Here is a 57075-nt window from a genome sequence, read left to right on the forward strand (position 1 = left end):
CAACAGCATCATCAGGATGTCTTGCATCAGCGATTCCTCACGGCCTGGAGGAACTGGATCACCCGTTCATGCCCGGGCTGACGCATCACTTGCTGGCTCGGCCCCTGCTCGATGATTCGCCCCTCGGCCATCACCACCACGCGGTCGGACACGGTTTCGGCGAAGTGCATTTCGTGGGTCACGACGATCATCGACATGCCTTCGCAGGCGAGCTCTTTCATCACCGCCAGCACCTCCAGGCCCAGCTCGGGGTCCAGCGCCGAGGTCGGCTCATCGAACAGCATCAATTCAGGGTCCAATGCCAGGGCGCGGGCGATGGCGATCCGTTGTTGCTGGCCACCGGAGCAGCGCGCCGGATAATGCTGGGCCTTGTCGGCCAACCCCACGCGTTCGAGCAGTTGCATGGAGCGGGCGTCGGCCTCCTTGGCGCTGCGGCCCAAGGTACGGATTTGCGCCAGGCTGACATTGCGCAGTACCGTCAGGTGCGGAAAAAGATTGAACGACTGGAACACCATGCCAATGCGCCGGCGCAGCTTGAGCAGCTCTGTACGGGGCAACGTCTTGCCAGCTTCGATGTGCACGCCATCCATACTGACCCGGCCCTGGGTCGGCGGCTCCAACTGATTGATACAGCGCAGCAAGGTACTTTTGCCCGAACCACTGGGCCCGATAATGGCCACCACCTCGCCCTTGCTCATTTCAAAACACACGTCGTGCAGGACGGGATAGGGGCCAAACTGTTTATGAATGCCCTCCAGGCGCAAGAACGGTTCGGCGCTGGCCACTGGGCGCGGCGCCAAGGAGGGTGCGGTTTCGATCACGGTCATACTGCTCATGGTTTTGCTCCAGCTATCGATCGCCGTCGACTAAGGGCGTGCGCGAAAGTTTTATCGGCCCGTTGGCGCTGATCAGCACCTGTTCTTCGAGCTTCACCCCTTCCCCACCGCCTTGTTCACCGATGTAACTTTCCACCGACACCACCATGTTTTCCTCGAACAGGCCGTCGTAACCCCACTCGGCGAAATCCACGGCGTAGGCGACGCTGGGGTACTCGTCCACCAGGCCGACGCCGTGCAGCATCATCATGTAGCGGTTGTGCTCAAATCGCTTGGGCACAGGCCAACAGTGTTCGGCAAACTCGCGAAAGGACAGGCCCGGGCGCAGCAGTTCGACGTTGTGGTTGATCTGCTGCGAGGCGATTTCCAGCAAGTCGCGCTGGGTCGTTGTCGGCGCCTTGCCGGGGCAGACGAAGCTGCGAGAGATGTCCGAAAGGTAACCACCGGGCCCGACCATGTCGGTGTCAAAACAGACCATCTCACCGGCCTTGATGACCTTGTCGGTGGCGTCCTGGAACCACGGGTTGGTGCGCGGCCCGGAGCTGAGCAAGCGGCTTTCGGCCCATTCCCCGCCGTGCGCGACATTAGTCCCGTGCATGATGCTCCACAGCTGATTTTCAGTGACCCCCGGCACCAGGCTTGTGCGCATCCGGGCAATGGCCAGATCGCACACGCCCATGGACACCCGGTGGCTGGCAACCTCTTCAGCCGATTTGATCAAGCGTGCCTGCTCCATCAACGGCTGCGCATCGAACAGTTCAATGCCCTTATGCGTCAGGCGCTGCGCGCCCCAAGGGTCACAACGGTCCACCGCCAGGCGGCGATTGCCGCCACCGTGGCGGGCCATCAGGTCCGCCACTTCCTGGGCCCAGCGCTCGGCTTTTTCCTGCACCCGGGGGCCAGCAAGAAAATACAGCCAGGGAATCGCCGGGCGAATTTCATCGATGGTTTCCACGTGCTCGCTGTTGTGCCGGCTGCTGGTGAACTCGAACAGCACCACCGGGCCGTCGGTGGCCACGAACACATAGCGGCTGGGCGAGTGCATCACCCACAAACCGAGGTTATTGGTGTCGGTGGCATAGCGAATATTGATCGGATCGGCCAACAGAATGCCGGCGTAGTCCTGGGCGCGCAGTTGCTCGCGAATGCGCTCCAGGCGGTAATGACGCAGGGCTTTGCGGTCGATGGCGGTATACGCATCGAGTAACGCCGTGTCGACCGGCGCCAGGGCATGTTCAGTGACCTTGGCATCGCTGCGAAAGCGCAGGTCGCGTTCGGTTAACGCTGTGAGCAGCTCAATGGAATCAGAACCCGTATGCATGCAACAACCTCCGCTGGGAAGAGTTTGATGTTCATCAAATCAATCAGACCAACTGTCGGGGCAGTAACTAAAGGCTTCTAAATCAGGTGATGGCTGTCTTTTATTGTTGTGGGTGACACACGACAGCTAGAGGTCCTTGACCAGCCGCAGGGCATCGTAGATGGCCGCATGGGTATTGCGCGACGCCACGGCATCACCAATGCGGAACAACTGGAAGCGCCCTTCGGGGTTGCTCGCAACGGTTTGCGGCTTGCCGACAATCAGGTCCATGTACTCCACGGCGCCTTCGTTGCTGGCCAAGGGCTTGAGTTCGAAATACAGATCGTCCAGCGGCCGGGTGCCGTGGTTGACCACCACCTGATCCACCAGGCGTGTTTTAGTCAGGTCGCTGTAATCGGTGCCGATCGTAGCCAGCAATTGGTCGCCTTGTTTCTCCACAGCCTTGAGCCGGTAGGTGACGGTAAAGGTGGTGTCCAGTTGCTGCAACGAGCGCATATAGGGCACCAGGTTCATGCCCATGACTTCCGGCGCGAACGAGCGGTCGGGGGTCATGATTTCAGTCTTGGCGCCACTGCGGGCGATGAATTCGGCAGCTTGCAGGCCGGCGTGGTCGCCCGCATCGTCGTACACCAGCACATTGCGCCCAGGCTTCACGTCGCCGGAAATAATGTCCCAGCTTGAAACCAGGAATTGATTGCCGTGTTCCAGCACTTCGGTGTGCGGCATGCCCCCGGTCGCCACGATCACCACGTCGGCATTTTCATCGAGAACAATCGCGGTGTCGGCCCAGGTGTTGAAGTGAAACGTCACGCCAAGGCGCTCGCATTGCGCCATGCGCCAATCGATGATGCTGATCATTTCCTTGCGCCGCTCGGACTGCGCGGTCAGGCGAATCTGTCCGCCGGGTTTGTCCGCCAGCTCATACACCACCACCTCGTGGCCGCGCTCTCCCGCCACCCGTGCCGCTTCCAGGCCACCAGGGCCGGCGCCGACAATCACCACTTTGCGCTTGCGCGCAGCCTTGGGTATTTCATGAGGCATGGTGGTTTCACGCCCGGTCGCGGCGTTGTGGATGCAGTAGGCAGCGCCAGCGTTGTAAATGCGGTCCAGGCAATAGTTGGCGCCCACGCAAGGGCGGATATCGTCTTCACGGCCTTCGATGATCTTGCGCACGATATGCGGGTCGGTCATGTGCGCGCGGGTCATGCCGACCATGTCCACCAACCCCGAGGCAATGGCATGACGCGCCGTGGCCACGTCGGGAATTTTCGCTGCATGGAAGGTCGGGAAGCCGGTCAGCGCCTTGATTTCGCCGGCGAAGTCCAGGTGCGGGGCATTGCGCATGCCCTGGATCGGGATGATGTCGGTCAGCCCGGCATCGGTGGCGATGTTGCCGCGGATCACATTAAGGAAGTCGATCATGCCACTGTCTTTCAACAGTTGGGAGATCTGCAAGCCCTCCTCTTTTTGCAGGCCCCCGGCGAGGACTTCGTCCCCGGTGTAGCGAATGCCGACGATAAATTCCGGGCCCACGCGTTTGCGAATGGCCGTGAGCACATCGAAGGTAAAGCGCAGGCGGTTTTGCAGCGAGCCGCCGTACGGCCCTTCCAGTTCGTTGGTCAGTGGCGACCAGAACTGGTCCATCAAGTGGCCGTAGGCTTGCAGCTCGATGCCGTCCAGGCCGGCGGCTTTCATGCGTTCGGCGGCATCGGCGTAGTCGCCAATGATGCGGTCGATGTCCCACTGTTCAAGCTGCTTGGGGAAGGCGCGGTGTGCGGGTTCCTGATTGTGGGAGGGCGACACCACCGGTAGCCAGTCGCCTTTGTCCCAGCGGGTACGCCGGCCCAGGTGAGTGAGCTGGATCATCACCGCCGCACCATGTTCGTGGCACTCGTCGGTCAGGTCTTTCATCCAGCCGACCACTTCGTCCTTGTAGGCCAGAATGTTGTTGAACACGGGCGGGCTGTCACGGGAGATCGCGGCGGAGCCAGCGGTCATGGTCATGGCTACACCGGCTTTGGCACGTTCAACGTGGTAGGCCCGGTAGAGCTTTTTCGGCATCCCGTCTTCCGGGTAAGCCGGTTCGTGGGAGGTGGTTATGATGCGGTTACGCAGGGTCAAATGCTTGAGGCGATAAGGCTGAAGTAGCGGATCGTTTTTCATATCGGTCTCGCAGACAGGTCATCAGGCACGCCGACAATATGCCCCTGTGTACACCAGTGTCAATACTCTTGACACTGGTGTACAGTTGACCACGAAAAGCAAATTCAGACAGGGAAGAAATGCCCATGAAAGCAACCACCTCAACGGCGGAACAGGCAGGCCGAGGTTCACTGGAAGGCTGGCTTAATGCGGCCTACGAGAGTCTGACCGAGTCAGGCGTCGATGCCGTGCGAGTGATGCCGCTGGCGAAAAAACTGAATTTGTCGCGCACCAGCTTCTACTGGTTTTTCGAAGACCGCGATGCCTTGCTCGCAGCCTTGATCGAGCAATGGAAAAACAAGAACACCTTCAACCTGGTGAGCAAATCCCAGGCCTATGCCGAATCCATCACCGAGGCGATTCTCAACGTCTTCGACTGCTGGCTGAACAGCGAATTGTTCGACTCGCAGTTCGAGTTCGCCATGCGCAGTTGGGCGCTGCAATCACCGGAAGTGGCGCAGGAAATCGGCGAGGCTGACGCGCAGCGCGTCGAGGCATTGCGGCAGATGTTCGACCGTTTCGGCTTTGAACACGATGCTGCGATTACCCGCGCCCGTACGATCTACCTCACGCAAATCGGCTACATCAGCATGAAAACCCGGGAACCCCTGGCCCAGCGCATGCGCTACATCCCCGAGTACCTGAAGATTTTCACCGGCAGGGAGCCGGAAGCCCGTGAGCTGGAGCGCTTTTATCAGCGCAACGGTTTTAGCGGTGCCGATTTGAACGTCTAAAAGCATCGACTCACAAGCCGGTTTCTATGAACTTGCGCGCGGCCCACCTTGTTTTCGAGCCTGTCTCGGCCTTCCCAATACCTGACTGAATTGGCTGCATGAGGCAGTCCTGGAAGGACGCCAGGGCGATTCGCTCATTTGCAGCGTGCTCTTTTGGCCGATTTCTGTTTGTCGTCACCGTCAGCTTTGGGTCTTTTTCTGCCGGCCACAAGCCTTAGATCGGCTTGAAAGCGGCTGTAGGTATGCGCTGTGGAAATGAAAGATTGAATCGAAATAACAATTTTCACATCGATTTCAAATACGTCACTGGAGGATTGGCATTCATACCTACGCTAGTTTCGGGGGGTTCCGTATTTCGGGAAGGCAGTTGGAGGGAATTTCTCGAAATACTCTCGAAAATGCAAAGGAGTTCGAAATGAACCACAACATTTTCTCTGCGGTGTTCGCAGCCACAGCGCTGCTGTCGGCGATCGCACTGCCTGGATTATCCCTGGCGGACGATAAAACGGTGCCAAACATACTGGTTATCATGGGCGACGATATCGGCTGGTCGAACATCGGTGTCTACAACCAGGGCATGATGGCCGGCAGAACACCCAATCTGGACACCCTTGCCTCCGAAGGCATGCGCTTCACCGACTACTATGCCGAAGCCAGTTGCACGGCAGGCCGTGCCAACTTCATTACCGGCGAACTACCGATCCGTACCGGCATGACTACGGTGGGCCAGGCCGGCTCACCCATCGGTATTCCCTCCCAGGCGGTGACGATTGCCACCGTGCTCAAGTCCATGGGTTATTCCACCGGTCAGTTCGGCAAGAACCACTTAGGCGACCTGAACGAGTTCCTGCCCACCGTGCATGGTTTCGACGAGTTTTTCGGCTACCTGTATCACCTCGACGCCATGGAGGATCCGGCCCACCCCAACTACCCGCAAGCGCTGCTGCCCAAGGTTGGCCCGCGCAACATGGTCCACAGTTGGGCGAGCACCACTGATGATGCAACCGTAATGCCGCGCTGGGGCAAAGTGGGCAAACAGAAGATCGAAGACGCGGGCACCCTCTACCCTGACCGAATGAAAACTGTCGACGACGAAATCCGTGACAAGGCATTCAATTTCATCGACAAGGCCAAGCAGGACAACAAACCCTTCTTTGTCTGGCTCAATCCGACACGCATGCACATCGTCACCCACCTCTCCGACAAGTACCAGGCCATGCGCAATGCAGAAAATGGCTGGTCCGAACAGGAAGCCGGCATGGCGCAGCTCGATGACATCGTCGGCGATGTCATGGCCAAGTTGAAGAAAGACGGCCTGGATCAAAATACGATCGTGGTCTTCACCACGGACAACGGCGCGGAAAACTTCACTTGGCCCGATGGCGGCCAGACGCCGTTTGCCATGGGCAAGGGGACTGTCATGGAAGGTGGCTTCCGCGCTCCGGCGATCATCCGCTGGCCGAACAAGGTACCCGCGGGGCAGATCGCTAACGGCATCATGTCGGGTATGGACTGGTTTCCGACCTTCATCGCCGCGGCAGGCAACCCGAATATCACGAGCGAACTTCTAAAAGGCAAGCAACTGGGTGACACGACGTACAAGGTTCACCTGGACGGCTACGACCAAACCCCGATGATCACCGGCAAAGGTCCGTCCAATCGTCATGAAATTTTCTATTTCGGCGAAAGCAATTTGGGCGCGGTGCGTATCGACGATTACAAGTATCGTTTCATCGATCAGCCTGACGGCTGGCTCGGTGCAAAGACCAGTATCGACGTGCCTGTTCTGACCAACTTGCGTCTGGATCCGTTCGAGCGCGCCGGATGGCCGCAAAACCAGGCGGCCAATGGCTCCATGCAGTACTTCGATTGGTTTAAATTCCAGTTCTGGCGCTTCGTGTTCGTTCAGCAGGAGGTTGCAAAACTGGCTGAAACGGCCATCGAGTTCCCACCGATGCAAAAAGGTGCGAGTTTCAACCTCGACTCGGTGAAAGCCAAGATCGAGGCCGCGAGAGCAGCGATGGCCAAGTAATCAAAGGCCAGAACGTTAATGGATCACATGGGTGGTGGTCAGAACCTGCCACCCTTTTTCGTATGGAATAGATTCCGCGCAGCTGTAACGACAACCACGCATGCCACCGCATCCACCGGCAGCAATTGGCCGATTTCTGCCCTTGGCGACAGGCCGCTATCGGCCAGATGCAATCATTTACAATCCCGAAAAAGTGAGACTCAGCCGGTTATGAGATATCTTCCTGACCTCGAAACCGACTTGTATTCATGGAGGAAAAATTGCGGATTTACATTACAGGTGCTTCGTGTGCGGGCGTGACCACTTTGGGTCAAAGCCTCGCGACTCTGCTCGGTGTACGGCATGTCGATGTCGATGATTTTTTCTGGATGCCCACCAACCCTCCTTTTACGACCAAGCGACCTGCCAGTGAGCGCGTGTCATTGATCCAGCAAAAACTCGGTGACGACGATTGGGTGCTGACCGGTTCTTGTATGGGTTGGGGGGATGCGCTGATTAACCATGTCGATCTGATTGTATTCGTTCTGACAGCAACGCCCGTTCGCCTTGAACGGCTGGCCGCACGTGAAAAGGAGCGTTTTGGAAACCGGATAGCACCAGGGGGTGACATGCACGGGATACATGTCGCCTTTCGGCAATGGGCCTCACAGTATGACGATCCAGGCTTTTCAGGACGCAACCGAGCGTGGCACGAGGCGTGGATATCTGAGCAAACGGCGCAGGTCTTACGGATTGACGGGATGAACAGTGCTGAAAAGATGGCTGCAGATGTCATTCATGCGTTGTCGCAAGTATCGCAATAGCTCGAAACCAGGACGGCCAAGACACGACTCTCAACGCGCTTTATACGCAACGGATTGGAAGACACCTACCTCCACGAGCATCTCCACTAACGCCTCTGGCCATACCGTTTCTCCAGTAGATCTCAGCTCGTGAGCGTGCACCGAATCGGTGGTGGTCTGGTAATGGCTGGCCAGCAGCTCGCACGCCTTGTCGATGTCCTTGGCCAAGGCGGAATCCATCAGCTGTCGATGCTCATGGGGCACATCACGCTCGGTGCTCGTGGCGTAGTGCATCGAGAGGAAACGATAGCGTGCCGTCTGGTCACGCAGAGACGCACACAAGCGCAGCAGCGTTATCGTTCACGACCATCGCGAGCAAGCTTTGCTCCTGCAGGGGAATGCATTCAAATGTACGAGCCTTCATGCCAACTGCATCAGCGCATCCTCCACCGCAGCCACCAACCGGTTGCTCCTGGCCCCTGGCAGCTTCCAGGAAGCGATGACCATGCCCAGTGGAACCGGATGATCTAACGGTGCAACCAGTTCCCCGCTGTCCAGATAGCGCTGGATGAGACTGCGCCGACCAATGAGCACACCCGCGGCCAGCAGGGCTTGCTGCACGGCGATGGAGTACAGGGAAAAACCGGGACCGCGGGCAACGAATTTCTGGGTCGGCATCACCGAGCGGGTCCATACCTCCCAGTCGCTCCATACCACATCCGCGATACAGCGCACGTTGGCCAGATCGCCAGGATGCCTGATTTGGCCAGCCAGGGCAGGCACACAAACCGGCAATAGCTCTTCGACGGCAAGCATGCGCTGCCCGCGCTCGAGCTGCTCGGTGTAGAACAGGCACAGGTCGAACGGGCTGCGTTTGAGGTTGGGCGGCTCGTCGACGGCGGTGACCGAAATTTCGATGGGTGCCAGCATTTCCGTAAGGCGTGGCAGCCGTGGTCCGATCCACAATTGCGCCAGCGCAGGGGACGTGACGATATGTACCCGCTGGGGTGCAGACAGTTGCCGAAGGGTGCGGGCGGCGTCTTCGACCGCATCGAATGCCTCTATGAATTGTGCCTTTATGCTCTCGCCCAGTGCCGTCAGCCTGACCCCCTTCGCGTGTCGCTCGAACAAGGCGGCGCCATATTCATTTTCCAGCGCCTTGACCTGGGCTGCGATTGCGCCTGGGGTTACCTTCAACTCGCTTGCCGCCCGGGCGAAACCGCCAAGGCGAGCGGAGGCCTCGAAGGCGCGCAGTGCATTGAGTTGCAGGGTGTGCCTGATGGGTGAGTCGAGAAACATATCGTGAGCCTCATTTTTTCTAGGCCTAATATTTCAGAAATCTGCCGTTGTTCCCAGATGGCACGCGCATTATTTTGATTAGGCAACCGCTCTGATACGGCTCTCTGCGCGCAACGATCAGGTTGATCACTTTCAAGGAACTCAAATGAACTATCGAAGTGGGACGCAGGCCTTCCTGCACGGTGCTCAGACCGCCTCCCCGCTCACCACCGGGGTCATTCCCTTTGGCTTGATCGCTGGCGTCAGCGCCGCCGGGATGGGCATGTCACTTACCACCACCATGGGCATGACGCTGCTTTTCTATTCCGGGTCGGCGCAGATTGCCGTACTGCAGCTCCTGCAAAATGGCGCCCTGCCAGTGACCATGGTGGTCACCGCACTGGTGATCAATCTTCGCTTCCTGATGTACAGCGCATCGTTGGCGCCGCACCTGCACCACTTGCCCCGGCGCAAGACCTGGCCCATGTCCTACCTGCTCGCCGACCAGGTGTTCGCATTGTTCAGCCTGAGATCGGCCTGTGGCGACCTGGGACGATACGCTTTTCACTACTACACCGGGGCGGCGCTCACGATGTGGCTCGGCTGGACGCTTGCGGTGCTGACGGGGGTCATCCTGGGCGCGCGCATCCCCGAAGCGTGGTCGTTGGGCTTTGCGATTCCGCTGTCATTCCTGGTGCTGCTGATCCCCAGTATCCGCAATGCTGCCGCGCTCTGTGCCGCCGTGGCAGGAGGTGCGTTGGCGGTGCTGGCAGTCGATTTACCCTACAACCTGGGCATGCTGACGGCCTCCCTTGGCGGCGTCATCGTCGGCCTGACCGTCGAGCACCTGCGAAAAGACCAGGACACCGCACAAGGCAATGACGCCGAACAGGAGGCATCATGAGTGAACTATCCCAGTGGGGCCTGTTCCTGCTGATCGGCGCCGGCACCTTCGCGATTCGTCTGTCGTTCATCGAGTTTTATGGAAGCTTGCGCATTCCACCGCTACTGCGCCGTGCCTTGCTGTACGTGCCCGCGAGCGTGTTGGCTGCGCTGGTAGTGCCGGCGGTGGTGTACCCGGATCGACACGCAGCGTTCGACTGGAGCAATCCGCAAATTCCCGCGGCAATACTCGCAGGCCTGGTGGCCTGGCGAACAAAAAGCACCTTGCTGACGCTGGCGGTCGGCATGGGCGCATTGTGGGCACTGAAATACTGGGGCGTTTAAAAAACAGCGGTCAATGGATCCAATTTCCGCCCCATCACTGGCGATTTCCCCGTGCATTGCTAACCTCAGTCCTACAAGACATCCCTCACAAGGAGTGGGGCCGTGGATGGACGTGTGGTATTGGCAGTCTTGGGCGTAGGGCTCAGTGCAACGTTGTCGGCCGCCGAACTCCAGGTGCAGGTTCGGGTCGATGTGCAACGTGGCTGCCAACTGGTCGGACAACAACGCAGTTCGGGTGTCGAGCAATTGGGCGTGCTCGACTTCGGCAGCAGCGCGCGCCTGGACAATCCCGCCGGGCCCCTCGGGGCGGCCCTGATGAACGAGCGCCTGCCAAGGCTCGAATGCAATCCCGATACCCCTTATCAATTACGTGTCGATGGCGGCCTGCACGGTGGCGTCGGCGACGTTCGCTACATGGCCGGTAGCGCCGAACACAGCAAACCCATCCCCTATCGACTCTATCAGGACCCGGCGCGGCGAATTCCGCTGGCGGTGGATGTGCCGGTGAGCGGTCGCGTGCCGGATACCGGCTCGGTGGATCTGCCGTTGTACGCCCGCATCGAACCCATGGCACAGATACCCAGGGCCAGCCGCTATTCGGATCTGGTGAAGGTGACGCTCACCTGGTAATCGCATGAGCAGTCAACAACCCAGGCGAAGTCCGGGTTACGCAGGGACGGAGGCGTTCGCCAACGAACGACCGTGTTTTTAATCCAGAGGGAATTGGGATTGGTGTCATGACCAGGTTCTGGAAGATATTCGCCGTGGGCGCGCTGGTGCTGTTGGCCGGTGTCGCTCAAGCGGCCGTCAGCGGGCAGATCCAGGCGCGGCTGACCCTTATTGCCGGCTGCGAAGTGACTAACGGCGGCAATCCCGATAGCCCGGCCGGCGACTTGGGCACCCTGGATTTCGGCCAGCAAGGTCCAACGTGGAGCACCCCGATCAAGGCCAGCATCAGTGATGAAGCCAGCGGCAAGTTGAACGTGGCCTGCAACCCTTCGGTCACCGGCTTCACCGTCACCATCGATGGCGGCACCCATGGCGACGGCACCACCCGGCGCCTGAGCAACGGCCGCCAGACCATCGCTTATCAATTGTTCCTCGACGCTTCCGGCAACCGCAGCTACAGCATCGGCCAACAACACAATTTCGCTGTCACCAGCGGGGCGCAGATACCGATTCCGGTATTCGGCTCGGTGGTGGCCAATACCCGCGCGTTACCCGCCGGTGTCTATTCCGACACCCTGACGGTAACGCTCGACTGGTAACCCCGTAGAGGACGGACAACCATGCGTACGCTTGCATCAAGGATAGGTTTGTCATTGCTTGGCCTGACGCTGGCGTCCGGCGCCCAGGCTGCCACCACGGTCACTGGCCAGATCACCTCCAGCCTGATCCTGACCAGCAGTTGCCAGGTCAACGGTTCCGGCGGTTCTACCGGGCTCAATTTCGGCGCCCTGAACTTCGGCACCGCCAACAGCCTGTTCACCACGGCCACGGGGCAAGTGCTGGGTGGAGGCGGCGGCGCGCTGTCGATTCTTTGCTCGGCTGGCACCACGCCAACGGTCAAGGTGCGCGCCGGGGCCCACGATGGACTATCGCCGGGCGGGACCCGGGCGTTGTACGACGGTGTCGCCAACTATGTGCCGTACGACCTGTACACCGATGCCGGGCACTCGCAGCTCCTGGCGATCGACGGGGAGATCAACCTCGCCGCCAGCACCGGCGTGGCGCAGACCGTGAACATCTACGGCCAGGCGGTGGGCAAGGCCGGTTTGCCGGCGGGCACTTACACCGACACGATTTCCGTCGAACTGACGTTCTAGCGCCATGCGTCGGCATGGCTGCGCGGCGCTGCTCCTGCTCGGTGCGGGTTTACTGCCGTTGCCGCTCACGGCGGCGACCAGCCAGAGCTTCCAGGTCAGCGCCACGGTGACGGCCGGCTGCCTGGTGGTCGGTGGGGTTTCCAATTACGGCAGCCTGAATTTCGGCAGCCGCTCGGCGCTGGCCAGCGGCACGGTGCAAGTCGCACTGACCGGGGGCGTGCAGCTGCAATGCACGCCGGGCGTGACCCTGAATATGAGCATCGATGGCGGACAGTACAACAGCGGTGGGCGACACATGCAGCTGTCCACCGGCAGCAACCGGGTGGCGTATCAACTGTTTCGCGACGCGGCCTACAGCCAGACCCTGGGGATCGGGCAAAGCGTGGCGGTGGCGTATGGCGATGCGAACAACATCAGCCTGCCGATTTACGGCCAGGTGCAGTTACCGGGCAATCAACCCGGGGGGACGTACAGCGATGTGCTGCAAGTGCAGCTGTCGTGGTGACGGGGCGAACCGATAAGGCCGGACGGACTAAAAGGAGCAGGCACATGTATTCACCTTCAGGGCGATGGTTGGTCGTCGGTCATACGCTGTTGGCACTGCTGTGGTTGGGGGCAACCAGGGCGCAGGCGGCCAGTTCGGTGCTGATCTGGCCGATCGATCCGGTTCTCGAGGCAGATCAACAGGCCAGTGCCTTGTGGCTGGAAAATCGCGGCAGCGAGACCGCCAATTTGCAGATACGCGTGTTTGCCTGGAGCCAGAGCGGCTTCAGCGATCAATACCAGAACCAGCGCGACGTGATCGGCAGCCCTCCGGTGGCGAAGATCGAACCGGGCCAGAAGCAACTGGTGCGCCTGACCCGCACACGGGAAGTCCCGCCGGGCCAGGAGCTGGCCTACCGCATCATCATCGATGAAATTCCCTCGGCGAAACCACCGGAGGCGGACGACGGCAAGACCGCGGCGGCGATTCGTTTCCAGATGCGTTATTCGGTGCCGTTGTTCGCCTATGGCGCGGGCCTGTGGAGCAAGGAAGACACCACCCGCCAGCGCGACCCGAAAGGCATCGGCCTGCCGGATTTGAGCTGGCGCACGGTGGCCGTGGACGGTCGTCCGTATGTCGAGGTGCGCAACCAGGGTGCGGTGCATGCGCGCCTGACCGATGTGGCGCTCAAGCACGGCAGCCAGACTCGGCCGCTGGTGGACGGCTTGCTGGGGTATGTGTTGCCCGGCGCGATCATGCGCTGGCCTGCGCCCGGCCCGGTGGCTGGCGACCCGGCGTTGCAGGTGCGAGTCAATGGCGCGCCGCAGGTGCAGAGTATTGCGCCGGCACGGTGACCGGCTTTTGATGCTGTTGTGGGAGCCTTTTGCCTGCTGTTGAATTGCAGGTGGAGTAAAGGAGATAAAGTCCATTGACGGACGGAAAGCGGTAATGAGCCAGGGTTGGGCTCGCAGTTTGCGGCGTCCGTTGTGGGCCATGGGCTGTGCGTGTTGCCTGGTGGTTTTTCATCACGCAGAGGCCGGTGACCTGCCGCCTCCGCCCAGCGGCATGGAGGCAGTTGCCAATGCGCAGTTGTTCCTGGAACTGGTGGTCAACCAGATGAACACCGGACGAGTGGTGGCGGTCGAGCAGCGCAACGGGCAATTTTTCCTGCCCGCCAGTGCGCTGCATGAAACCGGCATGAAACTGCCGCAAGACATCGGCGCCGAAGTCGGCCTCGACAGCTTGCCGGGCCTGCACAGCGAGTACGACAGCAACGCCCAGCGCCTGTTGCTGGAGGTACCGCCCGACTGGCTGCCGGAGCAGTTTATCGGCCGTCGCCAGAACTATCCGCGTACCGAGGCAATGAGCAGCTTCGGCGCCCTGCTCAACTACGACCTGTACCTCAACGACACCGATGATGCCGGCACTTACCTGGCCGCGTGGAACGAAGTGCGGCTGTTCGATGACTGGGGCACGCTGTCCAACACCGGGCAATATCGGCGCACCTTGTCCGGGGACGCGGTTGACACGCGCAGCAATGGTTACCTGCGCTATGACACCACCTGGCGCTATTCCGATGACGATCGGCTGCTGACCTACGAGGCAGGCGACCTGGTCAGCGGTGCCCTGCCCTGGAGCAGTTCGGTGCGCCTGGGTGGCGTGCAACTGTCGCGGGATTTCGGCGTGCGCCCGGACCTGGTGACCTACCCCTTGCCGCAGTTCGCCGGCGAGGCCGCGGTGCCGTCGTCGGTAGACCTGTTCATCAACGGCTACAAGTCCAGCAGCGCCGATCTGCAACCTGGCCCTTACACACTGACCAACATTCCGTTCATCAACGGTGCCGGCGAAGCCGTGGTGGTCACCACCGACGCCCTGGGACGCCAGGTCTCGACCACGGTGCCGTTCTACGTCACCAGCAGCCTGTTGCAAAAAGGCCTGTCGGATTTTTCCGTGGCGGCCGGCACCTTGCGCCAGGACTACGGCCTGCAGGATTTCAGTTATGGCCCCGGCGTGTCGTCCGGCAGTTTGCGCTACGGCCTGAGTGACAACTTCACCCTGGAAAGCCACGCTGAAGCTTCGGACACTCTGGCGCTCGGCGGCGTTGGCGGCAATGTGCGGCTGGGCAATTTCGGCGTGCTCAACAGCGCCGTCAGCCAAAGCCGGTTCGAAGGGGAAACCGGCCAGCAACTGAGCCTCGGTTATCAATACAACAGCCAGCGCTACAGCTTTTCCTGGCAGCGTCTGCAACGGCGTGATCAGTATGCCGACCTGACCGTGGTCGACAGCCCCTACACCACCCTCAGCAAACGCAGTGAACAGGCGACCCTGAGCGTTAATCTCAACACCTGGGGCAGCCTGGGCGCCGGGTATTTCGACGTGCGCGCGGCGGACGACTCGCGCACCCGCCTGCTCAACCTGACCTGGAGCAAACCCTTGTGGCGCAACACCAGCTTTTACCTGTCGGCCAACCGCGAGATCGGCGACAGCAACTGGGCAGTGCAGGCGCAACTGGTGATTCCGTTCGACCTGCGGGGCAGCCTGGCCATCAGCAGTGAACGCAGCAAGAGCGGCCAATCGCAGCAGCGGGTCAACTACAGCCGCGCCGTGCCGACCGAGGGCGGGGTTGGCTTCAATCTCGGCTACGCCAAGGGCGACGGCCCCGATTACCGGCAGGCCGACCTGACCTGGCGTTTGCAGTCGGTGCAGTTGCAGGCCGGGGTCTATGGCACCAGCGATGCCGAAACCCGTTGGGCCGATGCCAGCGGTTCGCTGGTGTGGATGGACCGCCAGGTGTTCGCCGCGAACCGCATCGACGACGCGTTCGTAGTGGTCAGCACCGATGGCTACGCCGATATTCCGGTGCGCTACGAAAACCAGCAGGTGGGCCAGACCGATCGCAACGGCCACTTGCTGGTACCGTGGAGCAGCGCCTACTACCGCGGCAAATACGAGATCGATCCGCTTAACCTGCCGGCCAACGTGCGCAGCCCGAACGTCGAGCAACGCATCGCGGTGCGGCGTGGCAGCGGCTATCTGCTGGAGTTTCCGCTAAGCCGGGTGATCGCGGCGAGCATCGTGCTGGTGGACGCGCAGCAGCAGGAGTTGCCCTTGGGCAGCGGTGTGGTGCATGAGCAGAGCGGCACACAAACCGTGGTCGGCTGGGACGGCCTGGTGTACCTGGAAAACCTGCGGGCGCAGAATGATCTGCGGGTGACGCTGGGCGATGGCAAGACCTGCCACGTGCAGTTTGCCGCCGACCTGACGCAGAATCAGATCCCGCTGATCGGGCCGTTGGTGTGCCGATGAAGTGGCTGATGCTGCTGGCGCTCTGGCTGCCCGTCCCCGCCTTGGCCTTGTGTTCGGTCGTCAGCACTACGCCAGTGGGATTCGGCTCATTGAGTTCGATTGCGGTGCGGACCACATCGCAACCCGGTTCCACGCTCAACGGCGGCTTGAGTTGCACCGGCTCGCTGTTGACGTTGCTGACCAACGACGATCACTTCTGGGCCACTGTCACGTCGACCCAGAGCGGTTTGCGCGGTCCCACCGGCGACATCATCGGCTACACGATCTACGCCAACAACAGCACCAGCTTCCCGCTGACCCGCGGCACCGCCTACGACTTCGCACGCAACGGCATCATCGATGCGCTTGGCCTGCTCGGTGGCACGGTGCCGAAAACCGTGCCGCTCTACCTCGGCACGACGATTGGCAGCAACGTGGCTGCCGGGGTCTACACAGAAACCCTGAGCATTTTCTGGAACTGGAACTACTGCTCGGGTATCGGCATCGGCAGCGTTTGCCTGGGGCGTGATATCAGTAGCGGCACTACGACGCTGACGGTGAACCTGACCGTGGCCAACGACTGCACCATCACCGCCCCGAACATCGCCTTCGGCAGCGCGCCGGTGGTCAGCGCCTTTACCGCGGTGACCGGGCAGACCATCAATCTGGCTTGTACCAAAGGCAGCGCCTACACCGTGGGGCTGAGCGATGGGCAGAATGCGGTCAGTGTCGGCGGGCGGCGACGGATGATCTCGAGCGGCAATTATCTGGCCTATGACATTTTCAAAAGTGCCGGCACGACCCGCTGGGGAAACGTGGGCAGTGCGCGTCGGGCGAGTTCCGATGCCGAGGTCAATCCGGGAAATGGACTGGGCACGGGGAGCCAGATCTTCAATTACAACGCGAAGATCTATACCGATCAGGCGACTCCGCCAGCGGGGACTTATCTGGACAGTGTGGTGTTGGATGTGGGGTTTTGATGTTTGCTAGCTGACCCGGAGTTTGTGGATGTCCCCTGCTCGCTCCTGACTAAGCCAAAGGTTGGTGACTGGTCACACAGTGGATGCCGCCACCACCTGCGGCGATTGCGTCGATGTTGAGCTGCACCACCTCACGGTCCGGGTAGAGTTCAGACAACAGGTCAAAGGCTTTCGTATCGGCTGCCTTATCACCGAACTGGGGCGCAATGACCGCACCATTGATCACGAAGTAATTGATGTAGCCGGCGGCGAAGTCTGGATTCCTTTTGCTGAATTCGTTCTGTCGTGGATTCATCGGTGGAGAGACTGTATGCACTTGCAGCCTGCGGCCTTGCGCATCAGTGGCATTCTTGAGAATGTCCAAATGGGCAAGCGTCACCTTGTGGTCGTATGACTCAGGGTCGTTGTCCAGGTTGGCGATCACCACCCCGGGCTTGACGAAGCGGGCGTAGAAGTCGACATGGGCATCGGTGATGTCCTTGCCTTTGATTCCAGGCAGCCAGATGATTTTGCGCAAACCCAGCCTCGCTTTAAGTTCTTCCTCTACCTCTGCCTTGCTCCAGTCGGGGTTGCGGTTGGTATTGATCCAGCTGCTTTCGGTCATGATCCCCGTGCCGTGGCCATCCACTTCGATACCGCCCCCCTCGCCCACCACCTCGCTGCGGATGTAGCTGGCATCCGCTTTCCTGGCAACCAGAGCGGCCAGTTGTGCATCATCGCCATGCTGCTGTTTGTTGCCCCAGCCGTTGAAGTTGAAATCCACGGCACCGAGCCCGCCTTCGTCATCAATCACAAAGTTGGCCCCGATATCGCGCATCCAGATATCGTCCAGTTCCGTGGTAACAAAGGTGATGTTGCCCGTACCGCATTTTTCTTCGGCCAAATCCCGCTCGCTCTCGCGACAGAACACCGTGACCGGCTCATATTCGGCGATGGTGCGAGCGATCAGGCCCAGGGCATCTTGCACGCTGGGTGTGAAGTCTTCCCAGATGGCTTCCTGTGCACCAAAAGCGACGAAGGCCCGCTCGTGTTTGTCGCCCTCATCCGGCATATGCCAGCTCCCCTTGACGGCTGCTTGCACTCGGGAGGCACTCAGGCCCAGTCCCATGGACGCGGCTGCGCCCAGACCGGCAACTACCGATACCTGTTTTATGAACTCGCGACGTGTCGACATGTACGTATCTCTCAATTCACCCGGGATCAATCGTTCGCAGGTGACATCACCAGGAAGAATTACCCATGCAGTCCTGGCAGGCATGCTACGGCTGCAAAAACAGGTCAACAAACGATGTTTTTTGCAGAGAACTGATTAGAGGTACTTATCAAAGCCAAGCACTGCACGCCCCCCTCCAGCGAATCCAGACTCATGGCATCTTGCATGCATATTCCTTTCGTCACGGTCTATTGACCGGACACTCGATGTAAAATCCTGAAGCCTGTAAACAGGGCTTACAATCACAAAAACGAGATGACGCCACCCGTATTGGCAGCTTGCCGCGGAGCACGTCACTGATGCAGTCGAGGAGCGGTAATAATGGCGAAACTCCAGGTGGCGAAACCCGCCGCAGGACGCTCGGCGAATGAACAACAGCCCGTGAAAACCGTGGGTTTCCTGGTCATCCCCAACTTCACCACCATCGGCTTCGCCTCCGCCGTGGAAACCCTGCGCATGGCCAACCTGGCCGCGCGCAAACCGATGTTCCGCACCGTTATCATCGCCGCCAGCCTGGACCCGGTGACGGCCAGCAACGGCATGCGCATCCTGCCCGACCACAGCATCACCGATGCACCAAAGCTGGACATGCTGTTCGTTGTCGGATCAAACCCGATCGTCTCCAACCACAGCAGCCGACCACTGCTCAATTGGCTACGCAAGCTGGCGCATGATCAGGTGCCACTGGGCGGGATTTGCACCGGCAGCCACTTGTTGGCGCGCGCCGATCTGCTCAAGGGCTATCGTTGCACGATTCACTGGGAAGACATCGAAGCACTGAAGGAGCGTTTCCCGGGAATCATCATTTCCAACCAGCTGTTCGAGCTGGACCGTGATCGCTACACCTGCTCCGGTGGCGTGGCTTCCATGGACATGACCCTGCAGTTGATCGCCCGCGAACCCGGTGGTCGGGACATCGCTGCCCACACCGCCGAGTTGCTGTTGTGTGACCGGATCCGGGGGGCGCAGGAGCAACAGCGTGTGCCATTGCGGCAGAAGCTGGGCACCTCGCAGCCCAAGCTCAGCCAGATGGTGGCGATCATGGAAGCCAATCTCGAGGAGCCGGTGGGCCTTGAGGAACTCGCGCGATTGAACGAGGTGTCGGTGCGCCAGCTGGAGCGTCTGTTTCACAAGCACCTGCAACGCACGCCGAGCCAGTACTACCTGGAGTTGCGCCTTGCACGGGCGCGACAGCTATTGCTGCGCAGCGAATCGCAGGTACGTGACATCGCCCTCGCCTGCGGCTTCGTTTCGCCGGCGCATTTCTCCAAATGCTACAGCCGGTTCTTTGGTGTATCGCCCATTGGTGAGCGCAAGCAGGTGGCAGCCGTACATTGATACTGGCCGCACTGGCCTCATCGCGAGCAGGCTCACTCCTACATTGAACCGCGTCCGTCAGGACAACTCGGTCAACTGTAGGAGTGAGCCTGCTCGCGATGGCGTCCCTGAGATCACCGTATGAAGGTCAGTCCTGCAAGGCTTTATGCGCCGTCTCCCGACTCGCCAGCATGGCAATCAACGCCACCGCCGCAGCCGCCAACAAGTACCAGGCCGGGGCCATTTTGTTGCCGGTCAGCTGGATCAGCCAGGTCGCGATAAACGGCGCGGTGCCGCCGAACACCGCGTTGGCGATGTTGAAGCTGAAGGCAAAACCACTGAAGCGTACGCGGGTGGGGAATATCTCGGCGAGGAAGCACGGCAAGGTGCCGTCGTTCATCGCCAGGATCGCGCCAAACGCAATCTGGATCATCAGAATCACGATCAAAGGCTGATTTTCCAACATCCCGAACAGCGGAAATGTCAGCGCCAGGAACAATACCGAAGCGGTCACCAGCATGGTCTTGCGTCCGAACCGGTCCGACAGCTTGCCCATCAGGAAAATCAGCCCGATATAGGTCGCCAGCGACACCGTCGACGCCAGGAACGAATCACTTTCGCTCATGCCCATTTCGGTGGACAGGTAGGTCGGCATGTAGCTGAGCAACAGGTAGAACGCCACGGCATTCAGGCAGGTCGCGCCGATCCCGATCATCACGCTGCGTCGGTGCACGGTCAGCAATTCGCGAACCGGAGCGTGGGTCGCGCACTCCTTCGCTTCAAGGCGTTTTTCCATCTCCAGGAACTTCGGCGTGTCTTGCAGACTCATGCGGATATAACGCCCCACCAGCCCGAATGGCGCCGCCAGCAGAAAGGGTAGACGCCAGCCCCAGCTGTGCAGGTCCTCGACACTCATCCACGCATGCAGGCCGGCGACAAACACCGCACCAAACAGCAAGCCCGCCGCCGTGCTCGCCGGGACAATGCTGGTGTACAAACCGCGCTTGCCCTCGGGCGCATACTCGGCGAGAAAGGCCGAAGCCCCGGCGTACTCACCTGAAGCGGAAAAGCCCTGGAACAAGCGAATCAGCAACAACAGGGCCGGCGCCCACAGGCCGATATGGTTGTAGGTTGGCAGGATGCCGATGCAAAAGGTCGAGATAGACATGATCAGGATCGACCAGGACAGCGCACTGCGCCGCCCGTATTTGTCACCGAAATGCCCCCAGACCAGTCCCCCCAGCGGGCGGACGATGAACGACAGCGCGAACACTGCAAACGTCGCCAGTAGCGCGGTCGCCTTGTCGGTTTGCGGAAAAAACGTCAGGGCGATGACGGTAGCCAGGTAGCCGTAGGCCGCATAGTCGAACCACTCGACGAAGTTGCCCATGAAGCTGGCACTGGCTGCGCGCCGCAGGGCCTTGCGTTCGGCCGTTTGTTCAAGTTTGTCTGCCATGGTTGGCGTCAGGTTTGCGGTTTGGGTGCTCATTGTGCACCTCCGGTGGTAGAGGTGCGGTTATCGAAATGAAAGCTCGGGACGTAGGACATGACAAAACCCTCTATTGTTTTACTTGGCAGGGTTAAGGCTCGGAAGATGCTGCGCGTTCTTGGGCGCGCATGCGTCGTTTTTTTCCGGTTTATCTCAGCCACCGGGAAGATTTTTCGCCAATCGTCAAAGCAAAACGCCGCACAGGTTCACTGTGCGGCGCAGGGACTTACTTCCTGATGATGTTGTGTTCCGGGCCATACGGGAACTTGGTGATGTTTTCCCCACCCTGCTCGTTGACGATCAGGATGTCGTGTTCACGATACCCGCCGGCACCAGGAAGGCCTTCGGGCAACATGATCATCGGCTCGATGGAGACCACCATCCCCGGTTCCAGCACTGTGTCGATGTCTTCGCGCAGTTCCAGTCCGGCTTCGCGGCCGTAGTAATGGCTCAGCGTACCGAAGGAATGACCGTAGCCGAAGGTGCGGTATTGCAGCAGATCGTGCTCCATGAAGATCTCGTTCAATTGCAGCGCGATATCGCAGCAGCGCATGCCCGGCTTGATCAGCTTGAGGCCGGCCTCGTGCACTTTGACGTTAACTTCCCACAAGCGCAGATGCTCGTCGGAGCAATGGTCCAGGAACAACGTACGTTCCAGCGCGGTGTAGTAACCGGCGATCATCGGGAAGCAATTGAGGCTGAGAATGTCGCCTTTGTTGACCTTGCGCGACGTCACCGGGTTATGCGCGCCGTCGGTGTTGATGCCGGACTGGAACCAGGTCCAGGTGTCCATCAGCTCGGAATCCGGGAAGGTGCGGGCAATTTCCCGCACCATGGCCTGGGTGGCGTGCAGGGCCACTTCGTATTCCGGAACCTGATCACGCAAGGCTTCGACGATGGCCGTACCGCCGATGTCCGCGATCCGTGCGCCATGACGGATGATCGCATGCTCTTCGGCGGACTTGATCATGCGCATGCGCATGCACGGTGCGGCGATATCCACCAGTTCAGCCTGCGGATAGCGGCTGGCGAGCTTGTCGCGATTGAGCAGGTTCAGGTGGTCGAACTCGATACCGATGCGCCCGGCCTTGGGCAAGGCCTGCTGGATCGCGACGAAGTAGTTGTCGCGCTGCCAGTCGGTGTAGACGATGTTTTCAGTGCCGACGGTACGGCGCCATGGCTGACCGCCATCGATGTTGGCGCTGATGGTCACGGCGCTGTCCTGGGTCACCACCAGCGCGTACTGACGCCCGAAGGAGCAGTACAGGAAATCGCTGTAGTAGTTGATGTTGTGATAGGAGGTGAAGACGGCCGCGTCGATATTGTTCTGCGCCAGATAAGCCCGCAACTTGGCCTGGCGGTTGGCATATTCTTGAGCCGAGAACGTCGGGCTTACCTTTTCGCCGTTCTTGATCTGGATGGTTTTCGGCATTTGCATGTCATTTATCCTTGTCATTGGTTGATCTACAGATGGCGCCAATCTGGCGGGCCGCTGAAGATCATTCGAACAGATGCAAAGCGAGGTTTTTTGCGCGAATCCGACCTGTAGTTGGCCATATCCGCTGTTTGCGCAACGGCCTCCTCAGGCCCCTGCGCCAGAAACAAGAATGCCCCCGGCAAGCGCGGTGAAGGCCGCTTGGCGGGGGCATTGGCCAATGGGTAAGGTCAGTGCGGGAGCGACGGTGCGAGGATCCGACCCGCTCTCGATGAAACCGGTGCATTCAACGTTGAACCCCGCTGACTGTTCGCTTTCGCCCCCATGTGTTCACGAGGGTGCGCGCCGAAGTACTGGCGATAGCAGCGAAAGAAATGCTGCAGCGAGACGAACCCGCACTCAGTAGCGACATCCGACAGCGACAGCTCAGCGGCCCGCAACATCTGGCGCGCCTGTTGCAGCCGCAAGTCCAGGTAGTGCCTGGACGGCGTGCAACCCAGGCTGCGCTTGAATAGCCGCTCCAGATGCCGCCGGGAAATACCCATGGTCTCGGCGAGTTCGTCGATGCCCAGCATTGGACTCAAATGCTCGTTCATCAACGTCAGGGTTGCCTGAAGTTGTTTCGGGACGTCCCGCACGGGCAGTAACGGCCGGGCCTGGCGTGCTGCATGTTTTTCCATCCGCAGTATCAAGCCACGACCGTGGAACCTTGCCAGAAGCTCGTGCATCAACCCTTGAACAGCCTGCGGGCCGACACAAGTCAGGCGTTGGCGGTCGACGCAGAACGGCGCAGCCACCGGTGTCAACTTGCTGAAAGCGGCAAACTCCAGTGCTGCACCGGGCTCCGGCAAGCTGCAACGGACGCCCTCCAGGGCGCCAACCTGCGCCAGCAACCAGCCTGCCTCGCCCAAGGCCCCGAGGCTGATCGGTTGCGCCGCCCAGTGGCTCAGCTGCTGGCGCAGGTCTGGATCAAGCTGCAGGTTATCGCCACCACAGAGGATCAACACATCGAACGTTTGTGCCTGATCCAGCCGCGTGGTGGCGGTTGCGATGCCGTTGCTGGCGTTCAGTTGCTGCCCTTCCAGGCTCAGCATTTGCCACTGGCAAACATCGTACCCTGCCAACTGGTTGGCCAGGCGCAGTGGCTCCAGTGCATTGGCCAGGGTGTACATATCGAAGGCTTCCCTCAACCAGAAGCCAATACGCAGCATCGGCGGTTGTGGCCGCTCGGATTCAGTCAGTTGCTCGCCTTGGCGGGAGCTGGAGGGGCCGACTCCAATCTTGAACACGTCAAAAACACTGATAGCCATCGTCGATCTCCGTGCCGCTTCAGAGGTGTCAGGAATTCACCCGATTGTCGGCATCAGGAACCATCAGAATGTGTCAGATTTCGACCCCTAAGTGCTCGTCACTACCAAAGACGAGCTGGATGTGTTGCTCGCACCAAGCCCCGAACCTTTCAAAGCCAATGCAGATGCACTACAACAATAGATAGAACCCTGAGGTCCTGACAGGAAGCACGCGAATGTGGATGAAACACAAACTTTGCGTCGTCAGGCTGGCCCGGTTCGCATCCACTTCGCTCATCATCGTAGCCCCCAGTGCGGTCGCGGAGGATCTCGAGCCCAGGTCCTACGCCAATACGCCGGTCGGTATCAATTTCCTGCTGATGGGCTACAGCGATCTCCAGGGTAACGTGACCGCCAACCCCTCCGTCCCACTCCAGAATGCCAAGCTCAACATCAAGACGGTCGTGTTTGCCTATGCCAGGTCCCTGGACGTCTGGGGCCGCTCCGGGAAGTTCGATATCGTCGTGCCTGAAGCCAGGTTGACGGGCTCGGCCCTGTTCGCCGGTGAGCCCAGGGAGCGCAATGTTACCGGGTTGATAGATCCAAGATTGCGCTTCTCGGTCAACTTGTATGGCGCCCCGGCGATGTCCCTGGCTGAGTTCCCCAGCTATCAACAGGATGTGATTATCGGCGCCAGCCTGGCAATTACGGCGCCAGTTGGCCAATACGACTCCAGCAAGCTGGTAAATCTCGGCAACAACCGCTGGTCATTCAAGCCCGAACTTGGGGTTTCCAAGCGCCTGGGACCGGTGACCCTGGAATTATCCGCTGCGGGAACCTTTTACACCGACAATCACCAGTACCTGGGTGACCGCACTTTTTCCCAGAACCCCACTTACCAGGCACAGGTGCATCTTATCTATGCCTTTACCAACGGTGTCTGGGCCTCGCTGGATGGGACCTACTTCGCTGGCGGGAGTACCTCGGTCGATGGGATCGGTAACCATGACTTTCAGGAAAATACACGCTACGGGGGCACCCTCTCGCTGCCGTTGAACCGAAATCACTCGCTGAAGCTGTTTGCGAGTGAGGGTGCGCATACCCGTACCGGGAGCGAATACGATGCCATTGGCATCGTCTGGCAATATCGCTTCGGCGCAGGGCTTTGAAGTTCGCGAGACATGATCCATGTCACAGCGAAGCCCTTGCCATAGCTGGGATTGGCCGGCCTACTTCTGCTGCCGACTGCCTTTGATGTTGCCAGCAACCCCACCGGCGACGGCACCGATCGCAGCGCCCGTCCATCCACTGCCACCGGAGATCGCGGCAATGCCAGCGCCGGCCGCAGCACCGATGGCCGCACCGCTCACCGTCCCCTGCTGCTGGGCAGTCATCGAGGTGCAACCGATCACGCTCGCTGCGCTGAGGGCTGCGGCAAATAATAGAAACCTCTTCATGTGCACCTCCGCTATTTATTCTGCTTCAGACCGGGCACGACCATCTCGAACCAGAGGGTCTCGAGGACGGGGCGTTTCACTCGGTCGGGATTGGCGGCATACCACTGGTTGAGCCTTTCGCGTACGGTATCGAGCGTTTGGCCCTTCAAGCCCCTGCCGAAACGTGGAATCAGGCTCTGCTCATCAGATGGCGGCTTCGCTCCGTAGTAGGCTGCCTCCACCTCGTAGGCATTGGCGATGCCGATGAGATAAACCTTCTTGAGCTGCTCCGACGACTGCACCCATTGCTCGCCGGTGATCATGGCAACCTGTTCGGCGCGGGCAATACCCGACGTCACCAGGGTCACCCATGCCAACCCTATCAACATGCCCCATCGCACGACTCTCATCGCCTTCCCTCCTCGCCAGGTTGGACCTCGACGCCTACCGCTCGTTTCTTCGCCTCGCGCATCCATAACAGCCGGTAACCCCGGGCCTACGGACAAGTTTAGATGCGTTGTTTGCGGCCCGTCGAGAAAGGCAGCAATCGGTGGACGGAGCGATAACGAATGAGTAGCTATGCTTGGTCTATTGCTGGAACTGATTGAGCAGATTGGGATTTGCGTCCATGGTGTATAAACCCCTTCAGCGGTCACCAGACTGTCACAATGCCCGGCCTGGTCAGGGATAGACGACAGATTAAGGAATGTCATCCACCATGCCCGTGAAGGTGTTATCACCCCACTTAAGGTCTATTTAGAGTCAGGCCCAAAGAGAGGTCCGCCATGACCGTAGTCGATCGCCTCAGGTATTTGCGCGTCGTTCTGGTTTTGGCTGGCCTCGCGTGCCTTGCTCTCTACCCACTGATGTTTCTCTGGCCGTCCGGCTGGGCCTGGCACGTCGGTCACTCGGACTACCCGATGATGATCGTTGGCATCTACGCCACACTTGGCGTGTTCTTGATCCTGGCCGCACGTGATCCATTAGCCAATTTGAGCCTGATCTGGTTCACCGTATGGTCCAGCGCCGTACACGGAGCAATCATGACCGTCCAGGCGGTCACCCAGCCGGGGCAAATGGGGCACTTGGCAGGTGACGTGCCGGCGCTCTTCATCGTGGCGGTTGCCTTGGCCATCTTGACGCCTCGCTCGCAATTGGCCGACAGGCCCCGGACACACAATGGGGCCTGAGAGCAGGTTTGACTGACCGTGCCCCCCTACTGTGCGAGACCGGGCGAGTATCTCTTCTGGGACGGTACTCACCCGATTGTCGCTGGTCATAGCATCGTTGCGAAATGTGCAGCGGTCGCGCTCGGCATCAAGTGACCGCGTTCGTTTGCAAGACAGGTCGGGGCCGCCGATTGAAGTCAACCGGTGGTCAGGTGCAGCGACTGCCTATCGGACAATAGCCGGCAGTAGCTTTCTGGTCTTGATGTACGTGTCACTATCGCACCAAGTGAAAAGCACTTGTCCATTTTCATTATGTTTATCGTAGGCGATTTTTGAGTCATCCGGGCCGTCGACCTGCACCATGGTGGCACCTGGAAATGCTTGTGCAATTCCCAATGATTTTTGCAACTCTTCAGCGTCGAATTTCCGATCAAACTCGCCATCAGTGTTCCCGTGAAAACCGTAATATACCGTTATCGCCCCGGCATTTTTGATGAGTTCCTTGACTTTCTCCAGCTTTGGCGTGAATCCATCAACGTCAGTTTGGCCATCGTTGGTGAAAACGTTTTTCTCGTATCGAACAATTTCATCTGTCATGACAAACTCCTTGACTTGACGCTTCTATAAAATCAATTGACCAGTGGACTCTTTCGTCCTGAGTCAACTTGCAGGGCGGCTCATTCACTCAAGCACCTCTACAACATGACCAATTCCTTACGTTTTGCCAGCACGAGTGCGGCATTATTTTCCGCCTTCAACAACTTCTTCTGGTTGATCAGCTCGGCAGTCTCGGAAATTTTCGTGTTGATTTCCTTAATCATTTCTTCGAGGGCAATGAAGTCGGATTTGTAGTCTGCGATAGCAGCCTTCAGATCCCCCTTGTTCTTTGTCTTGTAGTCGGCAATCGCCATGCCATGAACTTGCTGGCTCAGATCTCCGACCGCCCCTTCAAGGTCATTTTGCTGGGAAATAAGGCCATTGATTCTGTCGAAGTTGGCAAGTGCACGTGCTCGATCGACCGACATCCGAACATCGTAGATGTAGAAGTTTTGAACAATGATTTCACTATTGAAGAAATCTTTGCTACTGAACTTGTTCTCCATCACGCAAACGAACATGCTCATCCCTGGAATGATGTCCTTTTGCACAATCTGCTTGGACAAGTCGGTTTCCGTCCCGGTCTTGATGGCGGAAAGAATCCCTGTGATGGCCTGAAAGGCTGCATTGGCGATGATTGCTTCGGTTCCGGCCATCATTGTCAGAAGATTTTGCGTCGTCGGCGAGATGGTGCTTCCCTTGGCAGCGGTAGCTGTAGGAACCTTGTCGTCCTTTTCGCCTTGCGTCGGCGGCATGTCTAAGGCTTTCCCTCCAAAGACAGCCGTGCGAACGTTTTCGATCATATCGACCACGTTGCTGAGCGACCACGTCGAAGCGGTTGCCAGGTGTTGGTATGACCCGCTTGCCAAAGGTTGGGCATCGTCCCATTTTCCGTCTGCGTAGAACTTCTTGATCTGCGCATCCAAAACTTTTTGGGCTTCTGCCGCAGTTTTGTCCAGTTCTGTGTTTCTTTCATCGATGTATTTTTGAAATGCGGTGTTTTCCTGGCCTATTGCTTTGATGTCTGTTGAATGTCCCATTTGAATCAAACCTCTCTGCAGATCGTTGATAAGTAAATGGTGAATCCCCTCTTTGCGTCGCGGAACCCAACGGGTCCCGCAACGCACTTTCAATCTATAAGACGATAGCGAGACTTCAAATACCTCCGATGTCGTAGGTCGCCTACTCGTAAAGTGCAACAAGCTGCCCGATGCTGCGAAGGTTTAGCTTGCGCAACAGATTCTCGCGGTGCTTGCGGACAGTGAGATCGGCGATTTCAAGCAGTCTCGAGATGTGCTTGCTTGTGTGTCCCTGGATTACCAGTTTCATCACCTGGAGTTCCCTGGCCGACAGGACATCGTACAATGGGCGCTCAATTAACTTCGGCAAGTAGTTCTGCTGCCTGGCGTTTTCAATCAATTGCCTGGCATTCCGGAATCCCGCTTTGCGGAGCATGTTGCGACGGTGCGTCTTGACTGTAAACTTACTGATGGCAAGCTCGGATGCGATTTCCCGGCAAGATAAGCCCCTTGCCATCAAATGAAGAATTTCTATCTCGCGCCGTGTCAGCGGTGGCCGCTGGTCATTCATCGCACGGATCCGCCAGTAGCCGAAATGCCGCTGCATCACCCTGCTGAATAGATTCAAATAGGCTTATTGCCGCGACGAAGCGCAGTGCCAGCACTGGCTGAGGCGTTACGCAAGCACGCCACTGCGCCTCGGCGAAGGCGAGAAGAGCTGATCCTCCCTTACGATTCAGAAGGGGTTCGAGAAAGGCTTTTCCATGCACTTGAAGAAGCTCCCTACCCCCAGATCGTCTTTATCGCATCGGAGCCATACGCGCAGACCTGCCCGCCCGCAAAAACGAGCTTTTTGAAATGGAAGTCATCTCATGTTCGAACGTAACAAACTGGTTCCAGAGTTAATGGTCACCAACCTGGGTAGTAGCCTGGCTTTTTGGGTTTCTCGCCTGGGGTTCAAAGTAGCTTATCAACGCCCGGAAGATGGATTTGCATACCTTGATTTGAATGGTGCTCAGGTCATGCTTGAGCAGGTTGATTCGGGTGCGGGTCAATGGCTGACTGCCCCGTTGACCAAGCCGTTTGGAAGAGGCATCAACTTGCAGATTGATGTTGAGGCTGTTGCACCCATCATCGAAAAACTTGATCAGGGTGGATATCCACTCTATCGAGAATGTAAAGACACCTGGTATCGAGCTGACAATGTAGAAGTAGGTCAGCGCGAATTCATCGTCCAGGATCCCGACGGTTATCTCATAAGGTTGGTAGAGCGGTTGGGTGAACGAGCGGCTTGCTCAATATGAATCTGAGCCAAGCCGACCGTCAGCTATGGGTCGGCTTCTACCGGTCACGATAGGCAGAAACCGGGCAAAAGCGGCCCCTGACGCAACATCAAACCGCTGAAAACCGCTTTCGATAATCACTTGGCCCCACGCCGAGTCGCCGCATGAACGCCCTTCTGAACCCGTCCGTATTGGCATAGCCGACGGTATCGGCCAAGCGCTTGAGTGATACGTCCGAGTCTTCGATCAGTCGTCTGGCCGCATCGATACGTGCCAGTTCGACGAATTGCGCCGGGGTCGAGCCGGCTTCGGCCTTGAAGGTTCGGGCGAAGTTGCGCTCGCTCATACCGGCGTGGGCGGCCAGGGCGGGGACGCTCAAGTCGGCTTTCAAGTGCTGCACAACATAATCCTGTACATCCCTGATCACGCTGCGTTCGGCAGTTTGCGCCGCCAGTTGGGCGCTGAACTGCGATTGCCCACCAGGACGCTTAAAGAACATCACCATTTCACGGGCAACGCTGAGCGCCAGTTCCCTGCCGTGGTCCTCTTCAACCAGCGCCAGCGCAAGGTCCATGCCGGCGGTCACACCTGCCGAGGTGTAGACGTTGCCATCCTTGATAAAGATGCTGTCCGGATCGACGTGGGTTTGCGGGTTTTCCTTGGCGAGTTTTGCACTGGAATTCCAGTGGGTGGTGACACGACGTCCGTCGAGCAGGCCTGCGGCGGCAAGCAGGAATGCACCGCTACAGACTGAGCCAATACGGCGCACGGATGCCGCCTGCCGGCGCAGCCAATCCTGCAGTAAAGGGTTCTGGGCGATTTCATCGATGTGCGGGCTGCCTGCAACCAGCAAGGTGTCGATCTTGCCTTTATAGGTTTCGAAGGTCTCGTCGACGCCTATCTTCAAACCGCTTGAGCCTTTGATCATGCCCTTTTCGGTACCAATGACCTCGACCCGATAGGCGCGTGGATTACCGAGTTGCCTGGCCGCTTCGGCAAAGACGTCGGCGGGCCCTACGACGTCCAGCAGTTGCACGCGAGGGAATGCAAGGAGCGTGATGCGCATGATGTCTGTCCTCGTCGAATCATTGGCTGAATACGTCGCTTAAAGACTATTTCAGCCAACTTCTGTTTGGCTGAAAATAGCCCCAACAGCAAATTCAGTCAAACGGGAGACTGCCATGAACACTGCATACACCCCCACCGTCGCTGCGGCTCAACCAGTAACCGGCAGCACGACATCGATCAAGAACCTGCCCATCAATCTGTTCGGTTCAGTCATGGGCCTGGCCGGCCTGGGACTGGCCTGGCGCTTGAGTGGTCAGTATTACGGCGTCGGCGGCCTGTTGGGTGAAGCGATTGGTGCACTGGCCGCCCTGGTATTCGTGCTGCTGACCTTGGGTTACCTGGGCAAATGGATAAAACATCCAGCAGCGGTAAAGGCCGAGTTCAACCACCCGATCGCCAGCAACTTTTTTGGCACCGTCACCATTGCACTGTTGCTGCTGTCGGCAGTCGCCGCCCCCCACAGTCAATTGCTCGCAGAGGCTCTGTGGATACTGGGCAGCGCACTGACGGTGTTGCTCGCAGGCCTGGTGGTTTCCCGTCTGTTGTCGGGCAATCAGGATTCGTTGAATGCCGTACCTGCCTGGCTGATTCCAGGTGTTGCCACCCTCGATATCGCGGTAACCGGTGCGCATATGCCCATGGCCTGGGCTGCCGAGTTCAACCTGTTTGCCCTCGCCGTGGGTGCGGTGCTGGCGCTGGTGTTCTTCACCCGGATTTTCTCGCGGCTGGTGCATGAGGCCGCGCTTGCCAAAGGCATGGTGCCTTCGCTGATGGTCCTGATTGCACCCTTTGAAGTCGGCTTTCTGGCGTACACCAACGTGTTCGGCGAGATCGACCGATTTGCCAGCGTGTTGTTCTATTTCGGCCTGTTCCTGTTCGTGGTGCTCGGTTTCAAAGTGTTCCGTCGCGATGTGCCCTTTGCCCCTTCGTGGTGGGCCATCAGCTTTCCCATCGCGGCCCTGAGCAATGCGGCGCTGAAATATGCACATGCCCAGGACAACACCGTGCTGATGGTCATCGCTGCTGCGATTCTGCTGTTCCTCACCGTGGCACTGACCGTACTGATGGTCAAAACCCTGGGCAGCCTGTTCAGCGGCAAACTGTTGGCCAACTGACCTTTTACCTCCCTTTGGCGAGCCTTCATCGGCTCGCTTTTTTTCGCCCATGCAGGTTCATCGAATGACTTACAACACCTCCTGGTTACTGCTGATCGTTGCCGGATTCCTGGAGATTTTCTTTGCGGTCGGGTTGAAATCCGCGAGCGGCCTTGAACGGCCCTGGCTGCTGGTCGGCACTGTCGTAGTAATGGCCGCCAGCTTGTGCTTGTTGACGATGGCGCTGCGAGTGCTGCCCGTAGGCACCGCCTACGCGGTCTGGACCGGCATCGGCGCTGCCGGCACCGCCATCGTTGGAATGTATTGGCTGGGCGACACGGTATCGTTCTGGAAGCTGGTGTGGATCGGATTGATCCTGTTGAGCGTCGCCGGACTACGCTGGGCAACCTGATCCCACTGCACTGACCGGACATCACCAACTACCGACACACACAATGAAGCTGTCAAAACCGTAATCTTCAACTCAGCCTCATGAAAGCTTGTGCCCATTAACATCCTCCTCGAGCTGACTGGCTTTGCCCGTCTGACTTCACATCAGCGCCTCCTGTTTTCACTGTCATCCGACTGATCGGGAACCAAGCAGCATGCAACCTGAAACTTCAAGACGGACTTTTGTAAAGGGACTCGCCGCCAGCGCAATGCTCGGAAGCCTGGGGCTGTGGCGCTCGCCTGTGTGGGCGGTCACCAGCCCCGGTGAGGCGAATGTGTTGGCCGGTACCGACTTCCAGCTGTTCATCGGCGAAACGCCAGTGAACATCACCGGCAACCCGCGCACGGCCATGACCGTCAACGGCGGTATTCCCGGCCCTTTGCTGCGCTGGCGTGAAGGCGACACGGTCACGCTGCGGGTGAGGAACAAACTCAATACCGACACCTCCATTCACTGGCACGGCATCCTGCTGCCGGCCAACATGGACGGTGTGCCCGGCCTGAGTTTTCAAGGCATCGAACCGGGTGGCCTGTACGTCTACCAGTTCAAGGTTCGACAGAACGGTACTTACTGGTATCACAGCCATTCGGGGTTCCAGGAACAATCGGGCGTCTACGGCCCGTTGGTGATCGATGCGAAGGAACCGGAGCCGTTCCAGTACGACCGCGATTATGTGGTGATGCTGAGCGACTGGAGCGACGAAGACGCGATCGGTTTGATGAAGACGTTGAAAAAACAGTCGGATTACTACAACTACCATAAACGCACGGTGGGTGATTTCATCCACGACGTCAGCGAGAACGGCTGGGGGGCCACGGTCGCCGATCGAACGATGTGGGCCGAAATGAACATGAATCCCACGGACCTGGCCGACGTCAGCGGCGCGACTTACACCTACCTGTTGAACGGCCAGGCACCGGACATGAACTGGACCGGTGTTTTCCACCCAGGGGAGAAACTGCGGCTGCGCTTTATCAACGGCTCCGCCATGACCTACTTCGACGTGCGTATCCCCGGTGTGAAAATGACGGTGGTCGCGGCAGACGGCCTGCACGTCAAGCCGGTAAGCGTCGACGAGTTTCGGATCGCGGTGGCAGAGACGTTCGATGTGATCGTCGAGCCGACCCGGGAGGTCCATATCCTGTTCGCTCAGTCGATGGATCGCACAGGCTATGCCCGCGGCACCCTGGCGGTGAAGGCAGGTTTATCCGCGCCGATACCCCCCCTGGACCCGAGGCCGCTGCTGACCATGGATGACATGGGTATGGGCGGCATGGACCACGGCAGTATGGGCGCCGACATGAAGGGAATGGATCACGGCTCGATGCAAGGCATGGATCACAGTGGCATGGCTGGCATGGGCGAAATGCAGTCCCATCCCGCAACGGAGAACAACAACCCGCTGTTGGACATGCAGGCCATGACCCCCTCGCCCCGGCTCGATGACCCTGGCCTCGGCCTGCGCGACAACGGTCGTCGCGTCCTGACCTATTCCGACCTGCGCAGCACCTTCGAAGACCCGGACGGCCGCGACCCCGGCCGCACCCTGGAACTGCACCTCACCGGCCACATGGAGAAGTTCGCCTGGTCCTTCAACGGCGTGAAATTCTCCGATGCCGAACCCCTGCGCCTCAAGTATGGCGAGCGGGTTCGGGTGGTGCTGGTCAACGACACGATGATGACTCATCCCATACACCTGCATGGCCTGTGGAGCGACCTCGAAGACGAGAACGGTGAGTTCATGGTGCGCAAACACACCATCGACATGCCGCCTGGCACCCGGCGCAGCTATCGGGTCACTGCCGATGCCCTCGGTCGCTGGGCTTATCACTGCCATCTCCTTTATCACATGGAAATGGGCATGTTCCGTGAAGTTCGAGTGGAAGAATGAGGCGCTACCCATGACCAGACTCACACTTGGCGCGTTGGCACTCGTGACCGCGAACCTGACACTCTCATCGGCAATGGCCGCCACCGACAACATGCAGCACATGGATCACAGCCGGATGCCGGGCATGGATCACAGCCGGATGCAGCCTGCTGCGCCAGCCGAAAGCCGCACGCCGATCCCGGCGTTGACCGATGCCGACCGGGCCGCCGTGTTCGTCAGTCCCAATGGCCATAGCGTCCATGACTCCGGGCTAAACTATTACTTGCTTGCCGACAAACTCGAATGGCAGGACGCCGATAACGGCAGTGCCCTCGCCTGGGATATCTCAGGCTGGATCGGAGGAGACATCGACCGCCTGTGGCTGCGTTCCGAGGGTGAACGCAGCGACAGCAAGACCGAAGAGGCACAAATCCAGGCCCTCTGGGGCCACGCCATCTCCCCATGGTGGGACGTGGTGACCGGCATTCGCCAGGACTTCAAACCCGGCGCCCCGCAAACCTGGGCGGCGTTCGGCGTGCAAGGCATGGCCTTGTACAACTTCGAAACCGAGGCAACGGCCTTCATCGGTGAAGGCGGCCAAACCGCCGCGCGACTGAAAGGCGAGTACGACATCCTGCTGACCAACCGGCTCATCCTGCAGCCAACTGCCGAACTTGATTTCCACAGCAAGGACGACCCGCGACGAGGCATCGGCTCCGGCCTGTCCAGCAGCGAAGCGGGCCTGCGCCTGCGCTATGAAATCCGCCGGGAATTTGCGCCTTACATCGGCGTGACCTGGAACCGCACCTATGGCAAAACCGCCGACTATGCCAGCGACGATGGCGAGGATCGCAGCGAAACACGCCTGGTCCTCGGCGTTCGGCTGTGGTTCTAAAACGCGTCAACTGACCTGCAAAAAATTGCCGTTTGAAGCAATGCGAGCCTGCCCTGCGCTTGCGCCAGGCATCGTTTTCACCAAGTGTTTAATTATCAATCACATCTGCGTATGATATTGATTCTCAAATAACACCGCCAAATGTGAGTCCGCATGTCCGCCCCAATCCTCCCGTGTCCACCCAACTCCGTTATGCCGCGCGCGCCTCTGGCACTGCGCCCCCTGGCTCTGGCAGTGCACATGCTGGCCGCCGGTATCGCCTTTGTTGCCCCCGGGCTGCAAGCGGCGCAGCAGACTGAACCGGCAGAGACGGGAAGCTCTGTCACCCTGGCGCCTATCGCTATCACGGAGATTGCGACCGGCGAACGCAGCGCCGTCACCGAAGATACCCACTCCTACACCACTGACGCGGCACGCACGGCCACGCCGTTGAGCATGTCGCTGCGCGAGACGCCGCAATCGGTCAGCGTCATCACCCAGCAACGCATTCAGGACCAGGACCTGGGTACGATTCTCGACGTGGTCAACAATGCCACCGGTGTGTCGGTCAACCGCTACGAGACCAGCCGGGCACAGTTCAACGCCCGGGGCTTCGAGCTCAACTCGCTGATGATCGATGGCGTACCCACCATCTTCGAGCAGCCATGGAGTTCGGGCGAAGTTTTCAGCAGTCTGGCCATGTATGACCGCGTTGAAATAGTGCGTGGTGCCAACGGTTTGATGACCGGTGCGGGCGACCCTTCGGCGACCATCAACATGGTGCGCAAGCGCGCCAGCAGCACGGATTTGAAGGGCTCGCTGGAGCTGAGCGCCGGCACCTGGGACACCTATGGCGTGGAGGCCGATGTCTCCAGCGCACTGAACTCCGAAGGCACTGTGCGTGGGCGCCTGGTCGCTGAGACCAACGAAGGCGACACCTGGATCGACATGAACTCCACCAAGCGCCAGACGCTGTACGGCACCATGGACATCGACCTGACGCCCGACACCACGCTCTGGTTCGGCTTGAGCCGACAGGAAAGCAATGCCGACTCGCCGATGTGGGGTGGCCTGCCCGTCTGGTACGCCGACGGCAGTCGCACTCACTGGAGCCGCTCCAAGACAACCTCCGCCAAGTGGAGCAAGTGGGACACCACCTTCGAGACCTACTTCGTCAATCTCGACCACAGGTTCGCCAACGATTGGCAAATGAACCTCAGCTACAACCGTGGCGAGCGCAACGGCGACTCTTCCCTGCTCTACCTGTCCGGCAATCCGGGCCAGAATGGCAGCGTCGGCATGTCTTCGTTCCCGGCGACCTACAAGACCGAGACCACCCAGGACGACTACGGCATCCGCTTCAGTGGCCCGTTCTCGCTGCTGGGTCGTGAGCACGAACTGGCCTTTGGTTATGTGGACAGCAAGCAGAAGTTCGACGCCGATTCAAAAGACGCGCAAACCGGGTTCGGCGGTGTTGCCGATTTCGATGCCTACAACGGCGATTTCCCCGAGCCGATCTGGGGCCCGAGGACCGACTACGGCTACAGCGAGACCCGCCAGAAGGGACTGTACGCAGCAACCCGCCTGAACGTGACCGACGATTTGAAAGTGATCCTGGGCGCCCGTGAGAGCTGGTACGAAAAGACCAGCGACGACATCTATTCTGAAGTGAGCAAGGTCGATGTCGATCATGAGCTGACGCCCTATGCCGGTGTCGTCTACGACCTCACCGACAACCTCTCGGCCTATGCCAGCTACACGGAAATCTTCCTGCCGCAGTCGGTGCGCGACAGCAGTGGCCAGACCCTGGAACCTATGGTTGGCGAAAGCACTGAACTGGGCCTCAAGGGTGAGTACTTCGATGGCCGCCTGAACGCCTCTGCGGCGATTTTCCAGATCAAGCAGGATAACCTCGGCCAGAGCACCGGCGTGCTGATCGATCCTTCGAACCCTGTCGGCGGTTATGCCTACGAGGCCAGCGAAGGCGCGACCAGCAAGGGCTTCGAGCTGGAAGTCTCCGGCGAACTCGCGACCGACTGGAACGCCTCGGTGGGCTACACCCAGTTCACCGCCGAAGACGCCAACGGCGACGACGTGAACACGCTGTACCCGACCAAGTTGCTGCGTACGTTCACCACCTATCGTCTGCCCGGTGTGTTCAACAAGCTGACCATCGGTGGCGGCGTCAACTGGCAGGATTCGATCTACACCTACGCCACCAACCCGGCCGGCAATTCCGAGAAGATCCAGCAGGATGCCTACGCGCTGGTCAACCTGATGGCGCGCTACGAGATCACCGATAACCTCTCGGCGCAGGTCAATGCCAACAACGTCACCGACGAGAAGTACTTCGACATCTTCGATGCCTACGGCGCCCTGACGTACGGCGCACCGCGCAGCATTACCGCCTCGGCGAAATATCGATTCTAAGGCAAGGGACCGGGAGACGGATTCGCCTCGGGCGGCATGATCGACTACCATGCCGCCGCCGGTCCCCCAACGGGATTAATAGGGAATCCGTGATGCTGCCAACGCATCAAACGGAACTGCCCCCGCAACTGTAGGTGCCGAGCCTGCTCCTGAACTGCCACTGGGATCGATCCCGGGAAGGCTGGAGCATGCCATGACGCATCAGTCAGGAGACCTGCCGGCCAAGCAACAATCACTAACCGGCGGGGTGTCCGGGAAGGACATCCTTGCGCGCGCGTCACTTCGGTGATCGCCCCTGCACTGCTTTTTCGGCAGCGCTCGATGATGTGTTTTCCAGACCTTGCACCCTGGCTGTGTGTACGGTTCAAATGGAGATTGCATCATGCTGTTGCCGCGCCTTTTCGCCCTCGTCACAGGCCTGGGTCTTTCCGCCCTCGCCTGCGCCTCCCCGACCCATTACCCGCTGACGATCGAGAACTGCGGCAGCCCGCTGACCTTCGCCCACGCCCCTGCCCGCGCCGTGACGATCGGCCAGGCCGGCACTGAAATGCTCTTTGCCCTGGGACTCGGTGACAAACTGGTCGGCACTTCGCTGTGGTTCAATGATGTGCTGGCCAAGTACAAGGGGCAAAACGACAGGATCGAACGCCTGGCCGATAACGAGCCGAGTTTCGAGTCGGTGATCGGCAAACGCCCGGAGCTGGTTGCCGTCGAACTTGAGTGGATGGTCGGCCCGCAAGGCGCCGTCGCTACCCGCGAGCAGTTTCACGAACTGCAGATTCCGACCTATCTCATGCCCTCGGACTGCGAGTCCAAGGACAACCTGGTCGGTGCCGACGGCACCCGCCTGCAGCCGTTTCGCATAGACAGCCTCTACAAAAGCATCACCCAGCTGGCCGAGATCTTTGATGTGCAGGCGCGTGGGCAGCAACTGAACGCGCAACTGCAGGCCAGCCTGGCCAAGTCCATTGCCGCGGTGCAAGACAAAGACCTCACGCACACCAGCGCGCTGGTCTGGTTTTCCAGTGCCAGCCTGGATATCGACCCCTATGTCGCCGGGCACAAGGGCATTCCCGACTTTATGCTCAATACCTTGGGCGTGCGCAATGTGGTGCAGTCCGACGAAGAGTGGCCAACCGTTGGTTGGGAGACCATCGCCAAGGCCAACCCGACGTTTCTGGTCATCGCCCGCATGGATCGCCGTCGCTTCCCGGCTGACGACTATGAAAAGAAGCTGCAATTCCTGCGCAGCGATCCCGTGACCCGCAACATGGACGCGGTGAAAAACAACCGCATCATCATTCTTGACGCCATGGCCATGCAGGCCAGCGTGAGAATCTTCGACGGTCTCGAATCCCTGGCAACGGCCATCAATAGCTACGACCTGCCAAAATGACCGCGACGCTGATTCGTACTCTGCTGGCCCTGGTGATCCTGCTGGTGGCCGTGATTGCCGGTGTGGCCATCGGTGAAACGCCCATCGAACCCGGTGTGGTGTTCCAGGTGCTGGCCAACAAACTGTGGGCGGCCGGGTATGCCCTCGATCCCATCGACGAGGGCATCGTCTGGAACTACCGCCTGACTCGCGCGCTGGTGGCGGCGGCTTGCGGGGCGGGCCTGGCGACCTGCGGGGTGATCCTGCAATCGTTGCTACGTAATCCGTTGGCCGATCCCTACCTGCTCGGTATTTCCGCAGGGGCCTCGACGGGCGCCGTGCTGGTGGCGTTGCTGGGCTTGGGTGCCGGCGCGATTTCGATGTCGGCCGGGGCCTTTGCCGGCGCCGTCGCCGCCTTCGCCGTCGTGGTGTTGCTGGGGCGTGCCAGCGGTTCGCCTGGCAGCACCGGCCAGATCATCCTGGCGGGGATCGCCGGTTCGCAACTGTTCAATGCACTCACCGCGTTCCTGATCACCAAGTCGGCCAGTTCCGAACAGGCGCGCGGCATCATGTTCTGGTTGCTCGGTAATCTCAGTGGCGTGCGCTGGCCATCGGTGTGGCTGGCCGTACCGGTTGCGATCGCCGGTCTCGCGGTGTGCCTGTGGCACCGTCGTGCGCTGGATGCCTTCACCTTTGGCGCCGACTCCGCGGCTTCGCTCGGCATTGCCGTACGGCCGGTGCAATTTCTGTTGATCATCTGTGCCGCCCTGGTGACGGCGGTGATGGTGTCGATTGTCGGCTCCATCGGTTTTGTCGGACTGGTCATTCCCCACGCCGCCAGGTTGTTGCTGGGCACTCGGCATACGCGCCTGCTGCCGGCCAGTGCGCTGGGCGGTGCGGTGTTCCTGGTGGCCGCCGATGTGCTCTCGCGCACGATGATCAAGGGCCAGGTGATTCCGGTCGGCGTGATTACCGCATTGGTCGGCGCGCCTGTGTTCGCCCTGATCCTGGTCGGCCGGAGGAATGCCCGATGAATGCTGTTGCCCCTGTTATCGACGAAGCCGTGCTGAGTTGTTCCAGCCTCGGGTTCCGTATCCGCGACATTGAATTACTGCACGACATCCACCTGGACATTCGCCGTGGCGAAACCCTGGGCCTTGTCGGGCCCAATGGCTCAGGAAAATCCACGCTGCTCAAGCTGCTGGCCGGCGTGCGCCAACCCAGCCGGGGAGCCATCCAGCTCAACGGCCAAGACCTCAAGGCACTGTCACGGCGCACCATCGCCCAAACCCTGGCGGTAGTTGAGCAGCAGGCCGACACCCTGGACGCGATCAGTGTGTTCGATGCCGTGGCCCTGGGCCGAACGCCGTGGCTGTCGGCCTTGAGCCCATGGTCGAAGGCGGACGAAGAGATCGTCCATAAAGCCTTGCGCGACGTCGATGCGACGCATCTTTGCCGGCGCACCTGGCGTAGCCTCTCTGGCGGCGAGCGCCAACGCGTGCACATCGCCCGCGCCCTGGCCCAGCGACCCCGGATCCTGTTGCTGGACGAACCGACCAATCACCTGGATATCCAGCACCAGCTGGCGATTCTGCAGGTGGTTCACGCCTTGCCGGTGACCACCGTGATTGCCCTGCACGACCTTAACCAGGCACTCACCTGCGATCGTCTGGCGGTGCTGGAAAAAGGCCGCCTGGTGGCCCTTGGCAAGCCGCTCGAGGTGTTGAACCCACAACGCCTGCTGGACACCTTCGGCGTGCACGCGCACTACCTCATTGACCCCTTCGACGGTGCGCACATCCTGCGCTTGCGTTCATCCTGACAGGCGTTCACAGGGGCCCGGTCAGATAGCCGATGAACAGGCGGAACAGCTCGGCATTGGTGGAGATATCGAGGCGCTGGTAAATGTTGTGCTTGTGAACTTTGACCGTACCTTCCGATATCTTCAGTGCCGCCGCGATCGACGTACTGCTGTGGCCCTGCAGGATCAGTTTGGCGATGTAGCGCTGGGTTTCCGTCAGTTGCCCCTTGAGGATGTGCACGAACGCATCCTCTGATCTCGCATCCGTATTCTCAACGCCTGCGTAAAAATCGCTGTGCCTGAGCCGGCAATGCAATTGCAGCAGGGAATCGATGACCGGTGCCAGGGTTTCCAGCGCCTTCATTTCCCCGCTCAGAAAGGCGCCATTCTTCAAGTTGCGCATCAGCGAATAGACAATCGCGACGCGGGGCTGGACGGGAATGATGAAACCTATTTCTTCAATCAGCGTACCGTACTCGGAAGACACACAGGGATGCAGGTCCTTGGAGATGGAAAAGCCCGATGAAAAGAAACTGTCGGGTGCGAGGTCGCTCATCCGCCATAAACCGGCCGGGTGATTGTTGATACAGGCCACATAGAACGGGTCGAGCAGGTAGCCACCGCGAATATAGGCATTGAGCGTCTTTTCGGGGACCGACTTGTTGTAGCCGTTGTGGATCAAGATCGGCGCGTGATTGAAGCGGAAGAGATAACCGCAACTCATATCGAAACCCAATGTATTTCGCAGGGCCAGATCGATGGCTGCTCCCAGTCGATCCGTACCCACGGCGTTTATCAGGGTCGATAGCATTCTTGCGTCACAGGCTTTCATGTTCGCTCGCTTGCGCTCCGGAAATCGAGCCACCCCGGTGGCTCGAATGCATGCGCACGATAGCTGACAAGACCTTCGCGCGATACGTTCGAACTCAACCAGGGAGCGTTCGGATGCCGCAGGTATCAGGTCGGTTCAGGGGCGGCACTGAGCCCACGCGCCGGAGTGTCCTTCTCGCCAAGTTCCAGCGCCTTGGGTACCGCAAGCCAGTAAGCGAGCAGCATGCCGATCAGGCCGCCGCTGAGTTTGCCGATGATCAGTGGCAGAATGAGCGAAGGCTGGAAGTTGGCGGAATAGGCCAGATGGTCACCAAAGGTGAACGCGGCACACACCGAAAAGGCGATCACCAACACTTTGTCCTTGGGCGGCATGTCCGCGACCAATCGGAACATCGCCAGGATATTCGCGGATGCCGCCAGCAGACCGGCTGCGCCCACCGGAGAAAGCCCTAGCAGGGAAGCCACCTTTTCGATGGGCCGGGAAAGAAACCGCTTGATCAGATAGACCATCGGGAAGGCACCGCAAAGCATGATGCCGACATAACCTGCGATTTCCAGCGCCCGGAATTGATCCTCCTTGTCGGCAATGATCGGGGCGAAACCCCAGGTACCGAATACCGAGCTGAAAAACGAGGTGAAGTATTCGACGATCGAGGCCACCAATACCAATGTCACCAGCCCGTACACCACCTGCCCCAAGCGGAGAAACAGCTGCACCATCAAGTTGGGCAGGTAGCGCAAGGCGGCGGCCAGCGCGACACAGAACAGAATCAGGGGCATCAGGTTGCGCACCAGCATCCCCAGGTTGAAGTTCAGCGCCTGGGTGGCGTCACCCGCTGTGGCAATGTCGGGGCGCACGCCCAGCCCGAGAAACTGCATGCTCATCGCGATAATGATGATGCTGAGCGGAATGCTCAACAAACCCGCCATGATGCCCAACGCCATGTACTTGTGGTCGGCCTTGTTGAGCATCGCCAATCCGACAGGTATCACGAAGATCACGGTAGAGCCGGACTGGAAACCGGTAATGAGGCCCAGGATCCAGCCTTCGGGGCTTGAAGACAGGGCATGGGCCAACTGATACCCGCCAAGGTCCGCGGCAATGAAAATCGGCCCGGCAATGCCGGCATCCGCGCCCATCGCCAGGAAAATCGGCGCCAGGACCTGGCTTATGAAGCTGGAAATAAACGGAATGGCCGCCATGATGCCCGCGACGGGCAGGAAGATCGGGCCGATGCTGTTGATGCCTGCGTTGAATTCCTTCGCCAGTTCGGATTCGGTACTGAAGATCGATGCCAAGCCGCCAATAACGGCGCACACCATGATGATGTAAATGACATAGGTGCCTATATGTTCCATTGCTGCCTCTGCTATTAAGAGTTTATTGTTTGGCAGAATTGAGTTGCACAAGGTTTTATTATTGGCAGTCAGTCATCTGACTTAGAGTGCGGTGTATCCGTTGTCGACGAATAGATGCGTGCCATTGACGAAGCTGGAATCATCGCTGGCCAGGAACAATGCGGCAGATGCCACTTCGGAAGGCTCACACAGGCGTCCCTGCATTGCGCCGATGGCGTCGTCGGAAGCGTCCACGCCAAAATTGCGCAGCAGGTCCAGTTCACGCTTGCCATGGGCAGTGCTGATAAACCCCGGGCAGATGGCGTTGCTGCGAATGTTTCGATCGCGGAACTCCACCGAAATGGCCCGTGCGAACATATGGCACGCCCCTTTGGTGGTGCAGTACAAGACTTCCATCGGCGTGCCGACCACCCCGGAAATGGAAGATGTACAGATCACACTGCCGCCGCCCGCCTCGATCATTCCCGGCAGGACAGCCTTGGTGACGAGGAACATGCTTTTCACGTTGATGCTCATCAGGCGGTCCCAGTCCGCCTCGTCGGTCTCCAGGAAAGGCCCTGCGGCAATCGTACCCGCATGATTCATCAGCACGGTGATCGCGCCAAAACGCTCTTCGGCCTGCCTGACCGCGCGATGCACCTGATCGGCAACGGAGACATCCGTCGCCAGGAAACAGGCACTGCCGCCGGCAGCGTTGATTTGCGCAGCCACCTCTTCGCCCTGGCTGGTGGGAAGGTCGAGGATCGCCACCTTCGCGCCTTCTTTGGCAAACAATAACGAAACAGCCAGGCCGCAGCCCCCTGCCCCTCCGGTGATCAATGCTACTTTTCCTGCCAGTCGCCCCATTTTTGTTTTCCTCAGTGATAATCCAGGTGCAGGTTTGCGATTTCAAGCTAAACGCCAGCGACCGGATGCGTCCATATATCAACCGATATATATGATCGCAACCAACTGTTTGATATGGTTTTTTTAGATTAACGGCTTGCGCGAGAAAGGAATTCAGAATGCTTTATTTCCAGCAAATGTTGGGCATTGCGGTGTTTTCCATCACCGGCGTGTTGGCCATCAAGAAAGCCGATGTGGACCTGTTCGGTGCCGTGGTGCTTGGCATCATCACCGCTATCGGTGGAGGCACGATCAGGGATCTGCTGCTGGATCTGCCGATCTTCTGGATTGCCGACTTCAATTACATCTGGGCCGCCTTGTTCGCTGCGCTGCTGGCGTTTTTTTTGACCCAGAGACTGCAGCGACGCTACCGACTGCTGCTGTATCTCGATGGTTTGGCGGCTGCGCTGTTCGCATTGGCGGCGACCGAAAAAGTCCTGGCATTGCAGCTTGCCGCGCCCCTGGCAGTGATGATGGGCGTGCTGACCAGCATCGGCGGTGGTATCGCACGGGATGTCCTGGCTGGCAGGGTTTCACTGCTGATGTCGCGAGAGATTTACGCCACGCCCCTGTTGTTGGGATGTACGCTCTACGTGCTGTTGCGAGACGTGTTCCCGTCGATCTGGGTTGGCGGCTGGATTGCCTTGTTTTTCACCGTCGGCTTGCGGTTTTTGGCCATCTACAAGCATCTTCAGATGCCAGCGATTTTTTCTACCCGGCAGGGATGATTCGTCCCATCAGCCATGCGGCGAGCGCTGGAATGGACCCTCTCGACTATAAGGATTTAACGTTTATTGATCGTTCCCACGCTCTGCGTGGGAACGATCAGATCCCGGGTGGTTATCACTTTTCTTCCAGAGTGCCTGCTCTTTCAAGACCTGCAGTGAGTCAAGACGATCTGCACTGAATGCAATACGTTCTGACGCCACGGGTGTGGCATCAAAGGCAACACTGTCTGCACTCCCAACGCACACCGCGCCGGGTTGCTGATTAGTGTTCCTCACCACTCCTGGAAGCCTTGATCATGAAAACCTTAAGCATCGAGAACAGCAGCACCAACAATGTACAGATCCCTTCCACGCTCGGGATCAAAACCATGGCGCTTGGCACTTACGGTGTCTACTTTGCACTCGCCGTCATTTACTTCTGGTTCGGCGGGATGAAGTTCACCCACTACGAAGCCGTCGGGCTGGTGCCCCTGGTGAGTAACAGCCCTTTCCTGGGGTGGGTGTATGAGATTTTCAGCGTCGATACCTTCTCCAGCCTGCTCGGCATCCTGGAGGTGTCGATCGGGGTCCTGATTGCAGGTCGCTTGCTGTCACCCAAGCTTTCGTTGATCGGTGGTGCGCTGTCGGCCGGACTGTTCTTCACCACCTTGAGCTTCATGTTCTCGACCCCCGGCGTGATTGAACCCGGCCTCGGTTTTCCAGGCATTTCGGTGGCGCCGGGGCAGTTTCTGCTCAAAGACATCGGCTTGCTGGCCGCCTCGATCTTTGTCGCCGGCCATTCCCTGACTGCGTTGCAAAGCCGCTGAACCGATGATCGACCCGCGCAATGGCCTGGAGCAGTTCGATGCTTTCAGGCCATTGCCCCATCATCGTCTCCCGCCAGATCTTTCATCCAGTCCCGCGGGCTGTAGCCCGTCTTGCGTCGAAACGCGCGTGCCAGTGCCGAAGGGCTTTCATAGCCGACCTCGGCGGCGATCAGCGTAATCGAGCGCCCTTGACGCAGGCGCTTCTGCGCCAGGCTGATCCGCCAACTCAACAGATACTCTGCAGGCGTCTGCCCGACAACGTCCCGGAAATGCACGGCGTAGGCCGCGCGCGACATATTCGATTCGCTCGCCAGCTGCGCAATCGACCAGGCACGCTCAGGTGCGTTGTGAATCTGCACCAGGGACCGCGCCAACCGCGGATCGGCCAGGCCAGCCATCATTCCGCTACGCAACTGTTGATGGTCAAGCAGATGCCGGAACAACAGGATGATCAACAGTTCGAACAAGCGCTCCAGCGCTGCCTCCCTGCCACAATGCGCACCCGCCGCCTCACCGAACATCCATTTCAGGGTATCGGCGAGCATGGGCAGTTCATCCAGGGAGAGCACCAGGCAATCGGGTAACGACGCCGCCAACGGGTTATCGACCCCGCCCTCGAACTCCATCGAGGCACACAACAGTTGAGCGCCCTCGGATTCACCGGCGAACAACTGATGCCGGCTGGGGCGTGGCATGAAAATCAGGCTGGGCCGGGTCAGCAGCACGTCTTTGCGATCGGCGCCCAACAAGGTGACGCTACCGCCCTGCAGCAGATGGATATAACCACGCCGCTCAGCGCCATCGTAGGACGCCAGGCCGCACAACCTGCCGTTGTAAAACAGGTTTGCACGCACGCCGAACTGCGAAAACAAGGTAGACAGGCGATCCATGGGCGATCTCTTGGCCAGACATAGACGCTCAGATCATAGCACTGGCGGTTTGTGCTCCAACGCAGCGGCTATACCCGGAAACTACGAGGCTCTCACTTCGCGCCTGCTGCGGGCGACGACGATCGCGTCATAGCGGCTCGATACGCCGAATTTGAAAAAGATGTTCTTCAGGTTCCACTTCACGGTTTGCAAACTGAGATTCAACGCCAAGGCAATGCGTTTGTTGGACATCGATTGTTCCAGCAGGTCAATGATGTCCTGCTCGCGTCGGGTCAGTGCCACCTGTTCGCGCATGGCTTCCTTGGCCACCGTCGACGTTTCACGACTGTCGCCGGTTGACGGCTTCGACGCTGGCAGGCCGAGTTTTTCGTGATAGACACGGAAATCCGCATCGCCCTTGAGTTCAAGCCTTGGCAACAAGTCATGGAATGCCTGGCCCTCGTCCAGGAAGGTACGCACCAGGCCCAACCGGTAGCCGCTGGCAACCGCCGAGCGCAATGACTCCAGGGCCTCGTCGCTGCGCTCCAGTTCATCCAGCGCAAAGGCGCGGAGTAATTCGACTTTTACCCGCCATTGCACCCTTGCCAACTCACTGGCAAAACGATCGACAATGTCCAGCGCCTGCAAGGCCGCCTCGGGTTGGCGTCGCGCCAGCGCCAGGCGCGCCTTCGACAAGGCCGCCAGGGTCATGACCTCGGCATCGCAGGAGGACGCTCCCCGATGGTTGCGCGCAAGATCGTCAAGCAGCACCTGAAGTGTCTCTGCATGGCGCCAGTCGCCGCACTTCAAGGTGATGCGCAGCTGTTCATCGATCATCCTCGCCGTACCACGATCAAGGCCCAGGGCACGAAAATGCTGTTCCTTGTGGACCAGGTACTCCAGCGCGCTGCGGGGTGAGTCCTGCAGGTCAAGCAGGCGTGCATGGCACAATGCAGCGCCGATCATGTAGCCCGGCGCGGAGAACCGCAGGATATCCAGACGATTGGCCAGCACCTCGCGCGCCTCGTCAAGACGGTCGAGCTCATAGAAAATCTCGGCCATGATCGCGGCGCTGCCACAGGCGCTGACCGAGCGGCGCCCGTGCAGGGACTGCGCCTGGGCCAACACCTTTGACCCCATGCGTTCAGCCTCCAGCACCTTGCCCTCCAACAGCGCCGCCGAGGTCATCGCGGCCATTCCCATCAATGCCATTTCGTCATTGCTGTTGCGCAGACAGCGCCCGGCGGTGCCGTTGAACAGGCTGCGCACCTCGTTGTGGTGGCCGGCCAGCCCCAGACACGTGATCATCATGCCCACGCGCACCTGCTCCATGAACGGATGGCTGGCAAACTGATCGGCAAGCGAGCCCAACAAGGCCAGGCAGGTCGTTTCATCATCGCCATGCATGGCCAGGGACGCTTTCAGCAACTGCAACTGATCCGTCCATTGGGGCGCTTGCGGCACGCTCTCGAATGCGCTTATCCAGGCCCGGGCCTTGCTGGTCAGCACCGTGAGGACCGCGCCCCAGATCCCCAACAACATCAGCGACGGGTGCCTGGTCAACTCAGCCAAGGGCACCTGCTCGAGCCAGCGCATGAACTGGCTCAGATGACTGACGCTGCGATAGGACGGTTGCACGCGCTCCAACAACTGCACCACCACCGTGAAATCGTTGCAGTGCAGGCCATGGCGAAGTGCTTCCGGCACCAGCCCGGCCTGTTCGAACCAGATCGCCGCGCGTTGGTGTAACTGCGCGATATCCGCGCCGCTGGCTTGCAGGCGCTGGGTGAGAAACTCGACGAACAACGGATGCAGGCGATACCACTGGCGATTGCCCGGCAGATCGACTGGCTGGATGAACAGATTGCGTTCTTCCACCGCCGCGATCAACTGCGCCGCCTGCGCAGAGCCGGTGACATGCGCGGCGACATCGACATTAAAGCGCCGGAGGATGGAAATTTTCTGCAGGAAATCGAACAGTTCCGTGGGCAAATCCGCCACCACATCTTCGGACAAATAGGCTTTGAGGGCCGCGCTGTCGGGCAGCAATGCCGTGCGCTTGACGGCTTTTTTCGGGTTGGCCTTCAAGGCGATGGACATCAACTGCAGGCCGATCGGCCAGCCATCGGTGAGGTCATGGATGGCATGCGCAGCGTCCAGGTCCACGCTTTGGTCCAGATGCGCCTTGAGGAAGGCCAGGGACTCCGCGAAGTTGAACGACAACCCCGCACAATCCACTTCGCACAGCTCGCCCATGGCCCGCAGGCGGCCCAACAACAAGGGCGGCGTACTGCGCGAAGCCAGCACCACGTGCAGGTGATGCGGCGCATCGTCGATCAGTGCCTGCATCAACTGGGCGATACGCACATCCGCTGCCTGCTGGAAATCATCGAGCATCAGATACAGCTCACCGCTCATCCTGGCCAGCGCATTGATCAACAACGACGCCATCGCCTGCGTGCTGATGGCTTCCGGCCCGGCCAACAGCAGCAGGTCGCCATCCAGGGGCAGTCCCGCCTGGCGCAAGGCACCGAGCAAACTGCCGCAAAAAGCCTCCAACCTGCAGTCGTCCGGCGACACCGAAAGCCAGGCCACTTGGGCGCCGTTTTTTATCAGCTGCTGGCGCCACTGGGCCATGAGCGTGGTTTTGCCAAAGCCGGCGCTACCGGTGACCAGCTGCAGGCGACTTTGACGATCTCGCTGCAACCTGGCCAGCAACTGTTCACGGGATACGGCCTGGCTGCCGATTCGCGGCGGAGCGAATCGGGTGGTGGTCTGCACTAAGTGGGTGTTCATGGGCGCGTGCTCGGTCCGGCGGTACTGAGCACGCAATGGGCCCAGGACAGTGATTGCAATGAGCGTTGCCACCGATGGCAGGCAACGCGTCAAAGCCTAGCCACAATGAGGTCCCTCACCCATCGCTCAAACGAATGAGTTTGGCTGACGCGGGCTTCAAAGGGCGTTCAGGCGATGTTGCGACCGTGGTTCGCCCAATAGGGTTGGCGCAGTTCGTTCTTGAGGATTTTGCCGACGGTGGACAACGGCATGGCTTGGCGGAATTCGACGCTGCGCGGGCATTTGTACCCGGCGATGCGCGCGCGGCAATGGGCAACGATTTCCTCCTCGGTGACCACGGCTTGCGGCTTGAGCACGATCACCGCATGCACCGTCTCGCCCCACTTTTCGCAGGGAATGCCGATGACCGCGCTCTGCGCCACGGCCGGATGGCTGGCAAGGGCGTTTTCCACCTCGGCAGAGTAAATGTTCTCACCGCCGCTGACGATCATGTCCTTGAGACGATCGACGATGTACACGAAACCTTCCTCATCCATGTAGGCACCGTCACCGGTGTGCATCCATCCATCCTTGAGCACTTGCGCCGTGGCATCGGGATTGTTCCAGTAGCCGAGCATCACGTTCGGGCCGCGCACCACGATCTCGCCGACGGTACCGCGAGGCACTTCCCGGTCCTCGTCGTCGACGATTCGCAACTCGACGCAACTGATCGCCCGGCCGGCCGAATACATCTTGCCGCTGGCCTGGTGTTCGGCGCTGTGATATTGCGCATCGAGCATCGTGCCGCCGGTGGTCAGCTCGGTCATGCCATAACCCTGGAAAAACCGGGCGGTGGTAAACGCCTCGCAGGCTCGGTTGAGCAACACGGGGGAAATCGGCGAAGCGCCATAGATGATGTTCTTGATCGCGCTCAGATCCAGCGCGTTCAAGGCCGGCTTGGCGTCGCGCGCATCCAGCATCATCTGGATCATGGTCGGCGCGAGCATGGCATCGGTCACACCTTCCTGGCTGATCAGTTCGAGTGCGGCTTCACCGCTGAAGGCCGGTAGCACCACATGGGTGCCGCCGCAGATGAGCATGGCGGACATGCCGCCAAAATCAGCCAGATGGAACATGGGCATCGCATGCAGAAATTTCGACTCGCTGCCGTAAAAACCTTTGCTCAGACTGGCCAGCGCGGCGAATGCCAGATTGTCCTGGCTGATCATGACGCCCTTGGGGAAACCGGTGGTGCCGCCCGTGTAGAAAATGCCCAGCAGCGCATCGCCGCTGCGACGCACATCTTCGACGGCCTCGGCCTCAGCCAGCAAGGCTTCGTAGGACAGCATGCCCTCGGGTGTTTCCTGATCGCCGGCATAGATCACGTGGCGAATGGTCTTGGCCTGCCGGGCGATCATGGCGCCCATGTTGCTGAAGGCATCGTCGACGATCAGGATGGTCGAATTCGAGTCGTCCAGGGAGTAGACGATTTCCACCACGCTCCAGCGGGTGTTGACCGGGTTCAGCACGCCGTCGGCCCAAGGTACGCCGAGGCTGTACTCGATGTAGCGCTGGGAGTTGCGCGACAGCATGGCGACGCAATCACCGCTCGCCAGACCGAGTTTCTTCAACGCACCGGCCAGGCGGGCGACCCGCTCGCCCAGCGCGGCAAATGACAGGCTGCGGCCCTGGTAGCGGATGGCGGTTGCATCCGGGCGCTGCTGCATGTGTCGGTGCAATCCTTGGGTGATGTACATCTGAGCCTCCAGAATCTTGTTGTTATAAGTAAAGCAGTTGCGTCTCCTGTGGGAGCGAGCCTGCTCGCGAAGGCGGTGGATCAGGCTGCATAAGTGTCGACTGACATGGCCCCATCGCGAGCAGGCTCGCTCCCACAGTTACAGTTAAAGCACCCCGCAGCGTTAGAGCGAACGCCCCACCAGCTCACGCTGGATTTCGTTGGCACCGCCGTAGATACGCGCCACGCGGGCGTCGGCGAACATCCTGGCGATCGGGTATTCGTTCATGTAGCCGAAGCCGCCGAAGAACTGCAGGCAGCGGTCCATGACTTCGCCCTGGCGGTCGGTCAGCCAGAACTTGCCCATCGACGCCGTGGTGGTATCGAGGCTGCCATCAACCCAGCGCTGGATGATCAGGTCGCCGAAGGTCCGCGCGGCGGTGACCGTGGCCTTGACGTCCGCAAGGGTGAAACGGGTGTTCTGGAAGTCCAGGATCGCCTTGCCGAACGCCTTGCGCTCCTTGGTGTACTCAACCGTCAGCGCGAGGGCGCGTTCCATGGCGGCAACGGCCTGGATGGAGATTTCCGCACGCTCGTAAGGCAATTGCTGCATCAACTGATAGAAACCCTGCCCCTCGACGCCACCCAGCAGGCAATCGGCTGGCACTTCGCATTCGTCGAAGAACATCTCCGAGGTGTCTTGCCCCGGCAGGCCGATCTTGTCCAGGCACTGGCCACGGACGAAGCCCGGGGTATTGGTGTCGACGATAAACAGCGATATGCCCTTGGAACCCTTGGCTTCCAGGTCGGTCTTGGCGATGACCACCACCATGTCACTGTTCTGGCCGTTGCTGATGAAGGTCTTCGAGCCGCTGATGACGTACTTGTCGCCCTTCTTCACCGCGCGGGTGCGCACCCCTTGCAGGTCCGAACCGGTACCCGGCTCAGTCATGGCGATGGAGGTGATGCACTCGCCGGAGGCGATTTTCGGCAGCCACTGCTGCTTCTGCGCTTCGGTGCCGCTGGCCAGGATGTAGTGACCGACAATGTGGTTGATGCTCAGGGCGATGCTCATCACACCGGCATAGGTCAGCTCTTCCATGGCCACGGCATAGTGCGCCGGGGTGCCATCGGCGCCACCGTACTCCGAAGGCATGTCCGGCAGGATCATGCCCATCTCGCCACAAGCCAGCCAGGCAGTACGATCGGAGCGGTGTTGCTCACGCCACTTGTCTTCGTGGGGGAGCAGCTGTTCGCGCACAAAACGGCGAATGCTGTCACGGAAGGCGCCAAGATCCTCATCCATCCATGGGGATGTGTAGTTTTCCAATTGCATGACAAATCTCCTCGATGGATCAGACAGTGCCGAGGCCGCCGCCGCAGACCAGGACCTGGCCGGACACGTAGTCCGACTCCGGGATGCAGAACAGATACACGGCGCCGGCCGCTTCATCCGGGGTGCCCGGACGCCCCAGCGGGCACATCAGCTTGCCCGCTTCGATCGCCGCGGCCTGGATGCCGACCTTGATCTCGCGACCTTCGATGTTCACGGTCTTGCTCGCGTCGCCGGCCAGGGCCTGGGTCATGCGGGTCTCGATGTGACCGTAGGCCACGGCATTGACGTTGACCTTGTGGCGCCCCCACTCCTTGGACATGGTCTTGGTCATGCCCAGGATCCCGGCCTTGGCCGTCGAGTAGTTGGCCTGGCCTGCGTTGCCGGCAGCGGCGATCGAGGAAATGTTCACCACCTTGCGCTGCACCACGCGGCCTTCGGCGGCCTCGGCCTTGGCGGCGGCGCTGATCACCGGGTAGGCCGCGCGCAGGATGCGGAACGGCGCAGTCAGGTGGCAATCGATGATCGCGTACCACTGCTCGTCCGACATTTTCTGGATGACGTTGTCCCAGGTGTAGCCGGCGTTGTTGACGATGATGTCGATGCCACCGTAGTTGTCGACGGCGGTCTTGATGAAGCGATCGGCGAAATCGACGGCGGTCACGCTACCGATACAAGCTACCGCCTCACCGCCCGCTTCACGAATCTGCGCCACCACTTCCTCGGCCGGGCCGGCGTCGAGGTCGTTGACCACGACGCGGGCGCCATCGGCGGCGAGTTTCAGGGCGACGCTGCGTCCGATGCCACGGCCGGAGCCGGTGACCAGGGCTACTTTGCCTTCAAGCTTTTTCATTGTTCGATACCTGCATTTCTTGTTTTGTGTTTGTGAGTAGAAAGCCTTGGTTCAAGCGGTTTTCAGTTCAAGGCCACCACGGCTTCGCCCACCAGCTTGTCTTCGCCGTACTGGTTGCTGCACTTGATTTCCAGACGCACGAAGCGCTCGCCGCCGGCTTCGAATTTCTGCGCCACCCGCCCTGTCAGGTGCGGGATGTGACCGATCTGGGTGATGCCGGTGAAGCGCACCGCCAGCTTGCGGATCTGCGGTTGCGGCACCCAATGGGTCAGCAGCCGACCGAGGTAGGCGGCCGAGAGCATGCCGTGGGCGAACACATCGGGTACGCGCGCCTTGCGGGCGAAATCGATGTCGATGTGGATTTCGTTGTGATCGCCCGACGCACCGGCGTAGAGCGCCAGCATCGTGCGGTTGATCGGGCGCAGCTTCATCAGCGGCACTACGTCGCCTTCCTGGACATCGCTGAATTGCGGCGCGACTTTTGCGAGTTGGGACATGGGTTATTCCTCAGCGCTGCACGAGTGAAGAACGAAGATCGGCGATGTGTTCGCCGTCCTGGTTGGTCACGCGGGTTTCCTGCACCACGAATTGCAGCGCCCCGCCCTTCTTCTCGTACACGTCGGCAATGCGTGTTTCGAACGTCAGCACGTCACCGGCAAAGGCCATGCGGTGATAGTTGAATTCCTGCTCGGCGTGGAGGATGCGGCCCAGGTCAAAGCCCATGATGTCTTCGACGATGGCCTGGGGGTTGCGCCCTTCGCTTTCCAGGCACAGCAGGAACGTCGGCGGCACCGGCAGCGCTTTATAGCCGGCGGCTTTTGCGGCTGCATCTTCGGTGTAGACCGGGTCGGTTTCGCCAATGGCCTTGGCGAAAAACCGCAGGCGACCTTTTTCCACTTCACTGGTGGTGACGCCAAGGGAACGGCCGATCAGACTCTTGTCTGCCATTTCAATTGATTCCTCTGCGTAATCAGGTCATCGCGCCCCCATCGAGGTGCGCGAGCCAAGGTTGGGTCAGCCGCGGCCGAAGAGCGTTACAACACCTGCGCCACCCAGGCCGAGGTTGTGCTGCAGCGCATGCTGCAAACCTTCGACCTGGCGTGCGCCGGCCGTCCCGCGCAATTGATGGGTCAGTTCAAAGCACTGCGCCAGGCCCGTGGCGCCCAGCGGGTGGCCTTTGGAAAGCAGGCCGCCTGACGGGTTGATCACCACCTGGCCGCCGTAGGTGTTGTCGCCGTCCATGACGAACTGTTCGCCACCGCCCACCGGGCAGAAGCCCAGGCCTTCGTAGGTCAACAGTTCGTTGTGGGCGAAGCAGTCGTGCAGCTCGCAGACACGGATATCTTCCGGGCCGACACCGGCTTTTTCGTAGACTTCGTTGGCGGCCTGGCGGGTCATGCCCACGCCGACCACGCTGATCATCGACGGTGGCTCGAAGGCGTCCGGTTTGTCGGTGGCCAGCGCCTGGGCGAGGATGGTCACGTCGGTGCGCAGGCCGTGCTTCCTGGCAAAGCGTTCGGAAACGATGATCGCCGCCGCGCCACCGCAGGTGGGTGGGCACGCCATCAGGCGGGTCATCACCCCTTCCCAGACCACCTGGTCGGCCATCACTTCTTCAGTGGTGACCACCTTGCGAAACACCGCCAACGGGTTATTGGCGGCATGACGGCTGGCCTTGGCGCGGATCGCGGCGAAGGTTTGCATCTTCGTGCCGTACTTTTCCATGTGCTCCTTGCCCGCACCGCCGAAGAACATCAGCGCGCCGGGCATGCCGACGCCTTCCGGGAAAGCCGCGGCGGAGGCATCGAAGCCCTTGCCCATGGTCAGGGGACGGTCGGTCCAGAAGTTTTTCAGGGCGCCTGGCTGCATTTGTTCGAAGCCGAAGGCCAGCGCGCAATCGACAGCACCGCTCTCCACGGCCTGACGCGCCAGGTACAACGCGGTCGAACCACTGGCGCAGTTGTTGTTGACGTTGATCACCGGAATTCCCGTCATGCCGACTTCGTACAGGGCCGACTGACCGCAGGTGGAATCGCCATAGACATAACCTGCATAAGCCTGCTGCACCAGCTCATAACCGATCCCGGCATCCTGCAGGGCCTGGCGTACCGCCTGCGCACCCATCTCGATGTAGGAGCCACTGGCGCCTGGCTTGGCAAACTGGATCATGCCGACGCCGGCGATGTAGGTTTTCTGTGACATCACGTTCTCCCCGAATTGATTGACGGAGCCTGTGGTCGTCTCGCGACCCTGCGGCTCCATGGCGTCATGGTTGCGTACCCACCCCCGGGCTGTATCCCGCTCGCATGGAGTGGAAAGGGGTGGGTTTCGGGGTTCCTGCGCTGTCGTTATCAGGCAATCGCTCCGGCCGCGCGCAGCGCGCCGATACGGGCATCGTCCAACCCCAATTCGCGAAGAATGTCGAGGGTGTGTTCGCCGTTTTTCACCACGCTTCCCGCGGTTGCCGGTGTACGGCTCAGCCGTGGAGCCGGTGCGGGATGCGTCACGCCGTCGGTCTGTATGAAGGTCTTTCGGGCCTGATGGTGCGGATGCTCTAGAGCCTCATTGAAATCCAGCACCGGGGCGAAACAGACGTCGGTGCCGTCCAGCAGTTCGCACCATTGATCGCGGGTGCGGGTGAGGAACATCGCCTCCAGTTTGCTGCGCAGCGCCGGCCATTGCCGGCGGTCCCACTGGCTCTGGAACGCCGGGTCTTCGATCTGGCACAGCTGCATCAGCAGGCGGTAGAACTGCGGTTCGATGGAACCAATCGAGACAAAGCCACCCCCGGCGCAGGCGTAGCAGCCATAAAAAGGCGCGCCGCCGTCGAAGATGTTTTCCCCTCGCCCGCGCCACTCCCCGCTTTGCTTGAACTCGTAATACATCGTGCTGAGCAGCGCGGCGCCGTCGCTGATTGCCGCGTCCACCACCTGCCCCTTGCCGGACTTTTGCGCCTCCAGCAGCGCGCTGACGATGCCGAAGGCGAGGAACATCGCGCCACCGCCCATGTCGCCCGCCAGATGCAGCGGCGGTGTCGGCTCGCGATCGGCATGGCCCATGGCATGCAGCGCGCCGGTGATGGCGAGGTAGTTGAGATCGTGGCCGGCAACGCTGGCGAGGGGGCCGGTCTGGCCCCAACCGGTCATGCGCCCATACACCAGGCGCGGGTTGCGTTGCAGGCACGGTTCCGGCCCCAGGCCCAGACGCTCCATGACACCCGGCCGAAAGCCTTCGATCAGCACGTCCGCGCCTTCGATCAGCTGCAACAGGACGTCGATCGAACCCGGCTTGCGCGGATCAATCGCCAGGCTGCGCCGGCCCCGGCTGATCACACTGCCGTCGCCGTTGAGGAAGCCTGACACCAACCGGTCGACACGGATCACTTCGGCCCCCATGTCGGCCAGCAACATGGTGGCGAAAGGCGCGGGCCCGATCGCGTTCATTTCGACTACTTTCACACCTGCCAGTGGTCCTGCCATCGCTTATCTCTCTCATTGTTGGATGCATGGCTGCATGCGCAGTCCAGCCCGACAGGCTAGCCACCCCGACGGGTGGAACAATCGCTCGAACGAGTGAAGTTCCCCTCGCGCCCGCCGACCGAATACGCAACGCGGTCTTGCCAGTGGATACGGGCATGGCACTATGCGACAGATAAAAACTGCGAAAAGAGCGGGCTTAAGCAGCGCTTTGTTCACGCATCATGTGATTGGCCCGCTGGAGAACCCCATGCCTGACCGCCCGAATCTTCTGGCACGCCTCACGCTCGTCCCGACCTTCGACGACTCGGCGGATGAGCGACTTGCTGCGGGCGGCACCGCTGATACGATCCTCCACGCATCGCCCATTCACCCGGAAAAATTTCGCATTCCGGGTTCGGCGGCCAGCCACCTGCAACGTGCTCATCTGCTGGATCGCCTGGATAACCCGGACCCTGCCCGGCTTATCCTGATCGAGGCCGCGGCGGGCTTCGGCAAAACCACGTTGCTGCGCCAGTACCGGGAGCGCTGCCTGGCCCAGGGTCGCCAGGTGCTGTGGTTGACACTGGACGGCTCCGACAATGACCTGCGACGCCTGGCGGCGCACTTGCACGTCGCCTTGCAGGCGCTCGACAGTGACGAGAAATCGAGTGACCTCAGCCCTCAGGCGTTGCTCGACAAACTGGCCGTACGGGCCCCGCCCTTCGCGATTTTTCTCGACGATTTCGAAACGCTGGAATCTGCCCAGGCACTGGATTTCGTGCGACGCTTGCTGAAGACCCTGCCCAATGGCGGGTTGCTGGTCATCGCCTCGAGAACCACACCGGATATCGCCCTGGGCCGTTTGCGCGCCCATGGGCAGATGCTCGACATCGACACCGACGACCTGCGCATGAGCCTGGGCGAGACCACGACCTTCATCCGCGAAAAGTGCGGCCTGGACCTTGAAGATGCCGAGATCGCCGCGCTGCAGCAACGCACCGAAGGCTGGATCACCGCGCTGTACCTGAGCACCCTGTCGCTGCGAGGGCGAAAGGCGCCAAGGGATTTCGTCGACTCGCTGTTCGGCGCGAACCTGGAGCTGACCGATTACCTGGCCGAAGACATTCTCGCGCGGCAAACCGGGGAATGTCGGCAGTTCCTGCTGTGCAGCAGCGTCCTCGAGCGTTTCAGTGCAACGCTCTGCGATGCGGTGTTTGCCCGTAATGACAGCCAGACGATGATCGAC

55 protein-coding genes and 1 riboswitch (2 of these 56 running past the window's edge) are annotated in these 57075 nt (G+C 59.9%); of the genes, 27 read left to right on the forward strand and 28 right to left on the reverse strand.

The annotated features are described in order from the left end of the window. The 4 genes from PMI35_RS16020 to PMI35_RS16005 form a co-directional block, all read right to left on the reverse strand. Positions 1–27 carry the 5' portion of an amino acid ABC transporter permease gene (locus PMI35_RS16020; RefSeq protein WP_008059833.1) on the reverse strand. The gene continues 615 nt to the left of window position 1, outside the view, so the window shows 27 of its 642 coding nt (coding positions 1–27); it begins with the start codon at positions 25–27; its stop codon lies beyond the left edge, outside the window. Continuing rightward, on the reverse strand, positions 27–836 hold the full coding sequence (locus PMI35_RS16015; protein WP_008059835.1) for an amino acid ABC transporter ATP-binding protein: 810 nt from the start codon (positions 834–836) through the stop codon (positions 27–29). The genes PMI35_RS16020 and PMI35_RS16015 overlap by 1 nt, the downstream gene beginning before the upstream one ends. 13 nt (positions 837–849) lie before the next feature. Then, on the reverse strand, positions 850–2157 hold the full coding sequence (locus PMI35_RS16010) for a M24 family metallopeptidase (RefSeq protein ID WP_008059837.1): 1308 nt from the start codon (positions 2155–2157) through the stop codon (positions 850–852). Between the two features lie 126 nt (positions 2158–2283). Further along, on the reverse strand, positions 2284–4320 hold the full coding sequence (locus PMI35_RS16005; protein ID WP_008059839.1) for an NADH:flavin oxidoreductase: 2037 nt from the start codon (positions 4318–4320) through the stop codon (positions 2284–2286). A 125-nt stretch (positions 4321–4445) separates the two neighbouring features. Here PMI35_RS16005 and PMI35_RS16000 point away from each other — a divergent pair, with 125 nt between their 5' ends. The 3 genes from PMI35_RS16000 (at position 4446) to PMI35_RS15990 (ending at position 7928) form a co-directional block, all read left to right on the forward strand. Next, the gene (locus tag PMI35_RS16000; protein WP_008059841.1) at positions 4446–5093 is read left to right on the forward strand and encodes a TetR/AcrR family transcriptional regulator; all 648 of its coding nucleotides are present in this window, start codon (positions 4446–4448) and stop codon (positions 5091–5093) included. Positions 5094–5508: 415 nt separating this feature from the next. Continuing rightward, positions 5509–7125, forward strand: a complete 1617-nt coding sequence (locus PMI35_RS15995; protein ID WP_008059843.1) for an arylsulfatase — start codon at positions 5509–5511, stop codon at positions 7123–7125. Between the two features lie 260 nt (positions 7126–7385). Continuing rightward, entirely contained in the window at positions 7386–7928 is a 543-nt protein-coding gene (locus PMI35_RS15990) for an ATP-binding protein (protein ID WP_008059845.1), read from the forward strand. A gap of 30 nt (positions 7929–7958) precedes the next feature. On the opposite strand, the gene PMI35_RS35300 is transcribed toward PMI35_RS15990, so the two are convergent. Both PMI35_RS35300 and PMI35_RS15985 read right to left on the reverse strand, forming a co-directional pair. After that, complete coding sequence (locus PMI35_RS35300; protein WP_008059847.1) at positions 7959–8249, reverse strand: FCD domain-containing protein; 291 nt, start codon at positions 8247–8249, stop codon at positions 7959–7961. A gap of 78 nt (positions 8250–8327) precedes the next feature. Next, positions 8328–9206 carry a LysR family transcriptional regulator gene (locus PMI35_RS15985; protein ID WP_008059850.1) on the reverse strand — a complete coding sequence of 293 codons (879 nt, stop codon included), beginning with the start codon at positions 9204–9206 and terminating at the stop codon, positions 8328–8330. A gap of 145 nt (positions 9207–9351) precedes the next feature. Here PMI35_RS15985 and PMI35_RS15980 point away from each other — a divergent pair, with 145 nt between their 5' ends. From PMI35_RS15980 to PMI35_RS15940, 9 genes are all read left to right on the forward strand, one after another. After that, positions 9352–10089, forward strand: coding sequence for an AzlC family ABC transporter permease (locus PMI35_RS15980; RefSeq protein ID WP_008059852.1), 738 nt, complete (start codon positions 9352–9354; stop codon positions 10087–10089). Then, entirely contained in the window at positions 10086–10412 is a 327-nt protein-coding gene (locus tag PMI35_RS15975; protein ID WP_008059854.1) for an AzlD domain-containing protein, read from the forward strand. Before PMI35_RS15980 ends, PMI35_RS15975 begins: the two co-directional genes overlap by 4 nt. Before the next feature lie 102 nt (positions 10413–10514). Then, positions 10515–11042, forward strand: coding sequence for a Csu type fimbrial protein (locus PMI35_RS15970; RefSeq protein WP_008059855.1), 528 nt, complete (start codon positions 10515–10517; stop codon positions 11040–11042). 107 nt (positions 11043–11149) lie between these two features. Continuing rightward, a complete protein-coding gene (locus PMI35_RS15965; protein WP_008059857.1) occupies positions 11150–11680 on the forward strand; it encodes a Csu type fimbrial protein in 531 nt (176 codons plus the stop codon). A gap of 21 nt (positions 11681–11701) precedes the next feature. Continuing rightward, positions 11702–12238 (forward strand): Csu type fimbrial protein, encoded by a 537-nt coding sequence (locus PMI35_RS15960; RefSeq protein WP_008059859.1) that lies wholly within the window; start codon positions 11702–11704, stop codon positions 12236–12238. 4 nt (positions 12239–12242) lie between these two features. After that, entirely contained in the window at positions 12243–12743 is a 501-nt protein-coding gene (locus PMI35_RS15955) for a Csu type fimbrial protein (RefSeq protein WP_008059861.1), read from the forward strand. Positions 12744–12787: 44 nt separating this feature from the next. Beyond that, on the forward strand, positions 12788–13576 hold the full coding sequence (locus PMI35_RS15950; RefSeq protein ID WP_008059863.1) for a fimbrial biogenesis chaperone: 789 nt from the start codon (positions 12788–12790) through the stop codon (positions 13574–13576). A 94-nt stretch (positions 13577–13670) separates the two neighbouring features. Then, complete coding sequence (locus PMI35_RS15945) at positions 13671–16028, forward strand: fimbria/pilus outer membrane usher protein (RefSeq protein ID WP_008059865.1); 2358 nt, start codon at positions 13671–13673, stop codon at positions 16026–16028. Next, positions 16025–16987, forward strand: coding sequence for a Csu type fimbrial protein (locus PMI35_RS15940; RefSeq protein ID WP_008059866.1), 963 nt, complete (start codon positions 16025–16027; stop codon positions 16985–16987). The genes PMI35_RS15945 and PMI35_RS15940 overlap by 4 nt, the downstream gene beginning before the upstream one ends. Positions 16988–17036: 49 nt before the next feature. On the opposite strand, the gene PMI35_RS15935 is transcribed toward PMI35_RS15940, so the two are convergent. Continuing rightward, a complete protein-coding gene (locus PMI35_RS15935; protein WP_008059868.1) occupies positions 17037–18161 on the reverse strand; it encodes an agmatine deiminase family protein in 1125 nt (374 codons plus the stop codon). Between the two features lie 360 nt (positions 18162–18521). Here PMI35_RS15935 and PMI35_RS15930 point away from each other — a divergent pair, with 360 nt between their 5' ends. Beyond that, a complete protein-coding gene (locus PMI35_RS15930; RefSeq protein WP_008059872.1) occupies positions 18522–19538 on the forward strand; it encodes a GlxA family transcriptional regulator in 1017 nt (338 codons plus the stop codon). 127 nt (positions 19539–19665) lie between these two features. On the opposite strand, the gene PMI35_RS15925 is transcribed toward PMI35_RS15930, so the two are convergent. From PMI35_RS15925 to PMI35_RS15915, 3 genes are all read right to left on the reverse strand, one after another. After that, positions 19666–21006, reverse strand: a complete 1341-nt coding sequence (locus PMI35_RS15925; RefSeq protein WP_008059874.1) for an MFS transporter — start codon at positions 21004–21006, stop codon at positions 19666–19668. 226 nt (positions 21007–21232) lie between these two features. Further along, positions 21233–22444: a M24 family metallopeptidase gene (locus PMI35_RS15920; protein WP_008059876.1), complete on the reverse strand. Its 1212-nt coding sequence runs from the start codon at positions 22442–22444 to the stop codon at positions 21233–21235. A gap of 227 nt (positions 22445–22671) precedes the next feature. Then, positions 22672–23751: a GlxA family transcriptional regulator gene (locus tag PMI35_RS15915; protein ID WP_008059886.1), complete on the reverse strand. Its 1080-nt coding sequence runs from the start codon at positions 23749–23751 to the stop codon at positions 22672–22674. Between the two features lie 215 nt (positions 23752–23966). Here PMI35_RS15915 and PMI35_RS15910 point away from each other — a divergent pair, with 215 nt between their 5' ends. Continuing rightward, complete coding sequence (locus tag PMI35_RS15910) at positions 23967–24899, forward strand: transporter (RefSeq protein ID WP_008059888.1); 933 nt, start codon at positions 23967–23969, stop codon at positions 24897–24899. A gap of 60 nt (positions 24900–24959) precedes the next feature. On the opposite strand, the gene PMI35_RS15905 is transcribed toward PMI35_RS15910, so the two are convergent. Further along, a complete protein-coding gene (locus PMI35_RS15905) occupies positions 24960–25187 on the reverse strand; it encodes a YMGG-like glycine zipper-containing protein (protein ID WP_008059889.1) in 228 nt (75 codons plus the stop codon). Between the two features lie 11 nt (positions 25188–25198). Continuing rightward, positions 25199–25576: a hypothetical protein gene (locus PMI35_RS15900; RefSeq protein ID WP_008059890.1), complete on the reverse strand. Its 378-nt coding sequence runs from the start codon at positions 25574–25576 to the stop codon at positions 25199–25201. A 375-nt stretch (positions 25577–25951) separates the two neighbouring features. On the opposite strand from PMI35_RS15900, the gene PMI35_RS15895 reads away from it, so the two are divergent. Then, positions 25952–26356, forward strand: a complete 405-nt coding sequence (locus PMI35_RS15895; protein WP_008059891.1) for a DUF6632 domain-containing protein — start codon at positions 25952–25954, stop codon at positions 26354–26356. A gap of 204 nt (positions 26357–26560) precedes the next feature. Here the strand turns inward: PMI35_RS15895 and PMI35_RS15890 are convergent, their stop codons facing one another. From PMI35_RS15890 to PMI35_RS35090, 3 genes are all read right to left on the reverse strand, one after another. Next, on the reverse strand, positions 26561–26932 hold the full coding sequence (locus PMI35_RS15890; protein WP_008059892.1) for a hypothetical protein: 372 nt from the start codon (positions 26930–26932) through the stop codon (positions 26561–26563). Between the two features lie 98 nt (positions 26933–27030). Beyond that, the gene (locus PMI35_RS15885; RefSeq protein WP_008059893.1) at positions 27031–27972 is read right to left on the reverse strand and encodes a hypothetical protein; all 942 of its coding nucleotides are present in this window, start codon (positions 27970–27972) and stop codon (positions 27031–27033) included. Positions 27973–28114: 142 nt separating this feature from the next. Beyond that, the gene (locus tag PMI35_RS35090; RefSeq protein ID WP_202949501.1) at positions 28115–28558 is read right to left on the reverse strand and encodes a response regulator transcription factor; all 444 of its coding nucleotides are present in this window, start codon (positions 28556–28558) and stop codon (positions 28115–28117) included. A gap of 265 nt (positions 28559–28823) precedes the next feature. Between PMI35_RS35090 and PMI35_RS15880 the strand changes: the two genes are divergently transcribed. Beyond that, a complete protein-coding gene (locus PMI35_RS15880; protein ID WP_008059896.1) occupies positions 28824–29255 on the forward strand; it encodes a bleomycin resistance protein in 432 nt (143 codons plus the stop codon). Between the two features lie 88 nt (positions 29256–29343). Here the strand turns inward: PMI35_RS15880 and PMI35_RS15875 are convergent, their stop codons facing one another. After that, positions 29344–30300, reverse strand: a complete 957-nt coding sequence (locus PMI35_RS15875) for a GlxA family transcriptional regulator (RefSeq protein ID WP_008059898.1) — start codon at positions 30298–30300, stop codon at positions 29344–29346. A 115-nt stretch (positions 30301–30415) separates the two neighbouring features. Here PMI35_RS15875 and PMI35_RS15870 point away from each other — a divergent pair, with 115 nt between their 5' ends. The 8 genes from PMI35_RS15870 to PMI35_RS15835 all read left to right on the forward strand — a co-directional run bounded on the left by PMI35_RS15870 (position 30416) and on the right by PMI35_RS15835 (position 40218). Further along, positions 30416–31417 (forward strand): SLAC1 anion channel family protein, encoded by a 1002-nt coding sequence (locus tag PMI35_RS15870; protein WP_008059900.1) that lies wholly within the window; start codon positions 30416–30418, stop codon positions 31415–31417. A 64-nt stretch (positions 31418–31481) separates the two neighbouring features. Continuing rightward, entirely contained in the window at positions 31482–31808 is a 327-nt protein-coding gene (locus PMI35_RS15865) for a DMT family transporter (RefSeq protein ID WP_008059906.1), read from the forward strand. A 193-nt stretch (positions 31809–32001) separates the two neighbouring features. Beyond that, on the forward strand, positions 32002–33738 hold the full coding sequence (locus PMI35_RS15860; RefSeq protein WP_008059907.1) for a copper resistance system multicopper oxidase: 1737 nt from the start codon (positions 32002–32004) through the stop codon (positions 33736–33738). 10 nt (positions 33739–33748) lie between these two features. Further along, positions 33749–34612: a copper resistance protein B gene (locus PMI35_RS15855; RefSeq protein WP_008059908.1), complete on the forward strand. Its 864-nt coding sequence runs from the start codon at positions 33749–33751 to the stop codon at positions 34610–34612. A gap of 192 nt (positions 34613–34804) precedes the next feature. Next, on the forward strand, positions 34805–37021 hold the full coding sequence (locus tag PMI35_RS15850) for a TonB-dependent siderophore receptor (RefSeq protein WP_238543171.1): 2217 nt from the start codon (positions 34805–34807) through the stop codon (positions 37019–37021). Between the two features lie 42 nt (positions 37022–37063). Next, positions 37064–37257: riboswitch (cobalamin riboswitch) on the forward strand. Positions 37258–37403: 146 nt separating this feature from the next. Beyond that, positions 37404–38417 (forward strand): ABC transporter substrate-binding protein, encoded by a 1014-nt coding sequence (locus PMI35_RS15845; protein ID WP_008059910.1) that lies wholly within the window; start codon positions 37404–37406, stop codon positions 38415–38417. Continuing rightward, on the forward strand, positions 38414–39430 hold the full coding sequence (locus tag PMI35_RS15840) for a FecCD family ABC transporter permease (RefSeq protein ID WP_008059911.1): 1017 nt from the start codon (positions 38414–38416) through the stop codon (positions 39428–39430). Before PMI35_RS15845 ends, PMI35_RS15840 begins: the two co-directional genes overlap by 4 nt. Beyond that, complete coding sequence (locus PMI35_RS15835) at positions 39427–40218, forward strand: ABC transporter ATP-binding protein (RefSeq protein WP_008059912.1); 792 nt, start codon at positions 39427–39429, stop codon at positions 40216–40218. Before PMI35_RS15840 ends, PMI35_RS15835 begins: the two co-directional genes overlap by 4 nt. A 7-nt stretch (positions 40219–40225) precedes the next feature. Here PMI35_RS15835 and PMI35_RS15830 read toward each other — a convergent pair whose 3' ends face one another. The 3 genes from PMI35_RS15830 to PMI35_RS15820 form a co-directional block, all read right to left on the reverse strand. Then, positions 40226–41029, reverse strand: a complete 804-nt coding sequence (locus PMI35_RS15830; RefSeq protein ID WP_008059913.1) for a response regulator transcription factor — start codon at positions 41027–41029, stop codon at positions 40226–40228. Positions 41030–41154: 125 nt separating this feature from the next. Further along, positions 41155–42387 carry an ethanolamine utilization protein EutH gene (gene eutH / locus PMI35_RS15825; RefSeq protein WP_008059915.1) on the reverse strand — a complete coding sequence of 411 codons (1233 nt, stop codon included), beginning with the start codon at positions 42385–42387 and terminating at the stop codon, positions 41155–41157. Positions 42388–42468: 81 nt separating this feature from the next. Next, entirely contained in the window at positions 42469–43233 is a 765-nt protein-coding gene (locus tag PMI35_RS15820) for an SDR family NAD(P)-dependent oxidoreductase (protein WP_008059919.1), read from the reverse strand. 158 nt (positions 43234–43391) lie between these two features. On the opposite strand from PMI35_RS15820, the gene PMI35_RS15815 reads away from it, so the two are divergent. Together PMI35_RS15815 and PMI35_RS15810 are read left to right on the forward strand one after the other, a co-directional pair. Further along, positions 43392–44000 (forward strand): trimeric intracellular cation channel family protein, encoded by a 609-nt coding sequence (locus PMI35_RS15815; RefSeq protein WP_008059921.1) that lies wholly within the window; start codon positions 43392–43394, stop codon positions 43998–44000. Positions 44001–44296: 296 nt separating this feature from the next. Then, entirely contained in the window at positions 44297–44806 is a 510-nt protein-coding gene (locus tag PMI35_RS15810) for a YkgB family protein (protein ID WP_008059924.1), read from the forward strand. Positions 44807–44850: 44 nt separating this feature from the next. Here PMI35_RS15810 and PMI35_RS15805 read toward each other — a convergent pair whose 3' ends face one another. The 9 genes from PMI35_RS15805 to PMI35_RS15765 form a co-directional block, all read right to left on the reverse strand. Next, positions 44851–45696 (reverse strand): helix-turn-helix transcriptional regulator, encoded by an 846-nt coding sequence (locus PMI35_RS15805; protein WP_008059926.1) that lies wholly within the window; start codon positions 45694–45696, stop codon positions 44851–44853. A gap of 81 nt (positions 45697–45777) precedes the next feature. Beyond that, complete coding sequence (locus tag PMI35_RS15800; RefSeq protein WP_008059928.1) at positions 45778–48471, reverse strand: LuxR C-terminal-related transcriptional regulator; 2694 nt, start codon at positions 48469–48471, stop codon at positions 45778–45780. 167 nt (positions 48472–48638) lie between these two features. Continuing rightward, positions 48639–50207 (reverse strand): long-chain-fatty-acid--CoA ligase, encoded by a 1569-nt coding sequence (locus tag PMI35_RS15795; RefSeq protein ID WP_008059931.1) that lies wholly within the window; start codon positions 50205–50207, stop codon positions 48639–48641. Between the two features lie 162 nt (positions 50208–50369). Further along, the gene (locus tag PMI35_RS15790) at positions 50370–51521 is read right to left on the reverse strand and encodes an acyl-CoA dehydrogenase family protein (RefSeq protein ID WP_008059932.1); all 1152 of its coding nucleotides are present in this window, start codon (positions 51519–51521) and stop codon (positions 50370–50372) included. Between the two features lie 19 nt (positions 51522–51540). Beyond that, positions 51541–52371 carry an SDR family NAD(P)-dependent oxidoreductase gene (locus tag PMI35_RS15785; RefSeq protein WP_008059933.1) on the reverse strand — a complete coding sequence of 277 codons (831 nt, stop codon included), beginning with the start codon at positions 52369–52371 and terminating at the stop codon, positions 51541–51543. Between the two features lie 62 nt (positions 52372–52433). Beyond that, positions 52434–52868: a MaoC/PaaZ C-terminal domain-containing protein gene (locus PMI35_RS15780; protein ID WP_008059935.1), complete on the reverse strand. Its 435-nt coding sequence runs from the start codon at positions 52866–52868 to the stop codon at positions 52434–52436. 10 nt (positions 52869–52878) lie between these two features. Then, positions 52879–53319: a MaoC family dehydratase N-terminal domain-containing protein gene (locus PMI35_RS15775; protein WP_008059937.1), complete on the reverse strand. Its 441-nt coding sequence runs from the start codon at positions 53317–53319 to the stop codon at positions 52879–52881. A 66-nt stretch (positions 53320–53385) separates the two neighbouring features. Next, the gene (locus PMI35_RS15770; RefSeq protein WP_008059939.1) at positions 53386–54573 is read right to left on the reverse strand and encodes a lipid-transfer protein; all 1188 of its coding nucleotides are present in this window, start codon (positions 54571–54573) and stop codon (positions 53386–53388) included. Positions 54574–54722: 149 nt separating this feature from the next. Further along, positions 54723–55850: a CaiB/BaiF CoA transferase family protein gene (locus tag PMI35_RS15765; RefSeq protein ID WP_008059940.1), complete on the reverse strand. Its 1128-nt coding sequence runs from the start codon at positions 55848–55850 to the stop codon at positions 54723–54725. A 247-nt stretch (positions 55851–56097) separates the two neighbouring features. Between PMI35_RS15765 and PMI35_RS15760 the strand changes: the two genes are divergently transcribed. Next, positions 56098–57075 carry the 5' end (the start) of a LuxR C-terminal-related transcriptional regulator gene (locus tag PMI35_RS15760; RefSeq protein WP_008059941.1) on the forward strand. The gene runs 1755 nt beyond the window's last position, so the window shows 978 of its 2733 coding nt (coding positions 1–978); its start codon is at positions 56098–56100; its stop codon lies off the right edge, out of view.

Origin of the sequence: Pseudomonas sp. GM78, assembly GCF_000282475.1 — a bacterium.
Classification (GTDB): domain Bacteria; phylum Pseudomonadota; class Gammaproteobacteria; order Pseudomonadales; family Pseudomonadaceae; genus Aquipseudomonas.

Coding starts and splice junctions, on each gene's coding strand:
- PMI35_RS16015 (WP_008059835.1), bottom strand. CDS start 836: ATGAGCAGTATGACCGTGATCGAAACCGCACCCTCCTTGGCGCCGCGC.
- PMI35_RS16010 (WP_008059837.1), bottom strand. CDS start 2,157: ATGCATACGGGTTCTGATTCCATTGAGCTGCTCACAGCGTTAACCGAA.
- PMI35_RS16005 (WP_008059839.1), bottom strand. CDS start 4,320: ATGAAAAACGATCCGCTACTTCAGCCTTATCGCCTCAAGCATTTGACC.
- PMI35_RS16000 (WP_008059841.1), top strand. CDS start 4,446: ATGAAAGCAACCACCTCAACGGCGGAACAGGCAGGCCGAGGTTCACTG.
- PMI35_RS15995 (WP_008059843.1), top strand. CDS start 5,509: ATGAACCACAACATTTTCTCTGCGGTGTTCGCAGCCACAGCGCTGCTG.
- PMI35_RS15985 (WP_008059850.1), bottom strand. CDS start 9,206: ATGTTTCTCGACTCACCCATCAGGCACACCCTGCAACTCAATGCACTG.
- PMI35_RS15980 (WP_008059852.1), top strand. CDS start 9,352: ATGAACTATCGAAGTGGGACGCAGGCCTTCCTGCACGGTGCTCAGACC.
- PMI35_RS15975 (WP_008059854.1), top strand. CDS start 10,086: ATGAGTGAACTATCCCAGTGGGGCCTGTTCCTGCTGATCGGCGCCGGC.
- PMI35_RS15965 (WP_008059857.1), top strand. CDS start 11,150: ATGACCAGGTTCTGGAAGATATTCGCCGTGGGCGCGCTGGTGCTGTTG.
- PMI35_RS15960 (WP_008059859.1), top strand. CDS start 11,702: ATGCGTACGCTTGCATCAAGGATAGGTTTGTCATTGCTTGGCCTGACG.
- PMI35_RS15955 (WP_008059861.1), top strand. CDS start 12,243: ATGCGTCGGCATGGCTGCGCGGCGCTGCTCCTGCTCGGTGCGGGTTTA.
- PMI35_RS15950 (WP_008059863.1), top strand. CDS start 12,788: ATGTATTCACCTTCAGGGCGATGGTTGGTCGTCGGTCATACGCTGTTG.
- PMI35_RS15945 (WP_008059865.1), top strand. CDS start 13,671: ATGAGCCAGGGTTGGGCTCGCAGTTTGCGGCGTCCGTTGTGGGCCATG.
- PMI35_RS15940 (WP_008059866.1), top strand. CDS start 16,025: ATGAAGTGGCTGATGCTGCTGGCGCTCTGGCTGCCCGTCCCCGCCTTG.
- PMI35_RS15935 (WP_008059868.1), bottom strand. CDS start 18,161: ATGTCGACACGTCGCGAGTTCATAAAACAGGTATCGGTAGTTGCCGGT.
- PMI35_RS15930 (WP_008059872.1), top strand. CDS start 18,522: ATGGCGAAACTCCAGGTGGCGAAACCCGCCGCAGGACGCTCGGCGAAT.
- PMI35_RS15925 (WP_008059874.1), bottom strand. CDS start 21,006: ATGAGCACCCAAACCGCAAACCTGACGCCAACCATGGCAGACAAACTT.
- PMI35_RS15920 (WP_008059876.1), bottom strand. CDS start 22,444: ATGCAAATGCCGAAAACCATCCAGATCAAGAACGGCGAAAAGGTAAGC.
- PMI35_RS15915 (WP_008059886.1), bottom strand. CDS start 23,751: ATGGCTATCAGTGTTTTTGACGTGTTCAAGATTGGAGTCGGCCCCTCC.
- PMI35_RS15910 (WP_008059888.1), top strand. CDS start 23,967: ATGTGGATGAAACACAAACTTTGCGTCGTCAGGCTGGCCCGGTTCGCA.
- PMI35_RS15905 (WP_008059889.1), bottom strand. CDS start 25,187: ATGAAGAGGTTTCTATTATTTGCCGCAGCCCTCAGCGCAGCGAGCGTG.
- PMI35_RS15900 (WP_008059890.1), bottom strand. CDS start 25,576: ATGAGAGTCGTGCGATGGGGCATGTTGATAGGGTTGGCATGGGTGACC.
- PMI35_RS15895 (WP_008059891.1), top strand. CDS start 25,952: ATGACCGTAGTCGATCGCCTCAGGTATTTGCGCGTCGTTCTGGTTTTG.
- PMI35_RS15890 (WP_008059892.1), bottom strand. CDS start 26,932: ATGACAGATGAAATTGTTCGATACGAGAAAAACGTTTTCACCAACGAT.
- PMI35_RS15885 (WP_008059893.1), bottom strand. CDS start 27,972: ATGGGACATTCAACAGACATCAAAGCAATAGGCCAGGAAAACACCGCA.
- PMI35_RS35090 (WP_202949501.1), bottom strand. CDS start 28,558: ATGCAGCGGCATTTCGGCTACTGGCGGATCCGTGCGATGAATGACCAG.
- PMI35_RS15880 (WP_008059896.1), top strand. CDS start 28,824: ATGTTCGAACGTAACAAACTGGTTCCAGAGTTAATGGTCACCAACCTG.
- PMI35_RS15875 (WP_008059898.1), bottom strand. CDS start 30,300: ATGCGCATCACGCTCCTTGCATTCCCTCGCGTGCAACTGCTGGACGTC.
- PMI35_RS15870 (WP_008059900.1), top strand. CDS start 30,416: ATGAACACTGCATACACCCCCACCGTCGCTGCGGCTCAACCAGTAACC.
- PMI35_RS15865 (WP_008059906.1), top strand. CDS start 31,482: ATGACTTACAACACCTCCTGGTTACTGCTGATCGTTGCCGGATTCCTG.
- PMI35_RS15860 (WP_008059907.1), top strand. CDS start 32,002: ATGCAACCTGAAACTTCAAGACGGACTTTTGTAAAGGGACTCGCCGCC.
- PMI35_RS15855 (WP_008059908.1), top strand. CDS start 33,749: ATGACCAGACTCACACTTGGCGCGTTGGCACTCGTGACCGCGAACCTG.
- PMI35_RS15850 (WP_238543171.1), top strand. CDS start 34,805: ATGCCGCGCGCGCCTCTGGCACTGCGCCCCCTGGCTCTGGCAGTGCAC.
- PMI35_RS15845 (WP_008059910.1), top strand. CDS start 37,404: ATGCTGTTGCCGCGCCTTTTCGCCCTCGTCACAGGCCTGGGTCTTTCC.
- PMI35_RS15840 (WP_008059911.1), top strand. CDS start 38,414: ATGACCGCGACGCTGATTCGTACTCTGCTGGCCCTGGTGATCCTGCTG.
- PMI35_RS15835 (WP_008059912.1), top strand. CDS start 39,427: ATGAATGCTGTTGCCCCTGTTATCGACGAAGCCGTGCTGAGTTGTTCC.
- PMI35_RS15830 (WP_008059913.1), bottom strand. CDS start 41,029: ATGAAAGCCTGTGACGCAAGAATGCTATCGACCCTGATAAACGCCGTG.
- eutH (WP_008059915.1), bottom strand. CDS start 42,387: ATGGAACATATAGGCACCTATGTCATTTACATCATCATGGTGTGCGCC.
- PMI35_RS15820 (WP_008059919.1), bottom strand. CDS start 43,233: ATGGGGCGACTGGCAGGAAAAGTAGCATTGATCACCGGAGGGGCAGGG.
- PMI35_RS15815 (WP_008059921.1), top strand. CDS start 43,392: ATGCTTTATTTCCAGCAAATGTTGGGCATTGCGGTGTTTTCCATCACC.
- PMI35_RS15810 (WP_008059924.1), top strand. CDS start 44,297: ATGAAAACCTTAAGCATCGAGAACAGCAGCACCAACAATGTACAGATC.
- PMI35_RS15805 (WP_008059926.1), bottom strand. CDS start 45,696: ATGGATCGCCTGTCTACCTTGTTTTCGCAGTTCGGCGTGCGTGCAAAC.
- PMI35_RS15800 (WP_008059928.1), bottom strand. CDS start 48,471: ATGAACACCCACTTAGTGCAGACCACCACCCGATTCGCTCCGCCGCGA.
- PMI35_RS15795 (WP_008059931.1), bottom strand. CDS start 50,207: ATGTACATCACCCAAGGATTGCACCGACACATGCAGCAGCGCCCGGAT.
- PMI35_RS15790 (WP_008059932.1), bottom strand. CDS start 51,521: ATGCAATTGGAAAACTACACATCCCCATGGATGGATGAGGATCTTGGC.
- PMI35_RS15785 (WP_008059933.1), bottom strand. CDS start 52,371: ATGAAAAAGCTTGAAGGCAAAGTAGCCCTGGTCACCGGCTCCGGCCGT.
- PMI35_RS15780 (WP_008059935.1), bottom strand. CDS start 52,868: ATGTCCCAACTCGCAAAAGTCGCGCCGCAATTCAGCGATGTCCAGGAA.
- PMI35_RS15775 (WP_008059937.1), bottom strand. CDS start 53,319: ATGGCAGACAAGAGTCTGATCGGCCGTTCCCTTGGCGTCACCACCAGT.
- PMI35_RS15770 (WP_008059939.1), bottom strand. CDS start 54,573: ATGTCACAGAAAACCTACATCGCCGGCGTCGGCATGATCCAGTTTGCC.
- PMI35_RS15765 (WP_008059940.1), bottom strand. CDS start 55,850: ATGGCAGGACCACTGGCAGGTGTGAAAGTAGTCGAAATGAACGCGATC.